Origin of the sequence: Novosphingobium mangrovi (assembly GCF_022818885.1) — a bacterium.
Taxonomy (GTDB): domain Bacteria; phylum Pseudomonadota; class Alphaproteobacteria; order Sphingomonadales; family Sphingomonadaceae; genus Novosphingobium; species Novosphingobium mangrovi.
This window is the reverse complement of record NZ_JALHAT010000034.1, coordinates 1-57,671: the sequence shown is the minus strand read 5'-3', so window position 1 is coordinate 57,671 and position 57,671 is coordinate 1. Positions and strand designations below refer to the sequence as shown.

Sequence of the window (57,671 nt, the reverse complement as noted above, 5' to 3'; positions counted from 1 at the left end):
CCGCCATCGCAAGCGCGAGATTGTCACGCACGAGGCCGTACTGGTCGATGGCCGACAGACCTGCAAAACCGTCGAGGATACCGCCCAGAGCCTCCTCGCCATAGAGCGTGCGGTAATATCCCAGCTGCCCCGAATTGATGAGAGCCGGGCCGCAGCCTGCGATCGTCACCTGGTCGGTCTTGCCGGTCATCAGGTGCTGCACCGGCTCGCCTTCGCCCGCGCTCAGGAGCAGGGGGATCGGCCAGGTCTGCGCGCTCGTGCCGCTGGTATCTTCAAGCGAGAACTCGCCCTGGGCGAGCTCGAGCGTGGTCTTGCCCGCCGCGCATGTCGCCGAAGTCACCCGCACCAGCGGAACCCCGGGCTGCGTCGTGAAGGCCTGGGCGATGCGGTTGATGTCCGTGCCGCCAGCCTGCTCGATGGCGCTCCACAGATCCTTGCTCTGCGTGTTCGAGAAGGCGTGGGCCTTCATGTAGCGGCGCAGGCCATCGCGCCAGGTGTCGGGCCCGGCGTAGTGTTCGAGCATGGTGATGACCGCCTGGCCCTTCTGGTAGGTGATCCCGTCGAAGGCCTGCTCCATTTCCGCGACGGTGCGCACGTGCTGGACAACCGGGTGCGTGGTGGCGAGCGCGTCCTGCGACATCGCGCCCTCGCGCCCGTCGATCTGGCCCAGGAGCCAGTTCCACTTCGGGTTGAAGTGGTCGGTCGCCTTGGCCGCCATCCAGCTGGCAAACCCTTCGTTCAGCCACAGGTCGTCCCACCAACCCATGGTGACGAGATCGCCGAACCACTGGTGCGCCATCTCGTGCGCCTCGACGCTGTAGATGCCTTGCTTGAGCCCGGGGCTGGTCAGCTTGGGATCGAGCAGGAGGAGGCGCTGGAAGGTCATGATCGCGCCCCAGTTCTCCATCGCGCTGAAGAACTGCGAAGCGCCCGGCGCGGCGACGTTGTCGAGCTTGGGCAGGGGAAAGCGCACGCCGAAGTAGTCGTCGAAGTAGGGGAGCAGCTCGGCCATCGAATCGCGCGCGTAGGTCATCTGCGCGCCGGTGCCCGTGGGCCCGACAATGCCGGTCTCGACTCCGTCGGCCGCCGTGATCGCCGAGCGTTCGAAATCGCCGCTGGCAAAGAAGAGCAGGTAGCTGCTCATGCGCGGCGTGGTTTCGAAGGTCACGCGCTTGGTGCCGTTGCCCAGGTCCTCGCTCGTCGCGACCGGCATGTTGCCGATGGCCATGTCGCCTGTGGGCACCACGGCGCTCAGATCGAAGGTCGCCTTGTAGCTGGGTTCATCGAAGCTGGGCACGAAGCGGCGCGCATCGGGGGCCTCGAACTGGGTGAAGAGGCCGCGCACGTCCTTGCCGGTGGCAGGATCGGGATAGTCGAGCGCGAAAAGCCCCGCCGCCTGCGTTCCGATGGGCCCGGTATAGGCGATATCGAGGCGGTAGCGCCCGGCAGCAATCGTCGCGGGCGCAGCGAAGGTGAGGGTCTGCGCCTCTTCGTCGGCACTGGGCGTCAGCGTGATCGGCGCGCCGCCGCCTTCGGGGAGCAGGGTGGCTGCGGTGACGGTCAGCCCGTTGCCGTTGAGCGTGAGCGAGGGGGTGGCCTCGAACACCTGGAGATCGATGCCCACGCTCGCGCCGAAGGAAAGCGAGGCGGCGTCCGGAACCAGTTGGATCGTGTAGTGCAGCGGGCGCGCGGTGCGCGGCAGGCTGCTCGGGATCGTCTCAGGCAGCGGCGCGAGCTTCGCGTTCTCGGCCGAGATCGAAGGCATCGCAACATCGCGGGCCGAAGCGTTCTGGCAGAGCATGAAGGCGAGAACGGCGGCGGCCGTGGTGGCGCCTGCGCGAAGTTTGCGACGCATGTTTGATGTCTCCTGTCATGCGGGGGAAGGGGGCGGGCGGGAGCCTAAAGGGAATTTTCGTTCGTTGCCAGCCCCGAAGATTGCGCGCTTGCGGAAGGACCTTACGCAGCGTCCTGAAATCGGGCGCATTTCGGGGTGTACCTATCGGAGTCTATGATTGATAGCCCGCATCCTATAAATCAAATTGCCTTGAATAATGATCTATAGGAGGGCATTCCTTCGATCATGCACTGGAACTGGCAACAGCCCGACTGGCCTGACTTCACCTACGATCCCGCCGCGCTGCGCGAGGCAGAGGACCGCTTCCTCAAGGGGGCAGGGGTAGTTGTCGGCGCCATGACCCATCTCGCCCCGCAGGACCGCGAGCAGCTGACCATCGCGATGATCGCGCAGGAGGCGGTCGACAGCTCGGCGATCGAGGGCGAAGTGCTCGACCGGGCGAGCGTGCAGTCCTCGGTGGCCCGCCACCTGGGCATCAAGGCCGACACCCGCCGGGCCAATGCGGCCGAGGCCGGAGCCGCCGAGCTCATGGCGGACCTCTACCGCACCTATGCCGAACCGCTTAGCGAGGCGATGCTTCTGCGCTGGCACGCGATGCTCATGAACGGACGGCGCGATCTGCATGAGATCGGCAGCTACCGTAGCCATGCCGACCCGATGCAAATTGTCTCGGGCGCGCTGCATGCGCCCAAGGTCCATTTCGAGGCGCCGCCCTCCGCGCAGGTCCCCGGCGAGATGGACCGGCTCATCGCCTGGTTCAACGAGACCGCGCCCGCAGGCCAGGTGCGAAAGGGGGCATTGGTGCGCGCAGGGCTCGTCCATCTCTGGTTCGAAACGATCCACCCCTTCGAGGACGGCAATGGCCGTATCGGCCGGGCGCTTGCGGAGAAGGCGCTGGCGCAGTCGCTCGATGCCCCCGCCATCACCGCGCTTGCCGAAACCATCCAGCGCCGCCGCAAGGCCTATTACGAGGAGTTGCACCGCGCGAGCCGCTCCAACGCGGTGGACGCCTGGTTGGCCTGGTTTGCCGACACGGCGCTGGCCGCACAGGCGCGCAGCCGGGACCACGTGGCCTTCCTGATCGCCAAGACACGCCTGTTCGACCGCCTGCGCGGCGCGATCAACGAGCGGCAGGAGAAAGCCTTGCTGCGCATGTTCGCGCAAGGCCCCGATGGCTTCGACGGGGGCCTGAGCGCGGCGAACTACCGCACGATCACGGGCGCACTCTCGGCCACCGCGACCCGCGACCTGGCCGAACTGGTTGCGCTGGGCGCGCTGCGCCGGGAAGGGGAACTTCGCTACACGCGTTATTATCTGGCCCTCGGCGACTTGGCCTCGTGAGGCGATAATACTTCTTATGTTAAATATTGAGCCGGTGGGCGACAGGTTTGGGATCCGGGACTTGGCCCCCGTCACTTACCTACAACCGTAAAAGAGGCCTGCTAAGGCGCCCGCCATGTCGTTTCCACTTTATCGGACGAGCGCAGGCTGGAATCGTCGTCTCGCAGGCCGCCCTGCGCCATCAGGCCTCCCATCGCCCATCCTCCGCCAGCCTTCCCAGGCCACCACGCGAGAAGCCCGCCTTCTGGCCTATGCGGCGGGAAATTTCGGCAAGAACATCACCTTCTCGGGCGCCGAGATCACGTTCCTGTTTCTGCTCACCGAATTGCTCGGCCTGCGCGCGGCCACGGCGGGTGGGCTCATGCTGCTGGTGCTCGCGGGCGACCTCGTCTTTGACCTCCTCGCCGCGCGCATCGTCATTGCCATGCAGGCACGCGGGCGCAGCTACCGCTGGCTGATCGTGGCGGGAGCGGCACCTTGCGGTCTTGCCTTCGCAGGTGTCTACGCTCTGCCCTTCTTCTCAAGCCAGATCTTTGCCGGAGCCCTTCCCGTGGCCGCGATGGCGCTGGTGCTGGTGCTCTTTCGCGGGGCCTATGCGGTGATCGACGTCCCGCACAACGCCCTGATGACCCGGGTCAGCGCCGACAGCCGGGTGCGCGCCCGCGTCTCGGGATATCGCCGCCTGTTCTCGTCCTGCTCCTCGCTCACCATCGCCCTTGTCCTCACGCCCATCGTGCAGGAGGCCGGCACGACCGGCAACCATACCCGGCTCGCGCTGGCCGGCGGGCTGGTCGGGCTTGTCTTCACCGCGACCATGATCGCGAGCGCACGCTACGCGCCGGGCACGGCGGATAGCAGCGCTACCCCCAGCGCACCGCGATGCCGCGACGGCCTGCGCGTGCCATTGCGCGCGCCGCTGGTCCTCGCCATGCTCGCCCTTGCCGCGCTGACCGGCTTCGCCCCGCCCGCTTTCGAGCGCATGTTGCTCTACATGGGCGAGCACGTGCTCGCCGCGCCCGGGCTGGTCACAGGTATCCTCACCGCGATCACCATCGGCCAGTTCGCCGGTGTCGCCGCCTGGACCGCGCTGACCGCGCGCATCGACAGCACCCGCCTCCTAATGCTGGGCCACGCGACCTGCCTTGCCGGCCTTACCCTCTTCGCGCTGACCGGCATCGCCTTTCCGATGGGCACTTCGGCGCCCCTCCTCGCCAGCGCGCTGGTCATGGGCTTTGGCCAGACCGCGATCTACATGCTGCCCTGGAGCCTGCTCGCCGATGTCGTCGACGCGCTGGAATGGCAGTTCCGACGCCGCTTCGAGGCCGGGCTCTTCGCGATCTTCCTCGTCGCCATCAAGGCCAGCGGCGCGGCTTCGACGGCCAGCCTGGGCCTGCTCCTCGACCTTGCCGGATATAGCCCCGGAGACGCCGCGAGCCCTGCCGTGCGCGGCGCGATTCTGGCGCTGGGCCTCGCGCTGCCCGCCGCGGGAAGTCTCGCCGTCATTGCCGTGCTGACCCGGGTGAGGCTCGGCCATGCCCGCCATGCCCGGATCCGGCGCGCGCTGGTCTGGCGGGAAGGAAGGCAGTAAAGGGAAGGCAAGGGGTCATCACCCCTTGACCCCATGACCGGGCGACCTCGCCTTTCATGCGCCACGTCGGCTGAGAACGGTGAGCTCGCCCGGTTTGGGGAGCCCGAGGGCCATTGCCCTCGGAATCTTCAAAACCCAGCAGGCGCACTTCCGGTTTCGGGATTGAACGCCGGATTGGCAAAATCGATGGGCGAGGGATCGACCGTGGCCGGGTCCTGCGCGCTCTCTTCCCAGGCGCGGCACAGCATGTCGCGCAACATGGCAGCGGCCGAACCCGTCTGGGTGAGGATCAGTTCGCGCACGTCCGCATCGGAAAAGTCGCCGAACTGGTCGCGCTTCTCCAGTTCGTAGACATAGCCGACCTTGTCCCCGGCCGTATCGAGGTAGGCAAGAACGGCGTCGAACATATCGCCCTCACCATGAGCCCTGGCGGGCATCTGCGCGGTGACATCGGCCGCGCTCAGGTCCATCGCATCGACGAAGCGGCTCTCGAAACGGCCATGCACCGACCTGCTGGTGGTATAGCCCTTCGGGTTCTCCCCCAGCCAACCATCGGCGTGGACCGAATCGTGCATCGGGTTGCCCCCGTCGCCGATGTAGTGGCCCAGGCGGATCGCGTGGAACGCGCAGTGGCGTTCGGGCACCGAGGCATCCCCGCCCGCGGCCCTGGCCGCGCGAACCTGGCGCATGCACACGATCAGCCGCTCATAGGTTTCCATGGCGGCGTAAGGCAACGTGCCGGTCCAGCGCACGTTGGTCCGCGCGGCCGCAGCCGGATCGCTGTCCTTGATCGCCTCGCGGTGCTTGAAGAGCGCCAGCACGAACTCGTAGCGCGAACGCGGGATCGGATCGAGGAAGGTGAACTGCTCGCGAAACCAGCCATGGTTGGGGTCTTCAGCGATCTTGGAGAAGCCCTCATCGTTTCCGCGCCAGGCATCGGGATAGCCCGCCGAGGCGGCGATGTAGTCCTCATAGTCCTGAAGGAACACCGGGCCATCGGCGGGAATCGCCTCCAGCGCCGCGCGGTCGATCATCTCGTGCCCGCGTCCACCCCAAGCCTGGGCGGAAGGGGCAGTGAGAACGAGCGCGGACGAAACCGCCAGCGCGGCAAGGGTAAGTTTGCGCATCATCGCGAAGATCTCCTCAAGGGTCGAGCGGGTCGCGCGGGTCCACCCGCAGCGAACGGCGCGAAGGCGTGAATTCGAGCGCGGTGGGCGAGAGGCGCTGGCCCACCGTACCGGGCTGGTAGCCAAGCTCGTCGGTGTTGCGCTGCGTGAACGCGGCGCTTTGGATGTAGGCACTCTGGCCCGCGTTGCTGACGATCAGCATGGGCCGATCAAGCGGGGCGCCCAGCATCGCCAGACGGCGCGCCGCGTTGCGCAGGTTCGTCGTCGTGTGGCGCGCATAAGGCTCGATCACGATGGCCTCGGGCGCGATGGCGTAGCGTTCGATGAGCGCGCGGCGCATTTCCTCGGCCTCGGCAAAGCGGGTCTCGCGCGGGTGTGCGCGGCCGCCGGATAGGACGATGAAGCCGATGTCGCCGTGCGCGAAACGGGTCGCCGCAACGCGCAGGTGGTACTTGCCCAAGGGGCTGAGCGGCTGCCCTTCCACCTCCGGGCCGATCCCGGTCAGGATCATCGCCGGATAGGTCGTGGCCGACCAGTCGAAACCCTTCGCCCGCGCCATGGCCGGGGCGTTGAGCCCTTCGGCGATGGGTTCGTAGCCGATGGCATCGGTGCGATCGCTGGTGTCCAGGAGCGCGATGGCAAATTCCAGACTCGGGTCGAAGTCCTGCACCGAGCCCTCACGCACCACGCGCGACAGGCCTGAAGCCCCTTGCAGGCGGGCCTCGCGTTCGCGCGCATCGATGGCGCCCGCGCCGTCGATCTCGGTGTAGACCGGACGCGCGCCCAGGGCATACGTGCGGATGATCGTGTTCAAGCCCGCCAGTTCGCGGCGCACCTGCGCGGCCACCCCGTCATCGAAGACGCCCGGCGCTTTTGCGTCGAGCCTTGCGGCCAGAACCTGCGCGCTCGTCGCGATCTCCGCCTCGCTCCATATCTGCGAATAGGCGAGGCAGACAAGATCGCGCGCGCAACTGTCCCGGCGCGCGGCGCGGGCTGCCAGGATCTGCGCCAGCGCGGGCTCGGCCTGCGCGGAGCGCACATTGCGGGCGTCCCCCAAGAGTGGAAAGAGACGCTGCGAAAGCCGCTCGCTCACACGGTCACGCACCACGCCGGTGCGAACCGCCCCGGCATGTGCCGGGACGGTTGCGAACGGGAGAGCTCCGGCAAGGGCCGCAACGCCCGCCAGCGCCAGGGCCAGATGGGCCGTCCGGGCCACCCTTACAACTCCACGCCGACAACGAGGCGCACGTTGCGCCCGAAGATCGGGCGGCCGTAGATGGCCTCGGAACTGCCCTGCCCGCTGATCGAGTCGGTACGGGTGTTACCCTCGGTCAGGCCCTTCTCGTTGAACAGGTTGTCGCCCACGACCTGCGCCGACCAGCGCCCGTGGCGTACCGTCACGCCCGCGCCCACGGTGCCGAAGGCCGGCAGCGCGGTGTTGTTGTAGATGTCGACGTAGCGCTTGGACTGGTAGGTGTAGCGCCCGTAGACCGAGATCTCGGTCTCGCCCGCCAGGAAATCGAAGCTCGGGCGGATGTTGCCGTAGACCTTGGGCTGGCGGGTGATCTGCTTGCCTTCAGCCAGTTCGGGATCGGCGCCGTTGGTGTTCTGGAAGTTCTTGTACTGCGGGTCGCTAACGGTCAGCGCGGCGTTGAGCGTGAACCAGGGGACAGGCTTGAAGGCGCCGTCGAACTCGATGCCCTTGACCTGCGCCTCGCCCACGAAGGGCACGTTCACGTCGTTGCGGCCCGTGGTCGGGTCGAAGGCGAGGAACGAGGCGTTGTAGGGATCGTAATTGGTGTAGAAGCCCGTGACGTAGAGATAGGACTGCCCGAAGGCGAGCTTGAGCCCGGCCTCGAACTGGTCGATCTTGGTGGTCGCGATGGTCGGGTTGATCGACATCGCCACCTGCACGTTGTTGGGCGTCTCCATGTGCGAGGCGCGCCCGTAGACGCCCACCTGCGAAGAGAAGTCGTAATTCGCGCCCACCGTCCAGTTGGTCGCGTTGGGCGAAAGGCCGCCATTGACGATGGTGCCGTCAAAGGCGCGGGTCATGTCGTCGGCCAGCGTCGCAGCGTCGCCCAGGTCCACCTGGACGGTGTTCGCGGCCCAGCCATCGAAGCTGTAGCGCTCGTGGCGGATACCGGCATCGATGCGCAGGCCCGGGGCCAGTTCCCAGGTGTCGTTGGCGTAGAAGGCGATGACGGTGCCATCGCTGTCGCCTGCGTTGAGCGTGGCCGCCACGTTGAGCGCGCCGTTGTCGGTCACCCGGCCCATCACGCCGCCTTGTGCATCGTAGGCGACAAGATCGAGCGTCGCGGGCTGACCGGCCACCTGGATCAGGTAGTTCTGGTAGAGCTGGAACTTGTCCTCGCCATAGGCGCTGGCGTAGACGCCCACTTTCAGGTCGTGGCTGCCGATGCCGGTGTCGAAGCGCTTGGCGACCGAGAGGTCACCCTGCGCGGAGTAGAACTTGGACGCGACGTTGCGGTACTGGCCCTGCATGACGAGGCCGGAATCGCCGTAAGGGTCATAGGCCGTGTTCGTGCCTGCCAGCACATAGCCGAGCGAGGCCGGAGCGCCCCAGGCCGCGCTCGCGCGGTCCGCGTAACCGGCCGCAAATTCGTCCGCATCGGCCGGGTTGGTGGTCGAATAGAACGCATCGAAATCCAGCTTGCCCTGCGTGTACCCGGCCTTGGCCGAGACGAGCCAGCCATCGAAGTCGCCTTCGTACTGAACCCCGAAATTGAACAGGCGCATGTGGCGGCCATCGGCAAGGTCACCGGTGCGGCTCTGGAGGTTCCCGTTTCCGTCCTGGTAGCGCAGGTTCACGTTGCGGAACGCGGGCGAGTTCATCGTGCCCTTGAAGTAGTCGATATAGGGATCGAGCGAGACCGAGGGATCGCGCGGGTCCGAAATCGGGATCGGCAGATAGAAGACATTGTGATCGTTGACGTAGTTCGCGGTGACCTTGACCGAACCGTTGTCGAAGTCGTGCTTGATGTTGGCGCGCACCTGCCCGCCCCGGTCGTTGGGGAAGCCGTTGTCGCGGTAGCCGTCATGATGGCGCAGGAAGCCACCGATGGCGTAATAGGTGTCTTCGCCCAGCGGGCCGGACTGCATGGCGTCAAGCCGGTAGAGACCCGTGTCGCCCAGCGTCACCTGCGCCTTGCCGCGCGAGACGTCGCTGCCCGTCACCGTGATCTGGTTGACGATGGCCCCCGAACGGCTCGCGTAGATCGGCGCCGGACCGCCACGCACGACTTCGACGCGCTCGGTCATCAGGTCGTACTTGATCGCCGCGTCGCCGCGCCAGAAGTAGCCGTCGTTTTCGTGAAAGACGGTCAGGCCGTCCTGCTGGAAGCTGGTGACACCGTCGCTCGGCAACCCGCGCACGCGGTAGATGTTCTGGACCTCGCCGCCGGTGATCTCGGTCTGGAAGCCGGGAACCTGGCCCACCAGATCGGCGAGGTTGACCGGCGCGATCTTGGCGATTTCCTCATCGTCCAGCGTGTTGACCGCGTAGGACACATCGAAGCGGCGTTCCGCGCGCGTCGAACCGGTGACGATGATCGTGTCCGAGCCGCTCTGTACAGCGCCGGTGGCCGCCGCATCGGCCGTGGCGACAGGCGCGGTCTGGGCCAGCGCCGGCGCGCACATTCCGGCCATCAGGCCCACACTCAAGGCAGCGAGCGCGCTGGAGCGCACGAGATCGGTTTTTCAGCATATACCCCTCACGTTTCGACAGTCCGCAGCGCAGGCGGCGCGCGGTGACGAGGGGCCCTCTGGCCGCGCTTTGTGACCCATTTAAATATTTTTTGAAAAATAAAAAAATATGACTATTCCGCGACTCTCCACGCGCGCAACGGCAGGGAGACGCGGCGATGAACGGACATGGCCTCGACAAGGATCAACGCCGGCTGATCGACCAGCTGCGTCGTACCGGGCCCGCCTCGCGCACCCAACTGGCGCAGGCGCTCGACTTCAGCGCGGCCTACCTCACCAAGCTCTCGCGTGAGCTCCTTGCACTCGGCCTGCTCCACGAACGCCCCGAAGGCACCGCGGTGGGACGCGGCCGCCCGGCCGTCCCGCTCGCCATCGCGGCCGAGGGTGGCTTTGCGGTGGGGGCAAGCGCGCACAAGGGCATTCTCGACCTGGCGCTGGTCGACTTTACCGGAAACCCCATTGCCCGCCACCACGAGACGGTCGCGCCGATGACGCCCCGCGACTTTGCCCAGAGGGTGCGCAAGCTGGTGCACGAACTGGTCGAGGCGCATGGCCTCTTGGGGCGGCGGATGCTGGGCATTGGCGTGGCCGTTCCCGGCCCGCCGATGACCCGCGAGGGGACGCACTGGCACGCGGTCGATGCGCTGCCAGGCTGGCGCGACGTGCCACTCAGGGACCTGCTGGCGGCCGAGTTCAACTGGCCGATCTGGCTGGAGAACGACGCCAACTGTGCCGCTCTTGCCGAGTTCTATGCGGCCGGGCGCGTGCGCGACATGTCGCATCTGGCCGTGCTGCTGCTGGGGTTCGGGATCGGTGCGGGGCTGATCGTGGACGGCGTCCCCTTGCGCGGCCAGCATGGCGCTGCGGGTGAGATCGGCTGCCTCTATCCCCTCGACGCGCCGCGCCCGAGCCCGCTCGACCTCCTGGGCCTCCTGCGCGCCGAGGGCCTCGCGCTGGCCTCGCTGGACGACATCGACCCGGCCTCGTCCCGCCAGGCGCCGGTCATCGCGCGCTGGATGGACCGCGCGGCTGCCCAGCTCGAAATCCTCGTCAGCACCGCCTTTGCCTGGTTCGATCCGGGGGCCATCGTGATTGCGGGAACCCTGCCGCGTGCGCTGCTCGAAGGGCTCCACGCGCGCCTCTGCAATACCCAGCTTGCCACCATGATCGACGCGCGCCGCGCGCCGCTGGAAGTTTCACGTGTCGAGGGATCGCCCGTCACGCTGGGCGCGGCCATGCTCCCGCTGCACGCCATCGCCAGCTGAGGCCCCATCCCACAGGCACGGACAAATCCTGCCAGATCTGGCGGGTTTTGCCGATTGCATCGGGGGGCCCATGCGCGAAGTCTGGACAAAGGGAAGCGCCCAGGGCGTGCCGCCCGCAAGGTGCAAAGGAGAGGAACCCCAATGGCATTTCGAAGCCTATCCACGCTGGTCGCATTGACCGCTCTTGCCGCGACCGGCCTTGCCGCGTGCTCCCCCTCGGGCGAGATGCCGGAAGAGGCCACGGCAACCGACAGCGCGCTCGACCCGATCCCGGCCCCCTCCCCCGCCTCCAGCGCAGACGGCACAGCCGCCGGGATCGCGACGCCGCCCCCGCTCAACGCGACGCCAGCCAGCGCCCCGCCCACACCGCCTCCCGCCGCCGCGCCGCCAAGTGGCACCTCCGCGCGCGAGGAGGGCATGACGACCAGGCGCATCCGCTTTGCGCCGGGCACCTCCAGCGCCATCGAGGAAGGATCGATCACCGGCTACGACAGCGTCGACTACCTCCTTGGCGTCAAGGCCGGGCAAAGCCTCAATATCTCGCTCGCCACGAAGCACACCGCGACCTACTTCAACCTGCTCGAACCGGGCGAGAGCGTCGTCGCGATCTTCGCGGGCGCCTCGGCCGGGGACCAGTACGAGGGCGTCGCGCAGAAATCGGGCGACTACCGCATCCGGGTCTTCATGATGCGCAGCGCCGCCCGGCGCGAGGAAACGGCCAGCTACCGCCTCGAGACCATCGTCAACTAGCCCGCAAAAAACCCGCCTCGGCCGGCCGATTGGTCCGGGCCTTCTCCTCCACGATCGTGTAAGGACCTGTGCGAAGACCTGAAAACAGGACGCTAGAGGAGAGGCCCGATGCCCCACGGCAGCCGAGATACATCGCTCAATCGCAAGCTCATCATCACCGTCGCGCCGACCGGCGGCATGGCCGCGAAGAGCCAGAGCCCGCACCTGCCCACCCAGCCCGACGAGATCGCCGCCTCGGTCGCAGCCAGCCACCGTGAAGGCGCGGCCATCGCCGCGCTCCATGCCCGACGCCCCGACGACGGCGCGACCTGCAACGATGCCATCTACCGCGACATCAACCAGCGTATCCGCGCCGAGTGCGACATCATCATCAACAACTCGACCGGCGGCGGATCGAGCGGCGACATGCTGATCGATCGGGGCGATGGCCTCTACGAAAGCGACTTTGCAGAGCGCCTGAAGGGCTGCGAGGCGGGCGCCGAGATGGCGACCTTCGACGGCATGACCTTCTGCGACGTCCACGGGGGCAAGGAGATCGTCGTCGTCACCCCGCCAAGCCGCTGCGAAACGCTGGTCAAGCGCATGGTCGAAAAGGGTATCAAGCCCGAGTGGGAGGTGTTCAGCCCCACCCATATCCTGCAGGACGTGACCCGCCTCATCGAGATGGGCTACGACACGCCGCCCTATTACATCAACATGGTGCTGGGCGCGGACAAGGGCTTTCAGGGCGCCATGCCCTACAGCCACGATGTCCTCGCCGCGATGATCGCCGCGCTGCCGCCCCAATCGATCTTCTGCGTTTCGGCGATCGGCCCCGCGCAGCTTCCCGCCACCACCCAGGCCATGCTGCTGGGCGGCCATGTCCGCGTGGGGCTGGAGGACAACCTCTATTACCGGCGCGGCGAGCTCGCCACCAACGAACAGCTGGTGGCCCGCACCCGCCGCATCGCCACCGAGCTGGGGCTGGAGATCGCCACCCCCGGCGAGGCGCGCGACATGCTCGGCCTCGCCCCGCCTAGGTAGTCCTGCGCGGGGCCCCTCCCACCAGACCTTAAACACGCAAGGGCTATCCGCAGCGGTCTCACCACGAGGCCGCGATGCACCTGCCCTTCACGTCCAGCCCCACCACGCGCGACGCCGCCATCATCTTCGGACTGGCGCTCGTTCTGCTGGCGGTGTTCATCGGCGCGGAGGCCTTCGAATATGTCGTCGATTTCTCCCACCGCCATGAGCACCTGGAAATCGACGAAGGCCTGACCGTGCTCATGGTCATGCCGATCGCCATGGGCATCTTCGCCTGGCGTCGGCTTGCCGAAGCGCGCACCGAACTGGCCCGGCGCATCGAGGCGGAGGAGAAGGCCCATGCCCTTGCCCGCCACGATCCGCTGACGGGACTGCCCAACCGCCGCCACGCCGAGCATGAGATCGGCCGCGCGCTCGAAAAGGCAACCCCGGACGCGCCGGTCGCGGTGCTGCTGGTCGACGTCAACCGCTTCAAGTCGATCAACGATCTCTACGGCCACGCGGCGGGCGACCGGCTGCTGCTCGACACCGGCGAACGGCTGCGCGAGACGGGCGGCCCCGACGCTCTCGTCGCGCGCCTGGGCGGCGATGAATTCGTGGTCCTGCTCCAGGGCCCGACACGCCAGGACGAGCTGATCCACCGCGTCGAGACGATCTCGGAGAGCTTTGCCCGCCCCTTCGTCTTCGACCACGGCTCCTCGCTTGTCGGCGCCTCGATCGGGGTCACGCTGGTCGACCGGCCCGGGCTCACGCCCGAGCAGGTCCTCGCCCGCGCCGATGCGGCGATGTACCGCTGCAAGGGCAAGGGGCTCAACGGTTTTGCCTTCTTCGAGGAAGGCATGGAATTTGCTGCCTTCCGCCGTGCCCAGATCGAGCGCGACTTGCGTCAGGCCCTGGCCGAGGAGCGCATCGAACCCTTCTTCCAGCCCCTCGTCTCGCTGACCGAGGGCTGCATCAACGGCTACGAGGTCCTCGCCCGCTGGCGCCTCCAGGACGGCACCCTGCGCCTGCCCGACGAGTTCATCCCGATTGCCGAGGACTGCGGCCTGATCGGCGAGATCTACTTTGCCATGCTGCGCCGCGCTGCGGCCCGGCCCTGGCCGCCCGCCACCCGCCTTGCCATCAATCTCTCACCCATCCAGTTCGAGGACGACACGCTGGTCGAACGCACCCGCCAGGTGCTGGAAGAGACGGGCTTTCCGCCCGGCCAGCTCGACATCGAGATCACCGAGAGCGCCTTTGTCTCCAATCTCGAACGCGCGCGCATCGTCATCGCGCAGTTCAAGGAGCTGGGTATCCAGATGGCGCTCGACGATTTCGGCACCGGCTATTCCTCGCTGCGCCATCTCAGCGAATTCCATTTCGACAAGCTCAAGATCGACCGCTCGTTCATCACCGATCTTGCCGACAACCCGGCCTCGCAGACGATCGTGCGCACGATCACCGCGATGGCCCACAACCTGGGTCTGCGCGTCACGGTGGAAGGGGTGGAATCGATCGAGAACGAGGCCGACCTTCTCGGCTTTGGCTGCGATGTCGGGCAAGGCTATCTCTATGGCCATCCGGCCCCCCAGCCCGAGACCCGGCTTCTCCCGCGCTCCACTGGCCAGGCCGCCTGAGATGGCCTCCCGGTGCGCGGGGGCCGCGCTGGCCCTCGGCGCGGCCATCTGCACGTGCATGCCCGCATACGCCGAGAACGGGCAGGTCGATCAGGTCGAGCGGCTCGACGCCGAACCGGGCGAAACCGAGATTGAGAACCAGCTCATCCTCGTGCGCCGCGCCGACCCGCACGGCGAACTGCTCAAGACCACTTTCGAACACGCCGTTTCCGAGCGCATGCAACTGGGCATCGAGTTCAGCTCGCAGCGGGTTCAGGGCACTGGGCTGGAACTCACCACGATCGGCCTGCAGGCCACCTGGACCCTGCTCGATCCCGAGGAGGCACCCGTGGGCCTCGGCATCCAGCCCTCGCTCGAGATCGACAGTACGAGCGGGGCCCTGGGCTCCGAAACCTTCTTCATCGCCGAGGTGCGTGAAGGCCCCTTCGATATCGCCGCCAACGCCATCCTCTCGACCGAGCCGGGCGCGTGGGACGATGTCGGTCTGTTCTGGGCCCTGCGCGCCGACCGCGACCTGGGCGGGCGCGTCCTGCTCGGCCTGGAAGCGGGCGGCAGCCTCATCGGCGAAGGCGCGGGCAGCCATTTTGCCGGCCCCGTCCTGGTCGTGGGCCTGGGCGAGGATGGCCCCGCCCTCGAACTGGGTCTCTTCGCGCCCCTGACAGACCGGGCTCCGGGTTTCCAGCTGCGCTTCGAGACCGACTGGGAATTCTGATCCCCGGTGGGTCCATCCCGAAACCTTCGCGCTCTTTCTCCGGGACCGGATCGAGAGCCCCCTCCGCGCACGGCACCAACACATTGTTCTACTTAGATACTTGTCTTGGAACGATTAATTAGCAGGCTAACCTTCTCGATCTTTGCTATTACTCATTATAATCTTGTTGATTACCCCCCTCGAATCGCCTAAATGATGGGCAGCGCCAAGTAGAGCGCAAAGAGCACGCAAAGTGTTCGGTTCAAGGAGGGGTTCCTGATGACTATTGCTCGTGCATCCGCACGCCTGATGGCGCGCGCTAGCGTGATTTCCTGTTCCACGGTCCTGGCCTTCGCGGCGCAGCCAGTCCTCGCGCAGGACGAGGCGCAGACCGCCCAGGTGCCGGAAACCGTCAGCTCGACCGAGATCATCGTCACCGCGCAGAAGCGCGCGCAGGCGCTCTCCGACGTCTCGCTCTCGGTCGCGGCGGTCAACACCGAACAGCTTGCGGCCAACAACACCGTCTCGCTTGAAGGCCTGCAGACGCTGGTCCCCTCGATCAGCTTCGGCAACGACTTCAACTTCGCCAAGCTGTTCATTCGCGGCATCGGCCTGTCGAGCTCGCTGCCGGGCGTCGATCCGTCCGTCGCGCTGCACGTCGACAGCGTCGTCGTCTCGCTGCCCCAGGCCCAGCTCGGCTCGATGTTCGACCTGGAGCGGGTCGAGGTCCTGCGCGGTCCCCAGGGCACGCTCTACGGCCGCAACGCGACCGGCGGCGCGGTCAACCTGATCACCGCCAAGCCCACCGATTACCTCTCGGGCTACGTGCGCCAGACCATCGGCGGCGATGCCTTCCTGCTCCAGACCGACGCGGCGATCAGCGGCCCGATCACCGATGGCATCCTCGCTCGCCTCGCCGTCCAGCGCATCGACCGCGAAGGCTACGGTTACAACGAGTACACCGGCAACGACATCGACAACGCCAATCAGTGGTCGGTGCGCGGCCACCTCATGCTGCAGCCCACCGAGAAGCTCTCGTTGCTCCTGACCGGCGAACTGCACACCGAGGACGACCACGCGCTCGCCATCAAGTTCCGGGAGCTCTCGTTCCCCGGCACCACCGTGCCCAGCCTCACCGCGCTCGGCCAGCGCACCAACGCCGATGGCAGCCAGGCGAGCTTTGCCAGCAAGGTGCGCAACCTCAACACCAACTTCGATCCCATCAACGATCGCAAGCAGTACGCCTTCACCGGCATCCTGAACTACGATGCGAGCGACGCGATCTCGGTCAAGTCGCTGACCTCGTACCGCAATTTCCGCGCGTACTTCTTCCATGACTTCGACATGTCGAGCTATCTGGGCTTCCCGCTCGCCGAAACCGGCGCGGTCCAGACCAGCGCCAACCACTGGCAGCCGGTCTGGCAGAACCAGTTCAGCGAGGAAATCCAGGCCAGCATCGAGACCGGCCGCCTGCACGCCATCGTCGCGGCCTTCTACCTGAAGGAGAACATCCGGGTCGAGAACCACATCGGCTTCGACGTGCTCACCAACACCGACCCCTTCCGCGTCCAGTTCGACGGCAAGCTCGGGGTCGAGACCTGGGCGGTCTTCGCCAACGCGACCTACGACCTCACCGACGAATTCTCGGTCAAGGTCGGTGGCCGTTACTCGTGGGAGAAGCGCCACCTTGCCAACAACACCGGCATCGGCACCGCGGCGACCGGCTTCAACCTTGATGCGCTGCAGTGGGACACCAGCAAGTCGTGGACCGACTTCTCGCCGTCCGCCGGCTTTGAATACCGCCCCGGTGACGACGTGATGGTCTATTTCAACTGGTCGCGCGGCTTCAAGTCGGGCACCGCCGAAATCGGCTCGCGCCGCGTGCCGGGAGCCGAAACACCCTTCGTGAACCCGGAAAAGGTCGAGGCCTTCGAAGGCGGCATCAAGTATTCGGCCGGAACGCTGCAGAGCAACCTGGCGGTCTTCTACCAGAAGCTCAAGAACGGGCAGTTCCAGCGCTCCTTCCCGATCCCCAACCCGCCCTTCTTCGCCAGCACCCTCGACAACGCAGCCGCCTCGCGCGCCTATGGCGCGGAAGTCGAGTTCCGCTGGCAGGCGACGCCCGAGCTCATGCTCGATCTCTCGGGCGCCTACCTCAACTCCAAGTTCACCGACTTCTTCTCGACCGATCCGCTCGACCCCAACCTGTTCGGCCCTGGCGGCAGCCAGGTCGCGCCGTCGGACCTCTCGGGCAACTACACCCGCATGAGCCCGAAGTGGGTGTTCAACTTCAACCCGACCTACCGCATACCGCTCGACAGCGGCGCAAACGTGCAGCTGGGCACCAACATCGCCTACCGCGCCAAGCAGTACCACACCGAGTTCAACGACGATCGCCTGGCGCAGGATGGCTACACCATGGTCGATGCCAACGTGCGCTACCGCCACTCGGACGGGAAGCTCTCGGTCAACGCCTGGGTCAAGAACGTCTTCGACAAGCTGGTCTGGGGTGGCAGCTACGCGGTTGCGACAAGCCGCACCATCGGCGGTACGCTCATGCCGCCGCGCACCTACGGCGTGACGGTCGGCTACGAGTTCTGATCCCACGCGAACGCACAGCAAGGGCGCGCCCGGGACATCCCCCGGGCGCGCCTTTTGCGTATCGAGAAGGCAGGGAAGCGAGAAGACAAGACAATGATTCAAGGGGCCATCGCCCCTTGCCCCCAAAACGGTCTACCTCACCTTTCCCGGCCACGGCTGCACGCAGGAGGTGAGCTGGATGGTATGGGGAGCCCGAGGGCGATGGCCCTCGGATATCTTGTTTTTCTTCCCGTCTGCCCCCTTCGGCTTTGCCCCGTTCTGCCCTAAGAGCGGGGCATGTCCCTCACTCTCCTCCACACTTCCGACTGGCACCTGGGCCACGAACTGAACGGCGAGCCGCGCGAGGCCGAGCACGACCTCTTCCTCGACTGGCTCCACGCGATGCTCGGCGCGCAGGATGTGGATGTGCTGGTGGTGACAGGCGACATCTACGACGTCGCCAATCCGCCGGTTTCGGCCATGCGCCGCCTGTTCGGCTTTCTCCAGCGCGCCTGTGCCAGCTATCCCGCGCTGCAGGTCGTGATCCTGGGCGGCAACCACGACAGCGCCATGCGCATCGACCTGCCCGCCGCGCTGCTGGGGGCGGGGCAGGTCCATTTCGTGGGCGCCCTCCCCCGCCTGGACGGCGCGCCCGACCATGCGCGCATGCTGATCCCCATGCACGACCGTGCCGGTGACGTGCGCGCCTGGCTGGCCGCCGTGCCCTTCTGCCGTCCTGCCGACCTTGGCCGCGAGAGCCTCGCCTCGCTCTACGCGGGGGTACAGGAGGCTGGGCTGGCGAAGGCGCAGGGCCTGCCGCTCGTCGTCACCGGGCACCTGCATGTCGCGGGTGGGAGCGTCTCGGAGATGTCGGAGCGGCGCATCGTCATCGGCGGCGAGGAAGCCGAGGCGGCCAGCCTGTTCGATGCGCGCACTGCCTATGTCGCGCTCGGCCACCTCCACCGGCCGCAGGATATTTCCGGGGCAACCCGCATCCGCTACGCCGGATCGCCCTTCCCGCTGTCCGCCACCGAGCGCAACTATCGCCATTCGGTGAGCCTCGTTCGCCTCGGTGCCGAGACGGGCGCGCCCTGCGAGGTGGACACCCTACCCATCCCGCGCCCCGCCGCCTTCCTCGCCATCGGCCCCTCCCCTCTCGAGGACGCCGTGGCCCAGATCGAGGCCCTCGACACCGATACCGACCTGCCCCGCACGCTCTGGCCCTTCATCGACATCAAGGTCTCGGTGACCGGACCGGAACCCGGTCTTGCCCCCCGCATTCTCGACGCGCTGGATGGCAAGGCGCTGCGGCTCGTCAGCCTGAAGCGCGTCCATGCCCGCGCACAGGACGCCGCCACGGCGCGCAGCCCCGCCGCCGATCTCGACGAACTGCGCCCTGAAGAGGTCTTCGCCCAGCTCTACACCCGCCAGTATCCGGGGGATGGCCCCCCTGAGGACCTTGCCCGCGCCTTTGCCCAGCTCCTGGTCGAAACACAGGCCGACGGGGAGGACGCCTGATGCGTATTCTGGCCATCCGCGGCAGCAACCTCGCCAGCCTCGCCGGGGAATTCGCCATCGATTTCACCCAGGCACCACTGGCCGAAGCGGGCATCTTCGCCATCACGGGCCCGACCGGGGCGGGCAAGTCGACGCTGCTCGATGCCATGTGCCTCGCGCTCTTTGCCGAAGTCCCGCGCCTTCGCGCCGCCCCCGACCGCGCGCAGGTGGGTGAGGACGGCGAACAGACGCTGAGCGCCAAGGACACCCGCTCGATCCTGCGCCATGGTGCGGCCGAAGGCTTTGCCGAGATCGACTTCGCCCTTCCCGGCGGCGCGCATTACCGCGCGCGCTGGAGCGTGCGGCGCGCGCGCGGCAAGGCCGATGGCAACCTGCAGAACTACCAGCATTCGCTGGAGAACCTCACCAGCGGCGAGGGGATGGGCGGCAAAAACCGTGAGACACAAGGCGCGATCCGCACGCTCATCGGCCTTTCCGCCGAACAGTTCACCCGCGCGGTGTTGCTGGCCCAGGGCGATTTCGAGGCGCTGATCCGGGCCAATGCCAACGAACGCTCCGAACTGCTGGAAAAGCTGACCGGATCGCAGATCTACTCCCGGCTCGGCCAGCGCGCCTACGCCAAGGCGAGGGAGATGCAAGACGGGCTCGACGCCATTGCCAGGCGGATCGAGGCGCTTGACGGTCTCGACGACGATGCGCGCGCCGAGGCCGAGGATGTCCTGAAGCAGGCCGAAGCCGAACTTGCCGGAGCCGAGACGGCGCGTGCGCAACTCTCCGCCATCGAACAGCGTCTTGCCCAGCACGCCCGCCTGAATGCCGCGCACGCACAGGCACAGGCGGTCTGCGATGAAGCGGCACAGGCACAGGACGCCGCCCGGCCCCGGCACGAGGCCCTTGCCCAGGACAGAAAGGCGTTCGAACACGCGCCCCTGCTCACCAGACGCGAGGACGCGCGCAAGGCACTGGAGGCGGCCCGTGCAACCCTGACGAAGGCCGACACGGACCTTGCCAACGCCAGAACCGATGCCGCGCAGCGCGAGGAGGAGCTCGGCGCGGCCCTCAAGGCCGTGCGCGCCGAAGACGACCGGGCCGAGGCGTATGGCCCGCAGCTCTCCGAAGCCCGCCTGCTCGACCGCCAGATCGAGGAACTTGCCGCAGACCTTGCCAAGGCTCGCGCCCGCCAGCGCGCCGCCGAGAATGAAGAGAGCCAGCAGGCTCGCACAGAGCGCGACGCCTCCGAACAGCTGGAGCAGGCCCGCCGCGAACATGCCCGCCTCGCGCAGTGGTGCGCGGACAACGAGGCCGCGCGGCATCTCGCCGAACGCGAGAGCGAGATCGCAGATGCCCTCACCGCACGCGCAGCCACCAGGGCGCGCCAGCGCGAAGCCAATGGCCGTCTGGACGAACTGGCGCAGGCCGAGCAGGATGCACTTGCCCGCCATGCCCGCGCCCAGGATGCGGAAGAAAAGGCCCGCACAGCCCATGAGGCCGCGCAGAACGCCCGCGACGCCGCGCGGGCCGCGGCCCCTGCCCCAGGCGCGCTGGGGGAACTCAGCACCCGGCTCGAAGCGCTGGGCGAGGCTCTGGACGCGGCCCGCCGCGCGCGGACAGCGCAAGAGGCCCTGGCCAAGACCCAGGCCGAACAGGACGAGGCACAAGGCCAGTTCGCCGATCTTGAACGCCAGAGTCAGGACCACGCCGCGCGGATAGCACGCGAGGACGTGGAACTCCCTCTCCTTGCGACCCGCGCGGAAAATGCAAAGGCAGCCTACGAACGCGCGCGCATGGCACAGGACGCTGCGACCCAGACCCTGCGCGCCGGGCTCGTCGAGGGAGACCCCTGCCCTGTCTGCGGCGCACGCGAACACGCGCTGAGCGCGCTCGATGCCTTGCTGGACGAGAACCTCACGATTGCCGAGCGCGAAGCCGACGAACTGGTCCGCGAGCTGGAGGAGCGCCGCACGGAGCTTGCCGTGACGCGCGACGCGCTCGGCCGGGGCGAACGCGAACACGCACAGGTTACGCAGCGGATCGCGCAGCTGTCCCAGACCGCCGCCTCGCAAGAGGAAGCGGCCCGCGAGGAGCTTGCACAGACGCGCGCAGCGGCCACGCGGCTGACGATTGCCGAAGCGGACAGGATGGACGCGGAGGCGCTGGAGGCACGTCTGGACGAGGCGAGTGGCGAGGTCCGCGCTGCGCAGCGCACGGCGCTTGCCGCCGACGCGGCGCGCACCGAGGCGCAGGCGAAGGCCGATGCTGCGCAGGCCACACACGAAGAGGCCCGCACCGACCTCTCGCAGGCCAGCGACGCCTTGCGCAGCCACGCACAGGCCTTGCGCGAGGGACAGGAACAGGCCCGTCACCTTGCCGACAATGAAGCGACCGCCACCGCCGCGCTCGACCGGCTTCTGGGCCCCGAAAGCGACTGGCAGAGCCTTCCCGATCCGGAACACTGGCTGCGTCGAAGCGCCGCACAATGGCGCGACAACGCCGCCGCACGCGACACGGCCGCCCAGGCCCTGCCTGAACGCGAAGAAACCCATGCAACGGCCCGCCAGGCGCTCGCCCTGGCGCAGAACGCGCACACGGCCGCCCGCGAGACCCTGGACCAGGCCCTTTCACGTCAGAGCGCCTTGCAGGCCGCGCGCGCGAAGTGCCTCGAGGGCGAACCCGTCGCCACATTCGAGGCCAATCTTGCCCGCGCGCGCAAGGAGGCCCAGCAGGCCCACGAAGCCGCGCGCAGGTGCCGCGAGAAAGCGTTGGAAGCCGCCGCCTCGGCCCGCACGGCGCAGGCAAACGCGGCCAGCGATGTGCAAAAGGCCGAGGCGCACGCCACCCGGACCGACGCGGACTTCGCCGCCGCACTTGCCGCTGCGCACCTTGCCGAAGACGATGTCCTGCGCGCGGCGCAACGTGGAGCGGCGGCCCTCGACGCCGAGGCCGAGGCCCTGCGTTCCATCGCAAGCGCGCTGGAACAGGCACAGGCCGTACTCGCCCAGCGCCGCGCCGATCTCGACAGCCACGAAGCCGAGCACGCAGGCACCGATACGCCCGCGCCCGAAGAACTGGAAGACCAGGTCGCGGCCGCCAAGGCACGGGTAGAGACCGCCAACGCCCGCCGCGACGAGGCGCGCCTGGTCCTTATCCAGGACGACAAGGTCCGCAAGCAGACCGAAGACCTGCGCCGTGAACTGTCCGAAGCGAGCGCCAAGGCCGACGTCTGGTTACGCCTGCGCGACGTGATGGGCAGCGCCGACGGCAAGGTCATGCGCACCTTTGCGCAAGGCCTCACGCTTGATCGCCTGCTCGAACACGCCAACACTCGCCTCGCCGAACTGAAGCCCCGTTACGAACTGGAGCGCGGCCAGGGCGGCGACATGCTGATCCAGGTGATCGACAACGACATGGGCGGACAGGTGCGTGGCCTGCACAACCTCTCGGGCGGCGAGCGTTTCCTGGTCAGCCTGGCGCTGGCGCTGGGCCTCGCCGAGATGTCGACCACGCGCGGGGTGAAGATCGAGAGCCTGTTCATCGACGAGGGCTTCGGCGCGCTCGATCCGGTCAGTCTGGGCCAGGCGCTGGCGCTCCTCGAACAGCTCGAACAGGGCGGGCGACGCGTCGGCATCATCAGCCATGTCGAGGAACTGAAGGAGCGCATCCCGGTGAAGATCGAAGTCGCGCCATCCGGGCGCGGCACCAGCACGGTCTCGGTCGTGGAGGGCTGATCCGTCTCGACCACGGCAGGGTCTGCACAAAAGGACGGGCTCGCACGCGCACTTAGTCTACGTTAACCCTGTCTGCCTATGAACGGGGCCACCAATGAGGAAAAAGGCAGGGCAATGATCAAGAAGACCTATCTGGCCGGGGTGAGGTCGGTGCCGTTTGTCTGGGACAAGGCGGGCGCCATCGCGGCCCGCGTCCCGCACAGGCATGGCTGGCGCAAATGGTTCGCCAGCCTGGGCGCGATCTATGACCTGGATGCCATGCTGCCTCTCGATATCCCCTGGTGGAACGTGGCCGCCACGCGCAGGATCGAGCGCTTCCTCTCCCAGCGCCCCGCCGCCCGCGTGTTCGAATATGGCAGCGGTGCAAGCACGCTGTGGCTCGCCCGCCGAGCCGCCTCGGTGCTCAGCGTCGAACACGATGGCGCCTGGGCGCAACGCGTCGGGACCAGCCTCGCCGCGCAAACCAACGTCACGATGCTGCACCGCCCACTCGTGGCGGAAACCACCCCGGCCGATCAGCCCTATGTGCGGGCCATCGAGGAGCAGGGCCAGTTCGATCTCATCGTCGTTGACGGGCGTCAGCGCAGCGCATGTCTGAGGGCCGCGCTGCCGCACCTTGCCGAGGATGGCATAATCGTGTTCGACGACAGTGGCCGACGCCGCTACCGCGCCGCGATCGAGGCCTGCGGCCTTCAGGAGACGCGCCTGCGCGGGCTTTCCTATTGCGTCCCCTACCCGGACAACACCAGCCTGCTGAGCCGCGCCCCGCTTAGCGCATGAAACGCGCGACGCTCGAGGGCCTGGCACAGCGCGGCCGAAACCTGGCCGCGCGTCACCCCGCTACGCTACGCTGGGCGGCGCGTGGGATCCTGCTGCTCTCGCTGATCTTCCTGGGACGGAGCGTACAGGAGGCGAGCCTTGCCAACGCCGCCCCCTTACCGGGCCGCGGGGCCCTGTTCGCGCTCCTTCTCAGCGCCCCTGCCTACGCGGGCCTGCTGGTGGTGCTCGCACTGGCCTGGTCACAGGTTCTGGCCCACGCCAACGGCACGGCCAAGCGGATCAGACTGCGCGAGACGGTGGCGGTCTACGGGATCTCGATCCTGCCCAAATACATCCCGGGCTCGGTCTTCCAGTATGGTTCACGCCAGTTACTGGGCCGGGAGCGAGGATGGAGTACGCGCGCGCTGACCCTGGCCTCCGGTCTCGAGGTTCTCCTCCACGTCCTGTGCGCCTCGGTCATCGCGGCGCTGCTGCTGGCACTTGCCACCCTTGGGCAAGCGCACGAGCGCGCCGCCTGGCTGGCGTTCCTCGCAGGCCTTCCCACACTGTGCACGCTTGCCGGTCTTGCGCTCCTTGGCCGCCGGCTCCCTCCCGCGCTGACCGATCTGGCGGCTCCCGCGATCAGGAGCGCGCTGCTGCAGGCCCTGTTCTTCGCAGGCATGGCTGCCCTCGCCATGGTCTGCGCATGGGCCTATGGCGTGGGCACCGCGCGGCTTGCGAGCGTGGGAGGACTGTTTCTCCTGTCCTGGCTCGCCGGCTTCGCCGTTCCGGTCATGCCCGGAGGGCTGGGGGTGCGTGAGGCCGCGGGGATTTCGCTGCTGTCCGGCGTGGTCGGTCTCGAAACGGCTCTCATGATCCAGTTCTCGATGCGGCTTGTCATGCTGGCCGGAGATGCCCTGCTTTTCCTGATCGCACTTGCGTGTCGCCGGGCGCTTCGTCCTCCCGAATGACACGCTGCCAGAGGCAGGCATTGGCTCTGCACGCGCCCTTTTGCCACCCCTTCTCGCGCTCCATCCGGGCCATCACCTCCTCATAACTGTCCGGATGCAGGCTGCGCGAGAGGTAAACGTAGTCATAGTCCCCTTCCGGCAGCGCACCGCGCTCATCGAAGAAGCGCAGCGCCGCATCGTATTGCGGCGCCCGTCTGGCCCAATGCGTCGCCCGGGGGGAAACAAGCACCTGGCGTCCGGCCAGGATCGGAATCCAGACATCCGGGCCGAGCGAGACGAACGGCAAGGCGGGATACTGCAGGAAGACCGCATCGCGCGCAGTGTCCTTGCGCACGGCGGCCAGCACGGCCAAGTCGTCAGCGGGCACGCGCAGCTGCCACTTGCGCACCGAAGCCACATGCCAGAGCGTATCGAGTACCGGGCTCGCCATGCCCAGGATCAACAGTGGCAGCCCCACACTCAGGAGCGCGCGTCGATCGGCTCTAGGACCGTTGCAAACCAGCCATACGCAGGCGATCGTCAATCCGCACGATGTGAGGATGGCAACCCGAAGCTGCATTTCCTGCGCGATCCGCGCACTGCCGATGAGCGTACTGCCCAGCAGAACCGCCATGCCTACGCCGCAGATGGCACTCGTAAGCACAACGATGGGCTCGAGCGAACGCCTCCGCATCTGACGGACCAGTACCTCGCGCAGCCCGACCAGGCCGAAAAGGCTCACTCCGAACAGCAGGACCAGACCGGGCAGGGCAAGAAGCAGGCGTACCCAAGGTTCTGGGCGCATCCTGGCCGCAGCGAATATCGGACTGTCGAGACCGCTGTCTCCCGCCCCCGGGCCGACGATCCCGAACAGGAGTGGCACGGCCAGAGCACAGAGCCCGACAGCGCCGATTTCGAACACCCGCCGGGTCAGACCGGTGCGCGTGTCACAGAGCCGTGCCAGTCCGTAGACACCCAGGCACGCCACGCCCAGCAAGGTCGAAACCGCCCCCGCGCAGATCAAAGGGAGCACCGACACGCGCTTTAGAAGCGGGCTGATCTGTTCGCGCGTTGCGGCAAAGATCACACCCCAGGACAACAGTCCCAGCAGCATGAACTGATGCTGGGGCACGTAAAGCGAGGCGCGAAACAGCGGATAGCCATTGAGAAAACCGCCGTTGACCCCCTCGATGTTGATCTGTGTCGCTGCCGCGCTCAGATCGCCGCCCGTGCGCAGAAGCGCGAACAGGCCATCGGGCGAGGGCGAAAGCCATCCGATGAGCGCGATCCCCATCGCCCAGTTGGGGCTGGCCCCGGCCTGACGTAGCAAGCCATGGAGGATCACCCAGAACACAAGGGTCTGGATCAGCCCCTGAGCCACGAGTGCTCCGAACGGGTCCGCGCCCAGTGCGGCGGCGCAAGCCGGTATGGTGTAGAAGAGCCAATAGTAGGCCAGCGGATCGCCGGCTGCGAAGATATCACGCGCGGGCAGGCCCATCAGGGCAAGCGCGTTGACGTGCCCCAGGTGCTTGAAGCCATCCGCATTGAACCAGGCCCTGACGACCAGCTCTCCGTCCATCAGGCGCACCGCGCCCGCGGTGATTGCCGCAGCCACGCCGGTGGCGAGAATGCCGACCACGAAGGCCTGAGGCTCGCGCGCGCGCTCCGGCGCGCAGGCAGAACCCGGCACACTGCTCTCCCTGTCTCCCCTTCCCCATCGCCAGTAAGCCGCCAGTCCGGCCAGGAGCAGCGCGCTGCCCATGAGCCAGCGGACATCCAGCTGTCCCGGAAGGAGCCGCGCGACCAGGGCCGTCAGGAGCAGGGCCGCGCTGGCGCTCACGCACCCGGCGGCGGCATGTATCCACAAGGGGGCCGAATGACGCGATGCCACAATCCATCCCGGCGCGCTGAGCAGGCCAAATACAACGAGCGCGATCGCAAGGGTCAACAACATGAAAAAGTTCCGATTTCGGGCCTAGGAGCGAAGCCTGACAGCCTCTCGTTCTGCACATGGAGGAGCCGCGTCAATATTTTCTAAACCATAGATACCTACCCTCGGAAACAGCTACTTCATTCCCATTCGAGGACGCGATGAACTTTTCCTCCCCTGCCGAACCGTTCGTCGGATCCGATCCGGTTGTCTCCGTGGTCGTCCCCTTCCTCGATGAAGTCGACACACTCCCCATCCTTCACCAGCGCATCGTCGAGGAGCTTTCGGGAACCGCGCACGAGATCATCTTCGTGGACGACGGCAGCCGCGATGGAGGTACCGAACTGTGCGCGCAGTTGGCGCGTTCGCACCGCAATGTCAGCTTCATCAGCTTTCGCCGCAACTTCGGCAAGTCCGCGGCGTTGTCCGCCGGGTTTCGCGAGGCGCGCGGGGACATCATCATCACGATGGATGCCGATCTTCAGGACGATCCGGCCGAACTCCCGCGCTTCATCGCGGCCATTCAGGAAGGCGCGGACGTCGTGTGCGGATGGAAGAAACGGCGCCTCGATCCGCGCAGCAAGACCTGGCCCTCCAAGTTCTTCAATGCGATCGCCAATGCAACGTTCGGTCTCAAGCTGCAGGACCACAACTGCGGCTTCAAGGCGTTTCGGGCCGAAGCGGTCGCCGACCTCAATCTCTATGGCGAGCTCCACCGCTTCATCCCGGCCTTGCTCCACGCGCGTGGCTTCCGGCTGCAGGAACTGGCCGTGCAGCACCATCCGCGTACCTTCGGCAAGTCCAAATTCGGATGGCGGCGCTTCGTGAAAGGCGCGCTCGACCTGCTTACGGTGTCGCTGACGACCCGCTATGCTGCTCGCCCCCTCCATATCTTCGGGGCCGCCGGAATGTTTCTGATGATCGCAGGCGGGCTGGTCCTCAGCTATCTCACCGCACTCTGGCTACTGGATATGGGCCCCATCGGTGATCGCCCATTGCTCATGCTTGGCGTCCTGATGGAATTGTTCGGAGTTCAGCTCGTGAGTACCGGACTCATCGCCGAGCTGGTGCTCTCCTCCTCGATCCGGGAAGACCAGAAGTACCTCGTGCGGACCCGAATTCCGGCGGGCCCGGTCCAGAACACCCGTGAGCCCGGTTCCGAGATCCCCGCGCAGGACAAGCCCGAACTGGTCCTGGCCTGATCCACAGGAGGGGCGCGACAGAAGCGCCCCCCCTTCCCGTTCTCGGCTTATGTTCCGCTTGATGCGGAGCCTGTCTGTCACGCGACAGGCTTGGGCAACAGGCGAGCTTTGCAGGTAGCTATAACTGCCCGATTGCCTCGCAGTTCTTGACAGGTCCTGCTTTGGACGCCCCTTCAGTGCGTCTGGTAGACCTTGATCGTGCCGAGGCGCGGATCGTTCACGAGCTCCAGCCAATCGGGCACCTCGCCCTTGGAAAGGCGGGCCATCATGCCCTCGGGTGCAGCTTTCCCATAGGTCCGCGTCTCCGGGATGCCCGGGCAGAAGAGGACGAAGTCGCTGCCGCGCGCCTCGGCGATGGCATGGGCCTTTGCAGGCGGTGCCATCCAGAAGCGGATCACATCGTTCATCGCGACCTTGTTGCGATGATGGCTGCTGGCCAGCACTGTCGCGTCGGTGGAGAACAGCAGGGCCGGCCCCAGGTCGAGTGGTGCCATGATGTTACGCCCTGCCTTGCGGCTTTCGAGGACTTGCCCAAGCGCATGCAGACGCGTGGGCGCGAGACAATCGTCCTCTTGCTCTGCCGTGCGCTCCCGCGTGGCCTCACGCGTCTCGTTGGATGGCACGAGACTGTTCAGCAGCAAAAGGGGAACGAAGGGGAGCAGGATCGCCGCCGCGGTTGCCAGGATTCGCAAGGGGACAACGCTCAACTGCCGCGCGCGGGTCAGAAGCCGATCGACCACATAGCTTGCAGGCGCAATCGCGAGGACCATGGCAACGCCATCAGCCCGCGCGACGAGCCAGGATATCGCGACAGCAAGGCCCAGGAGCCCGCCATACATCGCCCAATCGCCCCGCGCCTCGCGCCGTGTGCGCCACAGCAGCACCAGTCCCCAGACCGAGATCGGCAGCAACGCCACCATGGTCACGATCCGGCTCCAGTCCTGGCGCCATATGGGCAGACCTTCGGCGATCTTTTCATACCAGTAGCGATGCACAAGCGGTGGCAGGTCGTTGAAGGCACCTGTCACGCATTGCGGGGCCGGGACAGCCAGCAGAAGGGCGCAGACGAGCCCGCTGATGGCAAGACCCGCAAACCGCGAAAGAGGCCCCCGGGCAAACGTGCGCGTCAGCCAGATCCCCAGCGCGGCCGCGGCAAAGGTGGCAAGATGATAGGCCGAAACGGCATCGCACCAGACCTCCAGGCCCTGTGGCAGTCGCGTTGCGAACCACAGTATCGTCGTTGTCAGAGCCAGCGCCAGCGCCGCGCTCTCGAGGCGCGTACCGTCCCTGTCGCCCTTGCGCTGAAACAGCCAGCCCAGGCCCAGGGCGGTAAGCGTTCCGACCACCATCGGCAGGCCCTCAAGCGAGATCGTGAGCCAGATCGCTCCCGAAACGCCAGCGAGTGCCCCCCCTCGCCGCGCGGCAGGCAGGAATACGCCCAGCATCATCGCGGCCGCGCAGACGATTTGCCAGGCATGGTGATCGACCCGGTAGACCTGGAACTGAAGGATCACGGACAAGGTGATCGGCACCATCAGGCACGCAAAGAAGGCCGCACGGCGCCCGAGCAGACCATCGACGAGCCGGGCAAGCACCGAGAGCAGGACCAGCAGTGTCAGCAGCGGAACTATCGCGGCCGCTAGCATCTCGGCCATTGCCATGCCCATGAATGGGCGCAGTACCTCGATGGCGAAGGCAATCGGCAGATCGACCAGACGCGACCAGTGCATGGGCGCCCCCTCGGGCACGTTCATGCGGTACTGCGTGACGTCGAACCAGCCCTGGCCATGGAGCCAGTCGCGAACCTCGACCATGCGCAGAAGGTCATCCGGGTCCAGCAAGCGCATCTCCAGAACCCGTCGCCAGGACACCGCGCCCAGGACGAGAAGACTGAAGAGCCACGTGGGCAAGGCAACGCGGGCAAAAAGGCCCGACCGCTCCTGCGCGCGCGCGGGCGTGCCTTCGGCTTGCGGCATCACGGTCACACTTCAAGTCCTCTGGTTCAGATCGCGCGCGGGATCGGGCGAAACACGAAATGCTTGCGCAAGAGCCATGTCAACTGGAAGCTCAGGACGATTGCGACAAGCTTGGACAGCCGTGGGTCCCAACCGGCCAGACCGCAGAGCCAGACGGTTGCGGCGGTGACGCCAAGCCCGACCAGAGCAGAGGCCAGAAAGCCCGATTGCTGACGCAGTCGCCCTGCCCCCTTGGCCGCCAGTCTATCTGCAAAGATCATCCGGCTCGAGGCGAGCCAATGCGCAAGGATCCCCGCGACATAGCCTAGTACGGCGGCCAGCGTTGCAGACACATCCAGCGGCAGCAAAGCAAGGAATACGCCCATGTCCAGAGCCAGGGCGGCAAGACTCACCAAGGCGTAGCGCACGAAGCGGCTACGTCCCAGGCGCTTGAGCTGGCGCGTCATTGTCTCAGGCTTTCCCGCTGTCATGCTCCGGGGCGCGCTCTCAGGCCGCGCGGTTGATCGGGCGCGGAACGGCCCGTTCGGAATTCAGCGCTGCAGCGCGGTCAGGTCCAATCGTGGCCTTGCCCTTTGCGCGAAGAAGATCCTCGATCGGCGTGCGTTCGCCCTCTTCGCCGCTCTCATGGTATTCGGCGTCCTCGTTGACGCTCCACACATCGTGGATGCGCTCGCCCGCGACGATGTTCTCGACCGAGAGGATCGCGGTCATCATCGCGTGGTCCTGGTTGTTGTAGCGGTGCATGCCGTTGCGCCCGACCATATGGAGCGTGGGATAACGCGCTTCGAGCTCGCCGCGCATCGCCGCAACGTTGTCGGCGTAGCTGTCGTCGTAGACCGGGTAGGCCTTTTCCTGGCGCACCACGCAGCCGCCCACGACCGTCTCCGGATCGACAAGGCCCAGAATCTGCATTTCCTTCTTGGCAAGTTCGACCAGTTCCTCGTCACTCGAGGACCACAAGCCATCGCCCTCGAAGCAGAAGTACTCAAGACCCACGCAGGCGAGCGAGGGATCGGGCACCATCTCGGGCGACCAGCTGCGGAAATTCTGGATGCGCCCGACCTGGACCTGCGAATCGTGGATGTAGATCCAGTTGTCGGGGAACAGGTCGTCCGAACGGATCATCAGGGCCACGGTCAAGAAGTCCCGGTACTTGAGCGCGGAGGCTTCCATGCTCGTTTCCGGGAGCGGGTGGAGGCGCGAGGCGAGCTCGCGCATTGGCGCCGAGCTGATGACATGGCGGGCGTGGATCGTGGTCTCGCTTCCATCCGCGCGGGTTGCGGTGACGCGCCAGGTCCTCTCCTCGTCCTGCGAAAGCTGCTTGAGCGAATGGCCCATGAGGACGGTGTTTCCGCCGGCGACCACATGATCGCGCGCGGCATCCCACATCATGCCAGGGCCAAGGCGCGGATAGCGAAAGGTCTCGAGCAAGGTCTTGGCCTGCCCGTTGGAGCCATCGTTGGGCCGCTTGTTGAGCCCCAGCGAACGCTTCAGCCCATCGAGCACCGCCTTGCCCAGGCTCAGCCCCTTGATACGCTGCGCGGCCCAGTCCGCGGACATTTCATCGCAGGGCATTCCCCAAACCTTCTCGGTGTAGGTCTTGAAGAAGATCGAATAGAGTTTCCATCCGAACTGGCTGGTGGTCCAGTCCTCGAAGCTGCGGATGGTCTTGTTGGGAAATAGCCGCGCCTTGGCGTAGCTTGCCATGCACAAGGTCGAGCGCCAGATGCCCAGGTTCCACAGCGCCTCGAACGCGCGCAGCGGATAGCTGTAGAACTTGCCCTCGTAGTAGATGCGGCTCATGCGCGGGCGCTGAATGAAGTCGTCGGGCAGGATCTCGTTCCACAGATCCACCACTTCCTGACTCTTCGAGAAGAAACGGTGGCCGCCGATGTCGAAGCGAAATCCTTCGTACTCGACCGTGCGGCTGATGCCGCCCACGTCCTTTTCGTCCCGCTCGATCACGGTGACGTCATAGCCGAGCTTGGTGAGCTGGTAGGCCGCGGTCAGACCAGCGGGTCCCGCTCCAATAACTGCCACATCGACAGTCGACTTTGCATCCTGGCTCATAACGTCCTCTAAACCGCAATCCATGATGCGACCCTGTGAGATTATCCTTAATTTACTCTTAAATGAGGACCTTGCGTCTAGGTTCAGCAACCCAAGCCGGTCGGACTGTCGCGAGAGATGCTTAGGGAAACGATCGTGGCAGGGTCGTTTTTCCGCGAAAGAGGGAAGGACGTCTAGGGCGTATCGCTGGAGGATTGCGCCATGTTTCGCAATTTTATGTCCTGAATACAATGCTTTGTGTTTTCATGCTCGGGATGGAGATCTGAACTCGTATAGCCAGCGTTGAATGCGCTCACTGCGCTGGGATCTAGGTCAGATCCCCTGATGGCGAAGAGTGCGCTTGCCTGATGGTCACGAGAGCGAGGTTGCCGTCTGGCGCCCTCACCTTCTTCGATTTTTGCCAAAGGCTTCGGGAAAGTTAGAGTCGTTAGAGGAACAAGTTAGAACAGGTTAGAGGTGGTCTGACGCTCTGTGGAACCGCAGGTCTGCACGAGTCGCGTTTACGCGGCTGTTCCCGATGTGTCGGACATGTGTTCCTGACGTGTCGATATTGGCGTTCCTGATAGGTCGAGGGTGTGTTCCCGAAGGGTCGAAACGTGTGTTCTGTGTGTTCCGGATGTGTCGAAGAGACGAATCGCGCCTCACAATTTGAAACTCTTTTTCGATGACGCGCGCGAAGGTCGTTCAATTCGTGCATGGTGGTGGACGTGAGCTTCGAAGCTTGACGATACCGGGACGCGGGACGCGACACTTCGGGAACGCGCCCTGCCCTGGCTATGTGATGGCGATAGCCTGGGAACCGAAAACCAGCAGGCGCCAACGAAGTTTGCCACTTTGAACCGCGCAAGATTGCACGGCTGACCTCGCGCACGATCACGCCGTGGAAGGTGAGCGAACAAGGTGCGCTCGGGACGGCCTGAACGATCGTGGGCCACGCAGGTTCTCGTCGAGCGGTTTGAAGTGAGCTCCACGCCGGTTGGCATCCGGGGGACGGCGAGGCCCCTGTCGGGTACGGAATGGGGCAGGTCCCTCCGGTGGGTTCCGAAAGGGAACCCGGGCCCTCGCGGAGTAGGGCCTCTTCCTGGGGATTGGCTTTGACGCGGGGAGGCAAGGGGCGTGTGATTGCCACGCCCCCTGCCCTCACCCGCGCAGCTGGTTCTTGTGTTTGGCGTGGTGGCGCCGGACCCAGCCTACGAAGGCGCGCTGCCAGTTGGCCGGAGTGCGCTCCGGGTCGGCGGCAACCCACCGCTCGAAATCGGCGTGAAGCGCGTGGAGGTCCCAGCCCGGACATTCGGCGCGCAAGGTGTCGATCGTCTCATCGGTCATGAAGCCGCGCGTTGCATTGTCGGAGAGGCCGGTGATGGTGGATCGAATAAGCCGCGAGGCATCGAAGACCTCGGCTGCCTCTCCTGCATGTTTCCTGGAGGAAACATGCCCGGAGGTTGCTGACGAGACCGGGGCACGGGCCTCGGCTGCGGGCGCCGCACTGGCGCTTGTCCTGTCCGCATTTGTGGCAGGGGCAGGGGCAGGGGGCGCATGCCGGGCTGGGGAGGGCTGGAGGTGGCCAGCTCCTCCCTTGTCATCGACCCGGGTCATGCGCAGCATGGCTTCGCCATCGCGTGCGGTCTCGACGGCCAGGGCATAGCCGGGAAGTTCGTTCTTCTCGGCCAGCTTGAGCATCTCGAACTTGAAGCGCCGGTACTGGCCTTCCGCACCGGACTTCTCGAAGAGGACGGGCATGGTGATGGCAAAGCCGGTCTCGCCAGCTCCACCGGCGTGCTTGCGCGCGACCCGGTAGAGCCAGCGCTCGCGCCCGCCCGTGATGTCGAAATAGGCGCGGTCGATGGAGAGCACGCCGCCCTTCATCATCACGCCTTCCCAGAACCAGTTGGACAATTCCAGCGTCATGCCGCGCGAGCGCTCGGTCTTCTCATCGACCAGCTGGGTCCAGCCATCGAGCCAGGAGAAGGTGGCCTCGCGCCGGTTCTCGGCACGGATGTTGGTCTTGATCGTCGTCGCGACGAGCCGGTCGAGGGCCTGGCCCAGAAGCTCGTAGGCGCGCCCCGTGGTAGGCCGCCCGATCGCGCGCAGGAGATCATAGGGCATGATGTGGAGCTTGCGCGGGACATCGTTGCGGCCCCGGCGCTGCATGTCGGCCAGGACGCTCGCGCAGTAGATCAGGATGTCCGCGTCCCAGATCGTCGCCATGCCGTAGTCGGGACTGGCCGAGACGTGGACGCGCACCTGTCCGTCGGGACTGGTGTAGTCGATCGGCTTGACCCGTTTGGACTTGGCGAGACTGAAGAAGGGCCGCTCCATCATCTCGCGCTGGTCGCGCAAGGGGAGGTCGGCGATATAGGGAAGGAACAGGTCGAACTGTTCGCTGACAGGGGCCTTGGGCGCGCGGGTCATCGATGGGGGCCTTGTGCGCTGGAGGGATGGGGCACGTTGCACGAAAGGAACGGTACGCCAGAACGCGTCGGGGGCGTTGTCCGGGCAGGGGAGGGGGAGCTGAGCCGTGCTGCCCAGCCCCCCCTTGCCTGCACCCAAAAGTTTCCTGGAGGAAACATCGCGTCGCGTTTCCTTTGTCTCAGCTGACCGAGATGCCATTCTTGCGCAGGACGTCGAGAACTTCCTTGAGCGCGTTGGCCAGTTGCTCGTCGCCGGCCCCGCTCGCCATCGGCAGCTGGATCGTCACGCCCTGCCGGGTCACGTCCTTCACCGCGAGGATGGTGCGCCCATAGGGGCCGGAAATCTCCATGCGAAAGTCCTTGGTTGCAAGCGGTTGCCCGCTATCGGCAAGGTCGCTTGCGGCCAGCAGCCGCTTGAGCGTGACCGGACCGGGCAGGCCTGGGCGCCCTTCCGAACGCGCCTTGGCGTTCTGCGCGGCGATGGCCTTGGCCTCCTTGCGGATGGCGCGGGCGCGGGCCTTGTCGTCCAGCTCTCCGGCCAGGCGATAGGCCGGGTTCAGCGTCAGCTCGGCCGGATCGGCGAAGGCGGCAAGGACCTCGTCCGGGATGGTCGCGGCCTTCAGCATCTTGGAAAGCCAGCCCTTGGAGAGCTTGAGCCGCTCGGCCATGCGCACGGCCTTGCCGCCGTAGTGGATGGGCAGGGCTTCGGCGTAGTTGCGCGCGCGCTCGATATCGGTGATGTCCCGGCGGGCGCGGTTCTCGATGTCGGCGAGGCGGAAGGCGGCCTCGTCATCAAGCTCGGCGACCTGCGCCAGGAGCTTCATGTCGGGATAGGAATGGGCGCGCAGCCACGAGATCGCGAAGTGGCGGCGGGTGCCCGCGATCAGCTCGTAGTCATGATCGGGATCGCCCGTGATATGGCGCACCACCGCGGGGACCTTCTGCCCCCCTTCGGCGAGGATCGAATCGATGAGGTCGCGGCAGCTGTCTTCGGAAAGCCGGGCCTGGTTGCGCGCATTGCCATCCCACACCCGCACGCGGGCCGGATCGAGCAGAAGCTGCGTGACCTGGCGGACCTCGCCGCTCGCCACGCGGGCGAGTGCATTCTCACGGCCGAGCAAGGACAGGCCGGCGCGGGTGCTGGAGCGCGGGGCTGGGGAGACCGCTTCACCCTCGGCCGGGGGCGCGGGTGAGGGAGTGTCGGCAGACGGGGCCTGCCCGTCCTCATCCGGTGAAGCAGCCGGGGAGGGGGCCTTCGCTTCGGCCTTGGTCTCGGCGGTGTCGTCTCCCCCTGAGAGCAGGCTGGCGAGGTAATCGGATTGCTTGCGGGCCATGGGACTACCTCCGGGCGTAGGTCAGGGCGGGGAAGGGCGAGCGGGCTGATTCGAACATATGGTGAACAAGGGCTCTGTAGGAAACCGTTTTCTGCAAAGCGGCGATGAAATTTGCGTCACCCATTGACCACGGCCTCCGGGCTGGCGGGGGTGGCCAGGCCCCAGCCCCGACGCACCAGCGCGGCGACCTGGGCCATGGCCTCGTCCAGATTGGCACGGCAGCGCTTGTGCGTGCGGACAGAGCCGATCGGGCGCTCCAGTTCGTAGACCGTCATCATGCGCAGCGCGGCGTGGCTGATCTCCGCGCTCTCCAGAATGGAAACGGGGAGCAGGGCGGGCCCGAAGGTCTGCTCCATGATCTGGCGCACCATCGCGTGGCTGGGATCGTTGCCATCGAACTTGGAGCACAGGAGGCGTACGAAGTCATAGTCTACGGTCAGGCCGGCCTGCGAGAGCTGGCCTGTCACCTGATCCATCATCGAGAGGAACTGGACGGTCGAGCAGAAGTCGGGCGTCGTCGCGGCCAGCGGCACGATCAGGGCGTTGGCCGCCTGCATGACGGCGAGGCTGATGGTGCCAAGCGCTGGGGGCGGATCGAGAATCACCACGTCGTAATCGCGGGCGAGGTCTTCCAGGCCCTGCTTGAGCTTGCGGAAGCGCGAGGCGAGCACCGAGCCCCCGTCCGCGCCGCTCGCGGCCAGTTCGTACTCGACGTCGAACAGTTCGAGGTTCGACGGAATCAGGTCGACGTTGGGCCAGGGGGTCTTCTGGACGGCGTAGAGCAGGTCGGTCTGGGTCGGGTCGATCGAGAGATAGGGGTAGAGCGTCTGTTCGCGCGTGATGTTGAAGTGCGGGTTGAAGCCGAACAGCGTGGTTGTCGTCGCCTGGCTGTCGCAGTCCACCACGAGCACGCGGTAGCCCTGGATCGCGAAATAGTGGGCCAGGTGGGTGGTGACGGTGGACTTGCCCACGCCGCCCTTGAAGTTCTGCACCGCGATCATCGCAGGGCGGTCGAGCGGCGCACGGGCCGGGCTTGCGCCCAGCACCTCGCGCATGTGCTGGAGCGCCTCGATCGAATAGCCGGGACGGCGCCCGTTTTCGGTCGGCGGGGGAGGGGGAAGACGTCCGTCGTCCTCGGCCATGCGGATACGGTTGGTCGAACAGCCCAGCAGCTGCGCCGCCTCGGCGATGCCGAAACGGATGTTGAGCCCCTTGCGGCTGTCGGGCAGGAACGCCTGCTTGCGCAGACGCTCGATCATCCGCTCCCCGGCTTGGGCCATTTCGGAGAGGCGTTCGACTTCTGAATGCATTTGATCCCCTGACAGTTCTTTTGAACGTTCGTGAAGGGGTATTCGGAAAATTTCGTTCAGTCTAGGTTCTGTCCCCCGAAAGCGCGCAATTTGCATTGAATTTGCGGCGGTTTGCGGTGCGTTGGGGTTTCAGACGCGCATTTGGACTGCAATTTGGAGAGGAGAAGCGCTGGAAAGCAGCATCTTCTGATTCGTGTCGTGCGGTAAACGGTGTCGCTGGCGTGCGTTGCTATCATGGCGGCCGTGCCTATCGCTTCCGGTAATCGCCGCAGTGAATCACCGGGGCCGTCTGTGATTCAGAATTTGTGTTGGACTGAGGGATTCGTGCGCACGAAACTCGATCCCATGAACATCGAGACGGCCCTCAACCAATTGCTCGCCCCGCAAGGCGGGTGCCTCGCGCTGGAAGCCCGCGACCCGACACGCGGACTGGCGCGCCACTGGCGGGTGGAGGTGGGCCAGGACCTGTTTGGTTGGACCACGCTGACCTGGAGCTGGGGGCGGATCGGGACGGCCGGGCAGGGCAAGCAGCTTTCCTTCGCCGCGCGATCCGAGGCCCGCAAGGCGGTGCGCGCGCTCTTGCAACGGCGGATGCGCGCGCCGCGCCGGATCGGTGTGGCCTACGTGCCTGTCGCCTCCTGATCTTCAGTGCGCGCGAGCAGGCGATCGATGTCGGCCATGGCCTGGTCAAGCGCATCGACCGCGGGGCCGAGCGCGTTCGAGGCGGCCGGGGCACGGATATTGGACGGCCTCGCATCCTCGCTCGCCACCAGCAGAACTTTGCCGTGGCTTTGCCGAGCCTCGGCCAACCCGATTTCTCTCAAGGCATCTCGAAGTGCATAGGTCCCCCGTCGGCTGACCCCGACCGCGTCCATCAACGGGTCGAGCCCGAGCGGAGCAAAGCCCACGAGCAGGATCCAGGCCTCGCCCGCGCGCGAAGTGCGCCGCAGCCCCGCGAGCCGCTGCGTGAGGAGCGCGGCTCGGCTGCGCGCCGTATCGAGTGCGCGCAAGTGAGCGCGGGCCGCCGCCTCGACAGCGCCAGTCAATTGCAGCTGAACCGAGGCGTTCTGTGTCAGCAGCCGTTCGGTGGTGACGACGCCGGGCATGGGTAGGGCACGGGCGAGGGTTCGGCCGCGCGACAGGTGGTGCCCCAGCGCATAGTCCAATGCCCAGAGCGGGGTGATCGGACGTAGCCCGGCAAGGGCCACCCAGACCTCGCCGGTATCGTAGCTGCGTATTTCAGGCTCGATGGGCGCAAAGGCCGGGTCGCTTGCGGCGGCGCTGCACAGCGCGGCAAGCGCCTCGAAGGGGAGGGGCGCGTCTTGAGGCGGGGGCAGGCCCTCAACAAGCTGGCGCGCCCGCATGAGCGCGCCTGTCGTCGCCTCCATCTCGCGCGCTTGCTCCTCGAGAGACAGAGGAACTTCGTCTGTGACAAAGCGTGCGCAGCGCTGGAGCGTCTGCGCGGTTCTGGCGAGCGGCTCCCACGGGTGGAGCGCCATTTCGCAGAGGAGGGCGCGGACAATACCCAGCGCCGAGGAGGGCGCCTCGGCGACGTGCTCAGGCCCACGCGCGAGCCCGGCCAACCAGTCCGCGAAGCGCTCCGGGGCATCGAGATAGCCCGCCTGCGTCAGCGCACCAAGCAGCGTGCGGCGCACCAGATCGGCGCAAAACAGCCGTTCTTCGGTCTCGCCAAGGCTGGTGAGCCGTCCATCGAGTTTGCCCAAGGCATACGCGGCCCGCGCTTCGGCGTGCGCGAGTTCGCGCGGGTCGGGGGCGTCGTCGCAGGACCAGGGATCGAAAGCCTCCATGGCTTCATGTGTAGCTATTGGGTTTTCACTGCACAACTGCCCGGAGGGTTGAATAGCCAACATATGATAATTGCAGTTATCACATAACCGGATTTGACGTCTCCATATAAGAGAGGCTAGGAAAGGCGCAGCGAAGGAGGCGGTCGAAATGGCGCAAAACGGGGATAACGCAGGCGCGGGGCCGGACGGTCGAAGCGATCCGGCAGGCGGCCTCGTCTCCGTGCGTCGGGCGCGTCCGCTCGAAGGGCTGGGCTGGGCCGTGGTCAAGATGAAGGCTGAGGCCCGTGTCGTGCTCGATGCCGCGCTTCTTGCCGCCTACGAGGCCGCGTCCTCGCCCCATTCGATCCGTGCTCTGAAATCCGACCTCGAGGCCTTCGACCTGTGGTGCCGGCGCCAGGGGCTGGCCGCGCTTCCCGCCACCTCGTCGCAGGTCGCGGCCTATCTGGAGGCGCGGGCCGGGGAGGGCGCCAGGCCCGCTTCGCTCAGCCGCTACAAGGCCTCGCTCGCCAAGATCCACCAGTTGCTGGGCTTGCCCGATCCGACAAAGGCGGAGCTGGTCAAACTGACGCTCGCCGCGCACCGGCGCGCGGTGGGCTCGGCCCAGACGCAGGCGCGTCCGCTGCGCTTCAAGGGGCCGGTCAAGGATGTGGCGCGCGACACTGCGCGCGGGCTTAACGTGCGCGCGCTGCTCGAGGCTTCAGGCGAGGATCTCACCGGGCTGCGCGACCGCGCGCTGCTCTCGGTCGCTTACGACACAGGACTGCGCGCCAGTGAGCTTGTGGCCATCGAGCTCGCCCATATCCTCGAAGCGCTCGATCCCGAGGCCCGGCTTCTCGCGATCTCGCGCAGCAAGGGCGATGCGGACGGGGAGGGGGCCACGGCCTATCTCTCGCCGCGTTCGGTGCGCGCTATCCACGCCTGGCAGGAGGCGGCAGGCATCGCGCAGGGACCGCTGTTCCGCCGGGTCCAGGTGCGCCGCTACAAGGCGCGCGCGGCGGTAAAGCCGCGCCGGATCGCGACGATCTCTGGGCGCGAGGCCTGGGACCTCGCCAAGCTTAGGGGCAAGCCGGCGGTTGCGGCCCGCACCGAATACACCGTTGGCGAAAAGGCGCTCCATCCCGGCTCGATCGGCCCGATCTGGCGCGCGATGGTCACGCGCGCCTTCGAGGCAGGGGCGCTGCCCGACCTTACCCGCGACGATCTGGACCGCCTGCTCACGGGAATCTCCGCGCACTCGACCCGGGTCGGGCTCAACCAGGACCTGTTCGCGAGCGGCGAGGACCTGGCCGGCATCATGGATGCCTTGCGCTGGAAGAGCCCGCGCATGCCGCTTGCCTACAACCGCAATCTGGCTGCCGAGCAGGGCGCGGCCGGGCGCCTCATGGCGAAGCTCGGCTAACCCCTGCGCCGTTCGCTCGCCCACGCGTGCTGCGCTCAGCCGAGCCGGGGGTCGATCAGGTACTTCTCTCCGGTCGCCTTGCGTTCGTAACGTCGCAACACGTCCGCCTGCAGCGCCTCGGCAAGGCCAATGACCTGGGTATACCGGCTCGCAAAGGTCGTCGTGAGTTCGGCCGCGACACGCTGGCGCATGCACGTCACGGTCTCCTTCCCGGCTTTCTGCAGGAACGGGAAGAGCAGCCAACCGCCGGCAGACCACTGAAATCCGAAGCCCGCGCGGTTCAGCGTGATCGGCGCCGGATCGAGACCGCCATAGATGTAGAGCTGCTTGAAGGTATCCGAGCCGTAGCGGCTGTAGCTGGGCGCATTCTCCGAGGCGGCGCGTTCCATCGCGTGAAGGATCTCACTGCCCAGGGTGCCGCCGCCGATCGCATCGAATGCGATTGTCGCCCCGGTTTCGTGGATGGCCGCGGTAAGCTGCGCGGTGAAGTCCGCGTCCCGGCTGTTGACGACGTGGCGCGCGCCGATGTCCCGCAGGATCTGCGCCTGCTCCGCAGAGCGGACCACGTTGACGAGCGCAATGCCGTCGGCGAGGCAGATCTTCTGCAGCATCTGGCCCAGGTTGGACGCCGCGGCGGTGTGGACGATGGCACTGTGGCCCTCCATGCGCGCCGTCTCGACGAACCCGAGAGCCGTCAGCGGGTTCACGAACATCGCGGCACCTTCGGCGGCAGTCGTCCCCTCCGGCAGCACCGCGACATCGCGTGCCGCGATACGGCGATAGTCGGCGTACATGCCTCCGCCGATCATGCCGACGGTCTTGCCCTCCAGGGCCTTGGCATTGCGCCCGGCCGCGATCACGGTTCCGGCCCCCTCGTTCCCGATGGACAGCGACTGTCCGAGCCGGCCGCGTACGCTGGCCAGACGCTCTTGCGGCACCTGAAACCGCAGGGTCTCGTCATCCACGCTTTCCAGCGACGCCACATCGGCGGGGCCGAGGAGGAGACCAAGATCGCTGGGATTGATGGGCGCGGCTTCGACGCGCACGATGACTTCGTCATCGCCGGGTTCACCGGGCGTGACGCTCTGCAACGAAAGCGTCAGCGTTCCCTCTTCGTCAATATGTGTGCGCATCTCGCGGCCTGTCAGCGTCATGTCCGTACTTCCCTTGAAAGCTCTTCAAGGTCTCTGAACGAACCTGGACGGCTAGCGTTGCGCGATGGCTGCCTTCGCCAGGCAAATTCGGGGGTAGAGGCGCCATACATCGCAACCATGGTGACGTGGCCCATTGAGCCGAGAAGCACGAATGGTTTGCTCCGGTAATTGAGCATTGAGGTCCCTTGAAGGGACTAGTCGGCCAAGTTTGCGGTAATCTTCCGTAGCAGGACATTGAGGTCCGCGATCTCGGTTTCGGTGACCTCTTCGAATGCCCGTCGGTAAATCCGGTTTGCCACCGCCCAGGCCTTCTCTCCAGCCTCGTGCCCCTGGCTCGTCAGGCGTACCTCGGTCACGCGACCATCGGTCGGGCTCTGCTCTGCAATGACCAAATTCTCTGCCTGCATACGCTGAATGATCTTGGTCATCGTGGGGAGTTTGACGATAGCGTGATCGGCGATTTCGCTCACGCTGAGAGCCTCTCGACCGCGCAGCGACATGAGCACGCGCCAGCGTGGAATGTCCAGGCCAATACCTTTCAGGCCAAGTTCGATACGCCGCAGATAGCTCCCGGTGAACTGCGTCATCCAATAGAAGGGCCATTGCTCCATACGAAAGCTGGTCACGTCAGCTCCGTTCTGGACTGCCTCGTCTGCATTCACCTGGTGATGTCTCCCGTTTGCACCCGAACCTGAAGGGTCGGAGATATATGCGCTTCATACGCTCTTTGGCGGAATACACAATTGCTTGAGAAATTAGTTGACATTTCACGCAAAAATTACACCAATTGCGTGGTGATGAACGCGAAGCCAACGCCTTTCGGGATCGACCACGCGCCAAGGAGAGCGCAGCACGGCGCTGCGTGCGTACCAGGGAAGGCTTCTTCGCGGCACAATTCGTGGCACACCCCGGTGGCTATGAGACCCTGCGCGCCAAGGCGCACGGTCGTTCTCAACACTGACCCGGCTTAAGGATTACGCGATGGATATGGTCACAGCCAAAGACACCGGCGCGCCGCCTGCGGGCGTGGGACGTCTGCCTGCAGAGCAGGTGATACCCGACAGCTTTCTGGCATCCCTCAAAGCACGACGCCGTGAGTTCGATGAGCTCGGCCATTTGCCCGCGGACGTCGTTGAAACGCTGCGCGAACTGGGCATCTACCGCGCGCTTGTTGCGCGGGCCTATGGCGGAGACGAGTGTTCGCCCGAGCAGTTCCTGCGTGCGATCGAGCGCCTGTCCATCGGGGATGGATCGGTCGGATGGGTGGCCAGCTTCGGGGTCTCGTGCATGTATCTTTCCTCGCTTGGAAAGGAGACCCTGGACCGGCTCTACGCCGACAGTCCCGACGTGATCTTCGCAGGAGCTCTTTTCCCGCCGCAGCCTGCCGAGCGCGTGGACGGCGGTATCAAGGTGCGCGGACGCTGGCAGTTTGGCAGCGGCTCGACCGGCGCGGACCTGATCGGGGTCGGGGTCAAGGTGACCGGCGCGGACGATGGCGGCTTGCCGCGCATGGCGGTGATGCCGGCCTCGGCCGCACGCATCGAGCCGAACTGGGATGTAATCGGGCTGCGCGGTACCGGCAGCCACGACATCGTGGTCGAGGACGTGGTCGTGCCGGAGGATTGGACCTTCGTGCGAGGTGGCGCGCCAACGCTCGATTCGCCGCTCTATCGCTACCCCTCGATGGCCTTTGCCGCGCAAGTGCTTGCGGTCGTGGGGCTGGGTGTGGCCCGGGCCGCGCTCGATACCGTCACCGAGATGGCCGGGACGCGCGGCTCCATCACCGGCGCGCCCACTCTGGCCGATCGCGCCTACGTGCAGAGCGACCTTGCCAAGGGCGAAGCCGCGCTGCGTTCGGCCCGTGCGTTCTTCTACGAGGTGACGCAGGACGCTTGGACCACCATTTGCGCAGGCGACCCGGTCTCCACCCAGCAGGCCAACCTTCTGCGCCTCGCCTGTTCGCATGCCGCGAAAACGGGCGCGGAGGTGACCCGTCTCGCCATCCAGATGACCGGAACCACCGGTATCTACAATGACCACCCATTGTCGGGATACGTCCAGGATGCCCTGGTCGTCTCCCAGCACGCATTTCTCTCCGAAGGCACCTGGCAAAAGGCCGGGGGCGTTTTCCTGGGTCGCGATGTCGGCCCCGGCTTTCCCTGATTTCAGACAAGGATACCTTTCATGACAGACCAAGCCCCCAAGCCCGTGCGCGTCCTCTTCTGCGCCGCGGTTCTGCAGAACTTCTTCGACCTTCCCGCCGCCGAAATCGGCAAGGTCTGGGCCGGCGTCTCCGAGATGCTGACCGGCATCCGCGATCTGCCCGGCGTCAAGGTGCTCGGCACGCTCGACGATGACGAGACGATGGTCGGTACCTCCCCCAATGGTTGGCCCTGGACCTTCTACATTCTGGCCGAAGCGCCCGACCGCGACACCGTGAAGGCCGCCTGCAATTTCTTCCGCACTGTCGAAGTGGGGGAATACCGCCTGTGGAAGTACATCCGGGTCGAAGCGCGCATTGGTCGGGAACTGGTCATCCCCGAATGATCGGGACGGAGTAGCGCGCGTCTCCGGTCGGGCCCTGGGCCTGGCCCGGGACGCGCTGCGCTGTGCCGTCACGGCTCCTTCGCGCCTGTGCGGCACATGGGCGTTCACACGTGCGTCGAGGGGCCGGGCGCGAACTCGGCGATTTCCAACACACTATCAGGTGCTTGCTTTGAACACGACTGTCTCTTCCTCCCGTTCGCGCACGGTCCTCGTGACCGGCGCCTCACAGGGCCTGGGCGCTGCGATTGCCGGGGCCTTCCACCGCGCGGGCTACAACGTGGGTCTCTCCGACATTGACGAGGAGGGGGCCTGCGCTGCGGCGCGTGCGCTTGATCCCACAGGAGAGAGCGCCATCGGCCTGGCCCTCGACGTGCGCGAGCAAACCGCCTTCGAGGCGGCCCGCGATGCGCTTGTCGCGCGCTGGGGCGGTGTCGATGCGCTGGTCAACAACGCGGTCGTCACCATCGTGCGCCCGGTGTTGGAGATCGCGCCCGACGAGTTCGACCAGGTTGTCTCGGTGAACCTTCGCGGCACCTTCGTGGGCTGTCAGGTCTTCGGACGCTATTTCAAGGAGCGCGGGGTCGGCCGCATCGTCAATATCGCTTCGCTGGCGGGGCAGAACGGGGGCACGGCGACGGGCGCGCACTATGCCGCCTCCAAGGGCGGTATCATCACGCTGACCAAGGTCTTTGCGCGGGATCTGGCGCCCTTTGGTATCACCGTGAACGCGATTGCGCCGGGCCCCCTGGACCTTCCGTCCGTGCGCGCGCTGGTGCCAGCCGACAAGCTTGCCGGGATCGTTGAAGGCATTCCCGTACGCCATCTCGGCTCGCCCGATTTCGTGGCCGAGACCGCCGTCCATCTGGCCTCTGCAGAGGCCGCGTTTGCCAATGGTGCCGTCTGGGACATCAACGGCGGCCTGTTGATGAGGTAATTCCATGATTGAGATGCAGGACTTTCGCACCGCCATGTCGCGCCTCGGGGCTGCGGTGAACATCATTACGACCGATGGTCCCGAGGGCCGTTTCGGGATGACCGCATCGGCGGTGTGCAGCGTGAGCGACGAGCCCGCCTCGCTGCTGGTGTGCATCAACCGTTCGGCGCGGATGCACCGGTACCTAAAGGCCAATGGCCGCTTTGCCGTCAACGTGCTTGCCGCGGCGCAGGAAGGGCACTCGCGCAGATTTTCGGACAGTGCCCTGACCATGGATCAACGCTTCGAAGGGTGCGGTCCGTGGATCGACATGGGCGGCCTGCCGGGACTGGGCGAGGCCCTGGCGGTGCTGGGCTGCTCGGTCGAGAGCGTCGCCGAGGTGGGTACGCACAGCGTCTTTTTCGGCACTGTGGAGCATCTCGCGCTGGGTTCGGAAGCGGACGGTCTGGCCTATTTCGCCCGGCGCTACCATGCGCTGCCGGTCGCGGGAGCCGCCGCCTGATGTAGCCTCGTCCTGTGGCTGGTGGAGGGGCGCCGGGAGCAGGAGGATTGCGAAAAGGGCCTCGGATCGCACGGATCCGAGGCCCTTTTCATGGATGCGCAGATCGCCTTCAAGGAAGAGCGGATCGGTCCGGGCCGGCCTTGGACCGGCCCAGCTCGGCCTCGCGTCAGTGACGGTGCCGGGTCGTATGGTACATCATGTAGTACGCGCCGCCCGCGATCAGACCGGCAACGACGACAACGGGGAGGACGGCCGCCCCCAGTGCATCCGCGCCGTAAGTCGGCTTCAGAAGGTCACTGAGGAAGCCGGTGGCCATCGTGCCCATGGAGAACCCTAGGGCCATGGCCACGAACATGATCCCGCTCGCCTTGCTGTGGTTCTCCGGCTCGGTCACGTCCTGAACGTAGGCGAGAAGGGAGCCGTAGGCGAGCAGGGAGACAAGGCTGACCAGGGCGAGTGAGACGCGGGCCACGGTGATGTCGTGGACGGTGAAGGTGGCGAGATAGCCCAAAGTCATGACCACGACCATCAGCACGCCCGCCAGCTGCGGCATGCCCACGGACATACGACGCAGGCGCGAGGCGAGCCAGGCGCCGAGGACGAGTCCGACAAAGCTGAAAAGCGTGAAATAGGTACCCAGCAACAGCGAGATATCGCTCTGGCTCATTTCGAGAGAGCGCGAAAGGTACAAAGGAAGCCACTGAGAGGGGGCCATCGACAGCATGGTGCTGAAGGCGGCAACAAGCACGGCCCAGAGGAAGGGCCCGTTGCGGGCGAGGTCGCGGAAACGGCCCGAGCGACGCGGAAGATCGCTGAGGAGAGGCGCGCTCTTGCGGTTGTCGCGCAGGAAGACCAGCACGCACAGCCCGATCACCACGCCGACCGCACCCGCCGCGTAGAAGCCCATGCGCCAGCCATACCAGACGCTGACCGCGCCCACGCCGCCGTAGGCAAAGAGCATGCCCACCACCAGCGCGCTGACGTAGACGAAATTGGCAATCTGGCGTGAAGGACCCTCGAAGTGGTCGGCGATCAGCGAAAGCGAGGGCGGCGCCGAACCTGCTTCCCCCGCGCCCACACCCACGCGCACCAGCATGAGTGTCCAGAAGCCCTCAACCAGTCCGCATGCCGCGGTCGTGAGCGAGAACAGGATCGTGGTGAAGGCGAGCAGGCGGATACGGTCTACTCGGTCGGCAAGGATGGCAAAAACGATCGACATCACGCTGTAGACGATTGGAAACAGGCTTCCCGTGATCTGCCCGATCTGGCTGTCGGAGAAACCCAGTTCGCGGTTCATCTCGGGCATGAGCAGGGGCAGCACCATGCGGTCGGTGTAGTTGAGCATGTAGACCGCCGAGAGCAGTCCGAGCAGGAGCAGCCGGTAGGGCAGGTCGGAGCGGCGCGTGCGCGCCGGTTCGGGAACAGGTGCGTGCATGGTGAGGGGCCTTCATGCCGGAGTGCGAAGCGGCCGCGGTGCGAAAATGGACGCACCGCGGCCGGAAAATTGGCAGGTGCTGCCGGGTTCAGCTCGCCTTGAGCGAGGCGCGCAGGGTCGTGCCTTCATAGGCGGTCCGGAACAGCCCGCGCTCCTGGAGGATGGGAACGACCATGCGGTTGAATTCCTCGATCGAGCCGGGCATCGCGGCGGGCGAGATGATGAAGCCGTCGCAACCCTTCTTCTCGAACATCTCGCACATGGCATCGGCGACCTGCTCGGGCGTTCCAGCCAGCTGCGGGCAGGATTCGCTGATCGAAAAGCTGCGGCACAGCTCGATCAGGGTCAGTCCCTTGGACTTGCTGGCATTCCGCATGACCTCGAACGAACCGACTGTACCGTTCTCAATGTCCAGATCCTCGAGCGGCTTGTCCATTGGGAACTGATTGAGATCGACACCTAGGTGCCTTGAAGCATGGGCAATAGCCATGTCGTCATCGACCAGGTTGTTGACATAGCGCTGCTTTTCAAGAGCGATCGCTTTGGTCTCGCCCACGATGGGATCGACCGCAGCCAGGATCGCGCAATCGGCCGGGTCACGTCCCTCCTTGGTTATGCGCCCCTTCACGTCGGCGTAGAAGGCCTGCATCTCGGGCAGGTCGTTCTGCAGGGTGAAGATCATCTCAGCCCAGCGCGCGGCAAAATTGCGCCCGCGCTCCGAGGCGCCCGCCTGCATCAGTACAGGGCGTCCCTGTGCGCTTGGCGGCACGGGCAGCGGCCCCTTCGTGCGCACGTACTTGCCGGTGTAGTCGAAGTCGGTCAGCTTGTCGGTATCGACGTAAATGCCGCTTTCCTTGTCGGCGAGGAGAGCGCCTTCGCCAAAGCTGTCCCACAGCTTGCAGCAGGCCTCGACCACCTCGTCGGCCATGTCGTAGCGCTCATTGCGCGGCAGCAGGTCGTCCATGCCGAAGCACTCGGCTTCCTTCTTGCCGGTCGAGGTGACGATGTTCCAAGCAATACGCCCGCCGGTCAGCACGTTCATCGTCTGCAGCGAGCGGGCAATCGCGTAAGGGGGAATGAGGCTGGTCGAGATGGTGATGCCGATCCCCAGGTGCTTGGTGGCGCCTGCCATGACCATCGCAAGCGGTGAGGGGTCCAGGTAGGCGGCCTGTCCGCCCCGGGCGGTCCGCTCCGAAGTGTCTATGATCGGCGAATCGCCGAAGAACACCCCATCGTAACAGGCGCTTTCGTACTCGCGCGCCAGGTCCGCCCACCAATTGGGGTCGGTGATGCGGTTCTGCGAGGCGGGATGGCGCCAGGCGCCGCTGTGGTGGATTGTCGGGCTGGTGGCGAGAATGCCGACAAGGTGCATCTTGCGGGTCATGTAAACTCCATGGGTGCGAGCGCTGTGCAAGAATGGCGCAGCCTTGCGCGATTAGGCGAGGCTGCGCGCAGGGTGTCCGCGTGGCGGCCGCAGGAAACGCATATCCTGCGGCCGCGCGCGATCAGTAGTGGAAGCCGAGCGAGACGCCGAAGGTGCGCGGCTGCGCCGAGCTGTAGAGCGTCCGGCCTACGTCGAACCCGCTGGTGAAGGCACGCGAGATCGCGGTGTCGTCGAACAGGTTGGTGACGAACAGCGCGGCCGACCAGCTGTCATCCTCGCTCTTCAGGCCGAGCCGCGCGTTGACCAGTTCGTAGCTGGGGATCTGGCGGGCGAACACCGAATCCGGGACGAACTCGGAATAGGACGAGCCCACGTGACGTCCATCGATCCGGGCCGAGGCTGCGAGGGCGTCGCCGATGGCCCACTCATAGGAGGCTGAAAGTCCCGCGGTGAATTTGGCAACGAAGGGGATGCGGTCTCCGTCGCGACCCTGGGCCACGACACTGCCATTGGCCTGGTCCTCGGTCAGCTTGGGATCGAGCACGGTGACGTTGCCCGAAAGGGTGAGCCCGGGAACGGGGCGCAGGCTGGCCTCGCCTTCAAATCCGCGGATGCGGGCGGCACCTGCGTTGGTAATGAAGTTGTAGGTGCCGCTCGGGGTTACCCCGGTGACCTGCATGTCGTTCCAGTCGATCTGGAAGACATCGACGCTGAAGTCCAGCGCGCCGCCAAGCGTGGTGGCTTTCAGGCCCAGTTCGTAGTTGGTGAGCTTGTCCGAGCTGTAGGGGGCCAGCTCGTCGGGGAGCCCGATGACCTGGTTGACGCCGCCGGGTCGGAAGCCTTCGGAAATCTCGCCGTAGACCAAGACGTCGTCGGTGATCTTGTAGGCCAGGTTGCCCTTGAACACCGTGCCGTTCTCATTCGAGGAGAAGTCGGCCTGCTCGGTCGGCGCCACGAACAGCGCGATGCTGCCGATCGCGATGCGCCCGCCCACGTCCTTCTCATAGCGAAAGACGCGCCCGCCTACGGTCGCGGTCAGACGGTCGGTGACATCGTAGGAGACCTCGCCGAAGGCCGCGTACTGACGCAGGCCATCCTGCACATAGCGCGCGTAGAATAGGTCGGCACCTTCGCGCGGCTCACCCGTCGCGGCCTCGCGGCGGATGCCCAGGGCATCGACATCGGACTTGCGGTCCGAGAAGAACACGCCCGCGGTCCAGTTGAGCGGGCCAGTCCCGGTGGAGCCAAGACGCAGCTCGGCCGTCCAGGTCTTCATACGCTGCACGGATTCACTGGTCGACGGGATCAGGTCGTCCATGATCGCGTAGTACCCGTCGAGCACGTCCGGGCTGCAGGGCGAGGCGTCGGGATTGTAGCGGATCGCACAGCCCATCTCGGTGCGTTCAGACATCATGAAGGGGGTTGCGTCCTGCGCCATGCGCTGGCGCTGGCGGGCATAGGAGACCGCGCCCGTCAGCGAAACGTCGCCGAAATCATAGACGCCTGTAGCGTTGTAGATCTCGCTCTTGTCCGTGAAGGGCGTGCGCGCATAGAAGTCCGCCTGGTACTTGCCCGGGCCGGTCCACCAGGGCATATCGGTCTCGAGGCGGTTGATGTAGGCGGCAAGGTCCAGCGTGAAATCCTCGGTCGGCTTGGCACGCAGCATGATGCGTCCACCGTAGGAGCGGGTCTCGTTGATGTTGTCGATGCCCAGGTTATAGGCGTCGATCCAGCCTCCGGACCGGGAATAGAAGCCCACCGCGCGGACCGCGATCTTGTCGGGCACCAGGACGGTATTGACCATCCCGTTGGCTTCCCAGTTGAGGCCGCCAGCGTACCGGGTCGAGGACAGGCTGCCCTGTCCGGCGGCCTCGGTCTCGAATTTTGGCTTCTGGTAGATCACGCGCAGAGTGCCGCCCATCGACCCCGAACCGTAGAGCGTCCCTTGCGGGCCGCGCAGGACCTCGACGCGCTCGACGTCAAACATGCGCAGTTCGGGCGTGGTTGCGCCGGCGTCGCTCTGCATGCCGGCCGGGCCTGTTACGGGGGTTTCGTCATAGTAGACGCCCACGGTCGGCTCGCCCGCAGCCTGGATGCCGCGCAGCACAACACGGCTCTGGCCCGGGCCTGCGTTCACGAAGTTGAGGCCCGGTACGGTCGCGGCCATGTCCGCGATGGTCTGGATGCGCGCCTCGGCCAGGTCGTCACCGCCGATCGCCGAAATCGCGATCGGGGTTTCCTGGAGCGTGGTGTCACGCTTGAGCGCAGTTACGATAATCGTATGCGAACTGTCCGCAGCGGCACTCTCTTGCGCGAGAACTTCTGGGCTCCATCCGACGACTGCCGTAGAGGCAAGGAGAAGCGCGAGTGACGGCGTTACCCTCTTGAAAGAATATGTCATTTTCCCCCCGTTTTGTTTGTGGTGGCGACGATGGTACGTCGAATAGGATCATTTTCAACTGAAAATTACAATACTTTGTGCTGCGAATGCGAACAGTTGAATTGTATACAGAAGGCGCAGAAATAGGGTGCGTGGAGAACGCACTCGCCAATAGCGTGTTAGGCTGTATTCAGCCGGTTCGAGGTCAATTGGCTCGAACGTATGTTGGTGCCCCGATGGCGCGAACCGTTCCGGCTCGCATGCGGCACATCACCGGGATTTCGCCCCTCTCCGGACGAACGTGAAGGCACGAGCTGGCACGTGAAGCCTGTACCAGCGAAGGGCGCGCGCTCGGGTCGGTCTCTGGCAGGGCTGCCTGTATGACCAGCGCGCGCGGGAACATGTCAGGCCGGTACGGCGGCCAGCGCCTCGTTCCGCACCATCCCCTTGTCGAGTTTCATCTGGCGTACAGCGGAGTTGAACAGGAGCTCGCCAAAGGCATTGGACGAGCTGGTGATCTTGTGGGCATCGGCCGCGCAGCGCTGGCGCACGGCATCGGGCAGGCTCTGGTTCGGACCGGCCATGCTGCCTGCGGCCAGCTGCACTTCCGCGGCACGCTGGACGATCCACAGCAGCGCGAAGGTTGAAGGAATGTCGCGCCCGCACACCGCCACGCCATGGTTGCGCAAGATCAGCACGTCCTTGTCACCAATGCTCGCGAGCATGCGTTCGCGTTCATCGGCGTAAAGAGTGATTCCCTCGAAATCGTGATAGGCGACGCGGCCGGACAGCTGTGCGCCGTAGAAATTGTCATGGTCGATCCCGGCCGCCTTCATCGCGACCGCGGAGAGCGCGATGCTGTGGGTGTGCGCCACGCAGCGCACGTCCGGGCGGTTGGCGTGGATGACGCCGTGAAGCGCAAAGCCGGCCGGGTTGGCGCGATATTCCGATTCGCCGACGAGTTCGCCCTCGACACTCACCGTGATCAGATTGTCGGGTGTGATCTCGTCATAGAGCAGGCCGAAGGGGTTGACGAGATAGCGTTCCTCCGCGCCGGGCAGGCGTGCGGAGATATGGTTGAAGACCAGCTCGTCCCAGCCCAGATGCCGGACCAGGTGGTAGAAGTCGGCCAGTTGGCTTCGAAGTTCGCGTTCACTTTGCGCCGAGGGCGTCATGCGGCATTCCTCCTGATCTCGAGAAAGGTGCAGATGTCGGTAATGGTGCGGGCCGTTGGCATGGCGACGTCTTGCGTATCGGCAAGGTCGAGCACGGAACGGGCGATCGCGCCCAGTTCGAGTGGAGATCCGCGGGCGAAGTCCTGCGCCATTGACGTGCGGAACGCGCCTGCCTGATGACCGATAGCCAGCATTCCTTCGAGGTCGGTGCGCGGCTCGACACCCAGCGTGCGTGCGAGTTGGACGGTCTCTTCCAGCACGGCCGCTACGGTGGGCGCAAGCGCGGGGTCGTTGAACTGTTCGGCCAGGGTCGCCTGGGCGACGACGGATAGGGGATTGGTGGCGAGGTTGAGCGCGACCTTGCTCCAGAGGTCCCGCCGGATCTCGCGGACGAAGCGGACGCCGATGGCGGTGTCCGCAAAGATCTGGCGCAGCGGGGCCAAAAGGCTGTCGTCGTCCTCCGCAGAGCCCCGCCCGATGCTCCCCATCACGATGCGCTCGGGCCCGCGTGCCACGACCGCGCCATCTTCGTCGAGAGAGGCGGTCAGGAACAGAACCGCGCCAATGAGGCGGCTCGGGTCGAAGGCGCGGGCCAGCGCACCATCGGGATCGACAGTGGCGACCGCGCGGGTCTCGTCGGGTTGGAAGTACCACCAGGGGATCCCGTTGATGAGCGGGATCACCCGTGTCTCGGGCATGAGGAGGCGAGCGATGTCGGGAAGGGCCGGTGCGATGGCGTGGGCCTTCAGAGCCAGGAAGACGATGTCGTGCGGGCCGGCTTCGTGCGCGCTTGTGGCGCTCACGGGCAGGGTCTGGACGGGCTGCGCGGCGTCGCGCAGGTACAGCCCTTGCGTTTGCAGCGCCCGTAGCCGGGCGCCGCGTGCAACGAGGGTGGGGGTGTGACCCGCCTGTATCAGGCGGGCCGCCACAAGCGAGCCCACGGCGCCAGCGCCGAGAATGGCAATACGCAAGGGCTGTTCATTGGGAATGGTCATGACATCATGGGTTCCGGTGGAGGGGCGCATTCGCGGGCCAATGCGGCTGCGAGACGCGCGACATCGGCCATGGCGAGGCCGGCCAGGTTGATGCGCCCGTCGGGCGCCATGTAGATGGCGTGTTCCTCGCGCAATGCACTGATCGCGCTCGGCGCAAGGGCCAGTCGGGAGAACATGCCGCGCTGCCGGGCGATCGCCTCCAGTGCGAGCCCGTGGGTGGAGCACGCTTCGGCAAGAGCGTTGCGGATGGTCGCTAGGCGCGTGCGCATGGCCTCCAGTTCGGCCTTCCAGTCCTGGGTTAGCTGCGCATCGCCCAGGATGCACGCCACCACCGCCGCGCCGTGATCGGGCGGCATCGAGTAGTTGGCGCGTACGAGATCGGCCGCGTTGCTGGCCGCGGCCTGGCGCGCGGCAGCGTTCTCGGCCTGGATGAACAGCGCGCCGACGCGTTCGCGGTAGAGACCGAAGTTCTTGTTGCACGAATAGGCAACAAGCGCATCGGGCACGGTATCGAGCACCCGCCCGGCCGCTTCGCCATCTTCCGAGATGCCACGGCCAAGCCCCTGATAGGCAAGATCGATAAGGGGAAGCAGCCCCTTTTCTTCCAGCAGCGCGGCAATCGCGGCCCACTGCGCGCTGTCGGGATCGATGCCGGTCGGGTTGTGGCAGCAGCCTTGCAGGAGGACGGCATCGCCGGGCCGCGCGGCGGCGAGAGCGGCCTGCAGGGCATCCAGATCGAAACGCTGGGCCGCGATGTCGATGGCCCCGTACGTGAGGATCTCAAGGCCTGCGGCTTCAAAAACGGGAATGTGGTTTGACCAGGTCGGCAGGCCAATCCAGATGCGGCCCGTATTGGCGTTGCGGGCAAGCAGGTCCGCCGCCACGCGCAAGGCGCCGGTGCCCCCGGGGGTCTGCAGGCCGCTGAGGCGCTGCGCGCGCGCTTCGCCAAAGGCCATGCGCGCGACGGCCGCCGTGAAGGCGGTGTTGCCGACGGGCCCCAGGTAGGTCTTGGTCGGCTGCGTTGCGACCAAATGGGACTCGGCCTGCTTGACGGCGTGCAGAACCGGGGTCTGGCCTTCCTCATTGCGAAAGACACCTACGGAAAGGTCGATCTTGGTGCTGCGCGGGTCGTCGCGAAACATGCCGATCAACGAGAGGATCGGGTCGTCGGGGCAGGGCTGCATGAGAAAAGTCGACATGGGTTTGGTCCGATATTTCGCTAGAGGAAAGATTATGAAAAAAATCGTGCGTTGTACGTGCATTGTTGCGTCATTTTGCGTCCTGCATACACTCAACGCGCCGGATCGGCTGAAAACTTGCGCGACGCGTGCGTCGCCAGTGCCGGGTTCGGGCACTTCCCAAGGAGAATGTCATGGCCGTGTCATTAGACAAGTTTGATCGGACGATTTTGTCTGTAATTCAGGAAGATGGGAGCCTCGGGCCGGCTGAGCTGAGCCATCGGGTCAACCTGTCCCCCTCGCAATGTTCGCGCCGCCTCCAGAAATTGCGCGAGGAAGGCTACATCGCGCACACAGTGGCCCTACTCGCCCCCGAAAAGCTCAATCTGGGCATTTCCGCGTTCGTGAATGTGCGCCTGCGCGTGCAGAGCCGTGAGGCCGACAAGGCCTTTCGTGAGCGGATCATGTCCCTGCCCGAGGTAGTCTCGTGCGACTATACGACCGGAGACATGGACTTCATTCTGCGTATCTGGACGCGCGATCTGGAACACTATTCCGAGTTCATCTCGGACAAGCTCCTGGTCGATGACCTCACTCAGAGCGTTACGACGTATGTTGTCATGAAGCAGATGAAGAGCACGACCCAGCTCCCCCTCGAATATCTCTGACAGATATGCTGTTAGGCTCAGGACCCATTGATTAGCATGCCGTGATGTGATTCAGGCTCTGCGAGGAGACTGAGGATGAGCGACCTGTATTGGCTGACGGACGAGCAGATGGCGCGTCTTTCGCCGTATTTTCCTAAGAGCCACGGAAAGCCGCGTGTCGATGATCGGCGCGTTCTGAGCGGCATCATCTTCGTCAATCGGAACGGCTTGCGTTGGCGTGATGCCCCCAGGGAGTACGGGCCTCACAAGACCTTGTACAATCGCTGGAAGCGGTGGGGCGAGATGGGCGTGTTCAGCCGGATGATGGAAGGCCTGTCCGCCCAGAGGGCCGAACCCCAGACCGTCATGATCAATGCGACCTATCTCAAGGCGCACCGCACGGCTTCCAGCCTTGGGGTAAAAAAGGGGATCTCGGACGCCTGATCGGACGGACCAAAGGCGGCATGAATACCAAGCTCCACGCCGTCACCGATGCCAACGGACGGCCTTTGAGCTTCTTCATTACGGCGGGCCAGATCAGCGATTACACCGGCGCAGCGGCTTTGCTCGATGACTTGCCAAAGGCACAGTGGATGCTGGCCGACCGGGGCTACGATGCCGAATGGTTCCGGGACGCGCTTGAGCAAAAGGGTATCAAACCTTGCATTCCTGGCCGGAAATCCCGCTCGATGCCCGTCAAATACGACAAGCGCCGATACAAGCGCCGCAATCGCATCGAGATCATGTTCGGGCGACTGAAGGATTGGCGCCGCGTGGCAACCCGCTACGACCGCTGCCCGACCGTATTCTTCTCAGCCCTCGCTCTCGCAGCCACCGTCCTCTTCTGGCTTTGATCAACGAGTCCTGAGCCTAACAATACACTTCACGCGTTGGCCTCCTTGCCCCTGCAAGTGCAACTTGGGTGATACCGGCGAGCGCGTGATCGCGGTCTGACTTTCAGCGTGCGTTCGCAACGACATCGATGGGCGGCGACGGATCGCGATTCTGGAACAGGCGGGTCACGACATCGCGAAGCCAACGCAGTCCCGGATCATCGTGCGCACGGCGATGCCAGAACTGCTTGAGCTCGATACGCGGCAAGATCAAAGGTGGCTCGATCAGCCGCAGGGGCGCCATTGTGGCGAAGATGGCGCCAACGGCCTCGGGCACCGTGCTTATCAGGTCCGATTGGGCGACGAGCAACGGCACGCTCATGAAATGCGGCGATTGCAAATAGACGTCCCGCGATAGGCCAAGCGCACGCAGACGCTCCTCGAACAGTTCCTGACTGCGGCCATGCTGTGCAACCACGATATGCCCCATGCGCAGGAACTGCTCGAGCGTCCAGTCCGCATGGGCCTGCTCGTTATTGGCCGCCGCGATGCAGATGAAAGGGTGTTCAAACAGTTTCCGGGTGAGGAAGTTGCTCCCTTTGAGGTCCGGGAAGTACCCCAGCGCCAGGTCAATCTCGCCCCGCGCCATCGCGTGCTCCAGGTCACCGGGTGAGAGCGATCGCGAATCCAGGGACACCCCCGGCGCAATGCGCCGCAGGTCTTCCATCAGCGAGGGCAGGAAGACGAGTTCGCCGATATCCGACATGGAAATCACGAAGCGCCTTTTGGCCTGCAGGGGATCGAAACCGCGCTCGCTCAACACCTCGTGCCGAACCGCGTCCAGGATCCGGCGCAGAGGCGCGCGCAACTCCTGCGCCAGAACCGTCGGCTTCATCCGGTTGCCGTCGCGGATGAGCAGCGCATCGTCCAACTGCGCCCGCAGCTTGGAAAGCGCAAAGCTGACGTTTGGCTGGCTGACCCCCAGACGTCGCGCGGCGGCGCTGACTCCGCGCTCCTCAAGAAGAGCGTCCAGAACGACGAGAAGGTTGAGGTCAAAGCGGCGCAGATCCATGGCAAGATCATACCATATCTGGATAACCTGTATAACGATAATAGGTACAGCCAATCACAGCCCGATGGCTTACGAAGAGGAGAAGATAGAAAAGGAGAAATCCGAATGGGAGATGCCTTCCTCAAGGCCCAGTGGTATGTCGCTGGCTGGGGCACCGACCTCGCCCCGGGCGAGACCCTTGCACGCACTTATTTGAATGAGCCGGTCGTGCTCTGGCGTTCCGAAACAGGCGCAGTCCATGCCCTGCAAGACCGCTGCATCCATCGCGCCATGCAACTTTCAGCGGGTGATGTGGATGGCGAGATCCTGCGCTGCCCCTATCACGGCCTTGAATTCAACGGTGAAGGGCGTTGCACTCGTATCCCGGCGCAGGATCGCGTGCCCGACACCGCGCGCGTGCGCCACTACCCTCTGGTCGAGCGACAGGCCCTCTTGTGGATCTGGATGGGCGAGCCCGAGGACGCCGACGAGGGCCTCATCCCGGACTACCCGATCCATGAGGATCCGGCCTTTGGCTGGCGCAGCGCGCACTACCCCGTCAAGGGCAACTGGCAGCTTCTGGTCGACAACCTGATGGACCTCTCGCACCTGCCATACATCCACGCCAAGACCATTGGTGGCAATCCGGACCTGCATTTTCGCGCCAAGACCAATTCGCAGAAGCTGGACAACGCGGTGCGCGTAACCCGCGAGATGCCAGGCTCGCAGCCACCTCCTACGTACGTGGATGCAGCGGGGTTCACCGGCCTAGTCGACCGCTGGCAGGAAATCGTGTTCGAACCGGTCATCATCCGGATTCACACGGGCGCCTGCGAAGAAGGCACCGGGGCCTACACTAACGGTGAATACGGCGTGCATGGCGCCAATCGCTTTTCGATGTGCGGTTTTCACGGCATCACACCGGAAACGGAGACGACCACGCACTATTTCTGGTCGATGGCCACCAATCGGACCGAAGACGGCATGGTCGAGGAAGTCTTCGCACAGACCGCGCGCACCTTCCAGGAAGATCAGGACGTACTCGAATCGCAGCAAGTCCGCATGGAGCAATTCGGTAACGCACCGCTCATCGACATCGCCAGCGACGTGGGCGGACGCCACACACGCCAGTTCATCACCCGGTTGCTGAAGGAACAGGAAATGTACCGAAAGGTCTCCCCGCAGCGCGACACCGAACCAGCCTGAACACGGCAGCAAACGCTTCAAGATCAAATGCTTGCCGCTCCGGTGCCTTACCCGCAAGTCGGGGGAGACGCCCGGGCGGCGCAATTCCTTCCGTCTGATCTGAGCGGTGCCTATCCCGATTTGCCATTCCACATCCGGCCGACGAACGGCCAGGAGATAAAATGCCCCCCTCAGATGTCGTCATCGTGGGCGCCGGACACGGCGGCGCCCAATGTGTGCTGGCCCTGCGCCAGAGCGGTTTTGAAGGCTCGATCACGGTGATCGGGCGCGAGCCGGAGTACCCCTACGAGCGT

General features: G+C 65.6%; 44 protein-coding genes and 1 pseudogene (1 of these 45 running past the window's edge). 24 read left to right on the top strand and 21 right to left on the bottom strand.

Features of this window, described 5'->3' with window-relative positions:
- Positions 1-1,855, bottom strand: the 5' portion of a protein-coding gene (locus MTR65_RS15845; RefSeq protein ID WP_243801898.1) for a M1 family metallopeptidase. Its footprint begins 839 nt before the window's first position; only the first 1,855 of its 2,694 coding nucleotides appear in the window; its start codon is at positions 1,853-1,855; the stop codon falls past the left edge of the window.
- A 225-nt stretch (positions 1,856-2,080) separates the two neighbouring features.
- Between MTR65_RS15845 and MTR65_RS15840 the strand changes: the two genes are divergently transcribed.
- A complete protein-coding gene (locus MTR65_RS15840) occupies positions 2,081-3,196 on the top strand; it encodes a Fic family protein (protein ID WP_243801896.1) in 1,116 nt (371 codons plus the stop codon).
- 115 nt (positions 3,197-3,311) lie between these two features.
- Entirely contained in the window at positions 3,312-4,784 is a 1,473-nt protein-coding gene (locus MTR65_RS15835) for an MFS transporter (RefSeq protein WP_243801894.1), read from the top strand.
- Between the two features lie 128 nt (positions 4,785-4,912).
- Here MTR65_RS15835 and MTR65_RS15830 read toward each other — a convergent pair whose 3' ends face one another.
- From MTR65_RS15830 to MTR65_RS15820, 3 genes are read right to left on the bottom strand one after another with little or no spacing between them, the layout of a single operon-like run.
- Complete coding sequence (locus MTR65_RS15830) at positions 4,913-5,914, bottom strand: phospholipase C/P1 nuclease family protein (RefSeq protein WP_243801892.1); 1,002 nt, start codon at positions 5,912-5,914, stop codon at positions 4,913-4,915.
- 13 nt (positions 5,915-5,927) lie between these two features.
- Positions 5,928-7,127 carry a YdcF family protein gene (locus MTR65_RS15825; RefSeq protein ID WP_243801890.1) on the bottom strand — a complete coding sequence of 400 codons (1,200 nt, stop codon included), beginning with the start codon at positions 7,125-7,127 and terminating at the stop codon, positions 5,928-5,930.
- A 2-nt stretch (positions 7,128-7,129) separates the two neighbouring features.
- Entirely contained in the window at positions 7,130-9,580 is a 2,451-nt protein-coding gene (locus MTR65_RS15820) for a TonB-dependent receptor (RefSeq protein WP_243801888.1), read from the bottom strand.
- A gap of 215 nt (positions 9,581-9,795) precedes the next feature.
- Here MTR65_RS15820 and MTR65_RS15815 point away from each other — a divergent pair, with 215 nt between their 5' ends.
- From MTR65_RS15815 to MTR65_RS15770, 10 genes are all read left to right on the top strand, one after another.
- On the top strand, positions 9,796-10,902 hold the full coding sequence (locus MTR65_RS15815; RefSeq protein ID WP_243801885.1) for an ROK family transcriptional regulator: 1,107 nt from the start codon (positions 9,796-9,798) through the stop codon (positions 10,900-10,902).
- A 141-nt stretch (positions 10,903-11,043) separates the two neighbouring features.
- Positions 11,044-11,652, top strand: coding sequence for a hypothetical protein (locus MTR65_RS15810; RefSeq protein WP_243801883.1), 609 nt, complete (start codon positions 11,044-11,046; stop codon positions 11,650-11,652).
- Positions 11,653-11,760: 108 nt separating this feature from the next.
- Positions 11,761-12,675, top strand: coding sequence for a beta-keto acid cleavage family enzyme (locus MTR65_RS15805; protein ID WP_243801881.1), 915 nt, complete (start codon positions 11,761-11,763; stop codon positions 12,673-12,675).
- Positions 12,676-12,749: 74 nt separating this feature from the next.
- The gene (locus MTR65_RS15800; protein ID WP_243801878.1) at positions 12,750-14,294 is read left to right on the top strand and encodes a putative bifunctional diguanylate cyclase/phosphodiesterase; all 1,545 of its coding nucleotides are present in this window, start codon (positions 12,750-12,752) and stop codon (positions 14,292-14,294) included.
- Position 14,295: 1 nt separating this feature from the next.
- Entirely contained in the window at positions 14,296-15,006 is a 711-nt protein-coding gene (locus MTR65_RS15795) for a hypothetical protein (protein ID WP_243801876.1), read from the top strand.
- A gap of 258 nt (positions 15,007-15,264) precedes the next feature.
- The gene (locus MTR65_RS15790) at positions 15,265-17,586 is read left to right on the top strand and encodes a TonB-dependent receptor (RefSeq protein ID WP_243801874.1); all 2,322 of its coding nucleotides are present in this window, start codon (positions 15,265-15,267) and stop codon (positions 17,584-17,586) included.
- A gap of 276 nt (positions 17,587-17,862) precedes the next feature.
- The gene (locus tag MTR65_RS15785) at positions 17,863-19,083 is read left to right on the top strand and encodes an exonuclease SbcCD subunit D C-terminal domain-containing protein (RefSeq protein WP_243801871.1); all 1,221 of its coding nucleotides are present in this window, start codon (positions 17,863-17,865) and stop codon (positions 19,081-19,083) included.
- Entirely contained in the window at positions 19,083-22,808 is a 3,726-nt protein-coding gene (locus tag MTR65_RS15780) for an AAA family ATPase (RefSeq protein WP_243801869.1), read from the top strand. The genes MTR65_RS15785 and MTR65_RS15780 overlap by 1 nt, the downstream gene beginning before the upstream one ends.
- A gap of 114 nt (positions 22,809-22,922) precedes the next feature.
- Positions 22,923-23,588: a class I SAM-dependent methyltransferase gene (locus MTR65_RS15775; RefSeq protein ID WP_243801866.1), complete on the top strand. Its 666-nt coding sequence runs from the start codon at positions 22,923-22,925 to the stop codon at positions 23,586-23,588.
- Positions 23,585-24,538 (top strand): hypothetical protein, encoded by a 954-nt coding sequence (locus MTR65_RS15770; RefSeq protein ID WP_243801864.1) that lies wholly within the window; start codon positions 23,585-23,587, stop codon positions 24,536-24,538. Before MTR65_RS15775 ends, MTR65_RS15770 begins: the two co-directional genes overlap by 4 nt.
- On the opposite strand, the gene MTR65_RS15765 is transcribed toward MTR65_RS15770, so the two are convergent.
- Positions 24,465-26,471: a hypothetical protein gene (locus tag MTR65_RS15765; RefSeq protein ID WP_243801861.1), complete on the bottom strand. Its 2,007-nt coding sequence runs from the start codon at positions 26,469-26,471 to the stop codon at positions 24,465-24,467. The genes MTR65_RS15770 and MTR65_RS15765 overlap by 74 nt on opposite strands.
- A 137-nt stretch (positions 26,472-26,608) precedes the next feature.
- On the opposite strand from MTR65_RS15765, the gene MTR65_RS15760 reads away from it, so the two are divergent.
- Positions 26,609-27,649 carry a glycosyltransferase family 2 protein gene (locus MTR65_RS15760; RefSeq protein ID WP_243801859.1) on the top strand — a complete coding sequence of 347 codons (1,041 nt, stop codon included), beginning with the start codon at positions 26,609-26,611 and terminating at the stop codon, positions 27,647-27,649.
- A 173-nt stretch (positions 27,650-27,822) separates the two neighbouring features.
- Here the strand turns inward: MTR65_RS15760 and MTR65_RS15755 are convergent, their stop codons facing one another.
- The 6 genes from MTR65_RS15755 to MTR65_RS15730 form a co-directional block, all read right to left on the bottom strand.
- Complete coding sequence (locus tag MTR65_RS15755) at positions 27,823-29,634, bottom strand: hypothetical protein (RefSeq protein WP_243801857.1); 1,812 nt, start codon at positions 29,632-29,634, stop codon at positions 27,823-27,825.
- 17 nt (positions 29,635-29,651) lie between these two features.
- A complete protein-coding gene (locus tag MTR65_RS15750; RefSeq protein ID WP_243801854.1) occupies positions 29,652-30,071 on the bottom strand; it encodes a GtrA family protein in 420 nt (139 codons plus the stop codon).
- Between the two features lie 40 nt (positions 30,072-30,111).
- Positions 30,112-31,695 carry an NAD(P)/FAD-dependent oxidoreductase gene (locus MTR65_RS15745; protein ID WP_243801852.1) on the bottom strand — a complete coding sequence of 528 codons (1,584 nt, stop codon included), beginning with the start codon at positions 31,693-31,695 and terminating at the stop codon, positions 30,112-30,114.
- Positions 31,696-32,835: 1,140 nt separating this feature from the next.
- Positions 32,836-34,107, bottom strand: coding sequence for a replication initiator protein A (locus MTR65_RS15740; protein ID WP_243801849.1), 1,272 nt, complete (start codon positions 34,105-34,107; stop codon positions 32,836-32,838).
- Between the two features lie 178 nt (positions 34,108-34,285).
- Positions 34,286-35,440 carry a ParB/RepB/Spo0J family partition protein gene (locus tag MTR65_RS15735; RefSeq protein WP_243801847.1) on the bottom strand — a complete coding sequence of 385 codons (1,155 nt, stop codon included), beginning with the start codon at positions 35,438-35,440 and terminating at the stop codon, positions 34,286-34,288.
- 116 nt (positions 35,441-35,556) lie between these two features.
- Entirely contained in the window at positions 35,557-36,750 is a 1,194-nt protein-coding gene (locus tag MTR65_RS15730; RefSeq protein ID WP_039396006.1) for an AAA family ATPase, read from the bottom strand.
- 324 nt (positions 36,751-37,074) lie between these two features.
- On the opposite strand from MTR65_RS15730, the gene MTR65_RS15725 reads away from it, so the two are divergent.
- Positions 37,075-37,392, top strand: coding sequence for a WGR domain-containing protein (locus tag MTR65_RS15725; RefSeq protein WP_243801845.1), 318 nt, complete (start codon positions 37,075-37,077; stop codon positions 37,390-37,392).
- Here MTR65_RS15725 and MTR65_RS15720 read toward each other — a convergent pair.
- Complete coding sequence (locus MTR65_RS15720; protein ID WP_243801843.1) at positions 37,371-38,558, bottom strand: hypothetical protein; 1,188 nt, start codon at positions 38,556-38,558, stop codon at positions 37,371-37,373. The two genes, MTR65_RS15725 and MTR65_RS15720, sit on opposite strands and share 22 nt — an antisense overlap.
- A gap of 148 nt (positions 38,559-38,706) precedes the next feature.
- Here MTR65_RS15720 and MTR65_RS15715 point away from each other — a divergent pair, with 148 nt between their 5' ends.
- Positions 38,707-39,957, top strand: coding sequence for a tyrosine-type recombinase/integrase (locus MTR65_RS15715; RefSeq protein WP_243801840.1), 1,251 nt, complete (start codon positions 38,707-38,709; stop codon positions 39,955-39,957).
- A gap of 35 nt (positions 39,958-39,992) precedes the next feature.
- Here MTR65_RS15715 and MTR65_RS15710 read toward each other — a convergent pair whose 3' ends face one another.
- Together MTR65_RS15710 and MTR65_RS15705 are read right to left on the bottom strand one after the other, a co-directional pair.
- Positions 39,993-41,111, bottom strand: a complete 1,119-nt coding sequence (locus MTR65_RS15710) for a zinc-binding dehydrogenase (protein ID WP_243801838.1) — start codon at positions 41,109-41,111, stop codon at positions 39,993-39,995.
- A gap of 194 nt (positions 41,112-41,305) precedes the next feature.
- Complete coding sequence (locus tag MTR65_RS15705) at positions 41,306-41,737, bottom strand: MarR family winged helix-turn-helix transcriptional regulator (protein WP_243801836.1); 432 nt, start codon at positions 41,735-41,737, stop codon at positions 41,306-41,308.
- A 355-nt stretch (positions 41,738-42,092) separates the two neighbouring features.
- Here MTR65_RS15705 and MTR65_RS15700 point away from each other — a divergent pair, with 355 nt between their 5' ends.
- From MTR65_RS15700 to MTR65_RS15685, 4 genes are all read left to right on the top strand, one after another.
- The gene (locus tag MTR65_RS15700) at positions 42,093-43,274 is read left to right on the top strand and encodes an acyl-CoA dehydrogenase family protein (RefSeq protein WP_243801834.1); all 1,182 of its coding nucleotides are present in this window, start codon (positions 42,093-42,095) and stop codon (positions 43,272-43,274) included.
- A gap of 21 nt (positions 43,275-43,295) precedes the next feature.
- Positions 43,296-43,658, top strand: a complete 363-nt coding sequence (locus tag MTR65_RS15695; RefSeq protein WP_243801832.1) for a hypothetical protein — start codon at positions 43,296-43,298, stop codon at positions 43,656-43,658.
- Between the two features lie 169 nt (positions 43,659-43,827).
- Positions 43,828-44,592, top strand: coding sequence for an SDR family NAD(P)-dependent oxidoreductase (locus MTR65_RS15690; RefSeq protein ID WP_243801830.1), 765 nt, complete (start codon positions 43,828-43,830; stop codon positions 44,590-44,592).
- A 4-nt stretch (positions 44,593-44,596) separates the two neighbouring features.
- Positions 44,597-45,094 carry a flavin reductase family protein gene (locus MTR65_RS15685; protein WP_243801828.1) on the top strand — a complete coding sequence of 166 codons (498 nt, stop codon included), beginning with the start codon at positions 44,597-44,599 and terminating at the stop codon, positions 45,092-45,094.
- Between the two features lie 166 nt (positions 45,095-45,260).
- Here the strand turns inward: MTR65_RS15685 and MTR65_RS15680 are convergent, their stop codons facing one another.
- The 6 genes from MTR65_RS15680 to MTR65_RS15655 all read right to left on the bottom strand — a co-directional run bounded on the left by MTR65_RS15680 (position 45,261) and on the right by MTR65_RS15655 (position 53,662).
- Positions 45,261-46,529 carry an MFS transporter gene (locus MTR65_RS15680; RefSeq protein ID WP_243801826.1) on the bottom strand — a complete coding sequence of 423 codons (1,269 nt, stop codon included), beginning with the start codon at positions 46,527-46,529 and terminating at the stop codon, positions 45,261-45,263.
- A gap of 88 nt (positions 46,530-46,617) precedes the next feature.
- Positions 46,618-47,913 (bottom strand): LLM class flavin-dependent oxidoreductase, encoded by a 1,296-nt coding sequence (locus MTR65_RS15675; protein WP_243801824.1) that lies wholly within the window; start codon positions 47,911-47,913, stop codon positions 46,618-46,620.
- Positions 47,914-48,034: 121 nt separating this feature from the next.
- Positions 48,035-50,314, bottom strand: coding sequence for a TonB-dependent receptor (locus MTR65_RS15670; RefSeq protein ID WP_243801822.1), 2,280 nt, complete (start codon positions 50,312-50,314; stop codon positions 48,035-48,037).
- A 383-nt stretch (positions 50,315-50,697) separates the two neighbouring features.
- Positions 50,698-51,468, bottom strand: coding sequence for a class II aldolase/adducin family protein (locus MTR65_RS15665; RefSeq protein ID WP_243801819.1), 771 nt, complete (start codon positions 51,466-51,468; stop codon positions 50,698-50,700).
- Positions 51,465-52,463 (bottom strand): ketopantoate reductase family protein, encoded by a 999-nt coding sequence (locus tag MTR65_RS15660; RefSeq protein ID WP_243801817.1) that lies wholly within the window; start codon positions 52,461-52,463, stop codon positions 51,465-51,467. The genes MTR65_RS15665 and MTR65_RS15660 overlap by 4 nt, the downstream gene beginning before the upstream one ends.
- Positions 52,460-53,662, bottom strand: coding sequence for an aromatic amino acid transaminase (locus tag MTR65_RS15655; RefSeq protein WP_243801815.1), 1,203 nt, complete (start codon positions 53,660-53,662; stop codon positions 52,460-52,462). The genes MTR65_RS15660 and MTR65_RS15655 overlap by 4 nt, the downstream gene beginning before the upstream one ends.
- A 173-nt stretch (positions 53,663-53,835) precedes the next feature.
- Between MTR65_RS15655 and MTR65_RS20310 the strand changes: the two are divergent.
- The 3 genes and pseudogenes from MTR65_RS20310 to MTR65_RS15645 form a co-directional block, all read left to right on the top strand.
- A pseudogene (locus MTR65_RS20310) lies at positions 53,836-53,979 on the top strand (Lrp/AsnC family transcriptional regulator); the annotation flags it as partial.
- A gap of 18 nt (positions 53,980-53,997) precedes the next feature.
- On the top strand, positions 53,998-54,309 hold the full coding sequence (locus tag MTR65_RS15650) for an Lrp/AsnC family transcriptional regulator (protein ID WP_243801812.1): 312 nt from the start codon (positions 53,998-54,000) through the stop codon (positions 54,307-54,309).
- Positions 54,310-54,384: 75 nt separating this feature from the next.
- A protein-coding gene (locus MTR65_RS15645; RefSeq protein WP_243801810.1) for an IS5 family transposase occupies positions 54,385-55,142 on the top strand; the annotation gives its coding sequence in 2 pieces (ribosomal slippage) (positions 54,385-54,718 and positions 54,718-55,142; 759 coding nt in all).
- A 103-nt stretch (positions 55,143-55,245) separates the two neighbouring features.
- Here MTR65_RS15645 and MTR65_RS15640 read toward each other — a convergent pair.
- The gene (locus MTR65_RS15640; RefSeq protein ID WP_243801807.1) at positions 55,246-56,193 is read right to left on the bottom strand and encodes a LysR family transcriptional regulator; all 948 of its coding nucleotides are present in this window, start codon (positions 56,191-56,193) and stop codon (positions 55,246-55,248) included.
- Positions 56,194-56,298: 105 nt separating this feature from the next.
- On the opposite strand from MTR65_RS15640, the gene MTR65_RS15635 reads away from it, so the two are divergent.
- Both MTR65_RS15635 and MTR65_RS15630 read left to right on the top strand, forming a co-directional pair.
- The gene (locus MTR65_RS15635) at positions 56,299-57,378 is read left to right on the top strand and encodes an aromatic ring-hydroxylating oxygenase subunit alpha (protein WP_243801805.1); all 1,080 of its coding nucleotides are present in this window, start codon (positions 56,299-56,301) and stop codon (positions 57,376-57,378) included.
- 161 nt (positions 57,379-57,539) lie between these two features.
- The coding region (locus tag MTR65_RS15630; protein ID WP_243801916.1) for an FAD-dependent oxidoreductase at positions 57,540-57,671 on the top strand (132 nt) is incomplete at its 3' end.

Bases quoted from the DNA above. Each gene is read 5' to 3' on its own strand.
- MTR65_RS15840 (WP_243801896.1), top strand. From the start codon at position 2,081: ATGCACTGGAACTGGCAACAGCCCGACTGGCCTGACTTCACCTACGAT.
- MTR65_RS15835 (WP_243801894.1), top strand. From the start codon at position 3,312: ATGTCGTTTCCACTTTATCGGACGAGCGCAGGCTGGAATCGTCGTCTC.
- MTR65_RS15830 (WP_243801892.1), bottom strand. From the start codon at position 5,914: ATGATGCGCAAACTTACCCTTGCCGCGCTGGCGGTTTCGTCCGCGCTC.
- MTR65_RS15820 (WP_243801888.1), bottom strand. From the start codon at position 9,580: ATGGCCGGAATGTGCGCGCCGGCGCTGGCCCAGACCGCGCCTGTCGCC.
- MTR65_RS15815 (WP_243801885.1), top strand. From the start codon at position 9,796: ATGAACGGACATGGCCTCGACAAGGATCAACGCCGGCTGATCGACCAG.
- MTR65_RS15810 (WP_243801883.1), top strand. From the start codon at position 11,044: ATGGCATTTCGAAGCCTATCCACGCTGGTCGCATTGACCGCTCTTGCC.
- MTR65_RS15805 (WP_243801881.1), top strand. From the start codon at position 11,761: ATGCCCCACGGCAGCCGAGATACATCGCTCAATCGCAAGCTCATCATC.
- MTR65_RS15800 (WP_243801878.1), top strand. From the start codon at position 12,750: ATGCACCTGCCCTTCACGTCCAGCCCCACCACGCGCGACGCCGCCATC.
- MTR65_RS15795 (WP_243801876.1), top strand. From the start codon at position 14,296: ATGGCCTCCCGGTGCGCGGGGGCCGCGCTGGCCCTCGGCGCGGCCATC.
- MTR65_RS15790 (WP_243801874.1), top strand. From the start codon at position 15,265: ATGACTATTGCTCGTGCATCCGCACGCCTGATGGCGCGCGCTAGCGTG.
- MTR65_RS15785 (WP_243801871.1), top strand. From the start codon at position 17,863: ATGTCCCTCACTCTCCTCCACACTTCCGACTGGCACCTGGGCCACGAA.
- MTR65_RS15780 (WP_243801869.1), top strand. From the start codon at position 19,083: ATGCGTATTCTGGCCATCCGCGGCAGCAACCTCGCCAGCCTCGCCGGG.
- MTR65_RS15775 (WP_243801866.1), top strand. From the start codon at position 22,923: ATGATCAAGAAGACCTATCTGGCCGGGGTGAGGTCGGTGCCGTTTGTC.
- MTR65_RS15770 (WP_243801864.1), top strand. From the start codon at position 23,585: ATGAAACGCGCGACGCTCGAGGGCCTGGCACAGCGCGGCCGAAACCTG.
- MTR65_RS15765 (WP_243801861.1), bottom strand. From the start codon at position 26,471: ATGTTGTTGACCCTTGCGATCGCGCTCGTTGTATTTGGCCTGCTCAGC.
- MTR65_RS15760 (WP_243801859.1), top strand. From the start codon at position 26,609: ATGAACTTTTCCTCCCCTGCCGAACCGTTCGTCGGATCCGATCCGGTT.
- MTR65_RS15750 (WP_243801854.1), bottom strand. From the start codon at position 30,071: ATGACGCGCCAGCTCAAGCGCCTGGGACGTAGCCGCTTCGTGCGCTAC.
- MTR65_RS15745 (WP_243801852.1), bottom strand. From the start codon at position 31,695: ATGAGCCAGGATGCAAAGTCGACTGTCGATGTGGCAGTTATTGGAGCG.
- MTR65_RS15740 (WP_243801849.1), bottom strand. From the start codon at position 34,107: ATGACCCGCGCGCCCAAGGCCCCTGTCAGCGAACAGTTCGACCTGTTC.
- MTR65_RS15735 (WP_243801847.1), bottom strand. From the start codon at position 35,440: ATGGCCCGCAAGCAATCCGATTACCTCGCCAGCCTGCTCTCAGGGGGA.
- MTR65_RS15730 (WP_039396006.1), bottom strand. From the start codon at position 36,750: ATGCATTCAGAAGTCGAACGCCTCTCCGAAATGGCCCAAGCCGGGGAG.
- MTR65_RS15720 (WP_243801843.1), bottom strand. From the start codon at position 38,558: ATGGAGGCTTTCGATCCCTGGTCCTGCGACGACGCCCCCGACCCGCGC.
- MTR65_RS15715 (WP_243801840.1), top strand. From the start codon at position 38,707: ATGGCGCAAAACGGGGATAACGCAGGCGCGGGGCCGGACGGTCGAAGC.
- MTR65_RS15710 (WP_243801838.1), bottom strand. From the start codon at position 41,111: ATGACGCTGACAGGCCGCGAGATGCGCACACATATTGACGAAGAGGGA.
- MTR65_RS15700 (WP_243801834.1), top strand. From the start codon at position 42,093: ATGGATATGGTCACAGCCAAAGACACCGGCGCGCCGCCTGCGGGCGTG.
- MTR65_RS15695 (WP_243801832.1), top strand. From the start codon at position 43,296: ATGACAGACCAAGCCCCCAAGCCCGTGCGCGTCCTCTTCTGCGCCGCG.
- MTR65_RS15685 (WP_243801828.1), top strand. From the start codon at position 44,597: ATGATTGAGATGCAGGACTTTCGCACCGCCATGTCGCGCCTCGGGGCT.
- MTR65_RS15680 (WP_243801826.1), bottom strand. From the start codon at position 46,529: ATGCACGCACCTGTTCCCGAACCGGCGCGCACGCGCCGCTCCGACCTG.
- MTR65_RS15675 (WP_243801824.1), bottom strand. From the start codon at position 47,913: ATGACCCGCAAGATGCACCTTGTCGGCATTCTCGCCACCAGCCCGACA.
- MTR65_RS15670 (WP_243801822.1), bottom strand. From the start codon at position 50,314: ATGACATATTCTTTCAAGAGGGTAACGCCGTCACTCGCGCTTCTCCTT.
- MTR65_RS15665 (WP_243801819.1), bottom strand. From the start codon at position 51,468: ATGACGCCCTCGGCGCAAAGTGAACGCGAACTTCGAAGCCAACTGGCC.
- MTR65_RS15660 (WP_243801817.1), bottom strand. From the start codon at position 52,463: ATGACCATTCCCAATGAACAGCCCTTGCGTATTGCCATTCTCGGCGCT.
- MTR65_RS15655 (WP_243801815.1), bottom strand. From the start codon at position 53,662: ATGTCGACTTTTCTCATGCAGCCCTGCCCCGACGACCCGATCCTCTCG.
- MTR65_RS15640 (WP_243801807.1), bottom strand. From the start codon at position 56,193: ATGGATCTGCGCCGCTTTGACCTCAACCTTCTCGTCGTTCTGGACGCT.
- MTR65_RS15635 (WP_243801805.1), top strand. From the start codon at position 56,299: ATGGGAGATGCCTTCCTCAAGGCCCAGTGGTATGTCGCTGGCTGGGGC.